At 57.9% G+C, this 57,671-nt stretch carries 38 protein-coding genes, 1 pseudogene and 1 riboswitch; of the genes and pseudogenes, 9 read left to right on the top strand and 30 right to left on the bottom strand.

The annotated features are described in order from the left end of the window. From BLQ12_RS27790 to BLQ12_RS12930, 6 genes and pseudogenes are all read right to left on the bottom strand, one after another. Nucleotides 1–204, bottom strand: a pseudogene (locus tag BLQ12_RS27790) (IS5/IS1182 family transposase); the annotation flags it as partial. A 310-nt stretch (nucleotides 205–514) separates the two neighbouring features. Then, nucleotides 515–2,005 carry a glycosyltransferase gene (locus BLQ12_RS12910; RefSeq protein ID WP_092211076.1) on the bottom strand — a complete coding sequence of 497 codons (1,491 nt, stop codon included), beginning with the start codon at nucleotides 2,003–2,005 and terminating at the stop codon, nucleotides 515–517. A gap of 1 nt (nucleotide 2,006) precedes the next feature. Continuing rightward, nucleotides 2,007–2,744: a sugar transferase gene (locus tag BLQ12_RS12915; protein ID WP_092211077.1), complete on the bottom strand. Its 738-nt coding sequence runs from the start codon at nucleotides 2,742–2,744 to the stop codon at nucleotides 2,007–2,009. 4 nt (nucleotides 2,745–2,748) lie between these two features. Continuing rightward, nucleotides 2,749–3,081 carry an STAS domain-containing protein gene (locus BLQ12_RS12920; protein WP_175469729.1) on the bottom strand — a complete coding sequence of 111 codons (333 nt, stop codon included), beginning with the start codon at nucleotides 3,079–3,081 and terminating at the stop codon, nucleotides 2,749–2,751. A 35-nt stretch (nucleotides 3,082–3,116) separates the two neighbouring features. Then, entirely contained in the window at nucleotides 3,117–4,616 is a 1,500-nt protein-coding gene (locus tag BLQ12_RS12925) for a formylglycine-generating enzyme family protein (protein ID WP_175469731.1), read from the bottom strand. 35 nt (nucleotides 4,617–4,651) lie between these two features. Further along, nucleotides 4,652–5,068, bottom strand: coding sequence for an ATP-binding protein (locus BLQ12_RS12930; protein ID WP_092211080.1), 417 nt, complete (start codon nucleotides 5,066–5,068; stop codon nucleotides 4,652–4,654). Nucleotides 5,069–6,052: 984 nt separating this feature from the next. Between BLQ12_RS12930 and BLQ12_RS12935 the strand changes: the two genes are divergently transcribed. Further along, nucleotides 6,053–10,267: an acyl-CoA dehydratase activase gene (locus BLQ12_RS12935; RefSeq protein ID WP_092211081.1), complete on the top strand. Its 4,215-nt coding sequence runs from the start codon at nucleotides 6,053–6,055 to the stop codon at nucleotides 10,265–10,267. A gap of 383 nt (nucleotides 10,268–10,650) precedes the next feature. Here the strand turns inward: BLQ12_RS12935 and BLQ12_RS12940 are convergent, their stop codons facing one another. The 5 genes from BLQ12_RS12940 to BLQ12_RS12960 all read right to left on the bottom strand — a co-directional run bounded on the left by BLQ12_RS12940 (nucleotide 10,651) and on the right by BLQ12_RS12960 (nucleotide 17,645). Further along, nucleotides 10,651–11,319 carry a flavin reductase family protein gene (locus tag BLQ12_RS12940; RefSeq protein ID WP_092211082.1) on the bottom strand — a complete coding sequence of 223 codons (669 nt, stop codon included), beginning with the start codon at nucleotides 11,317–11,319 and terminating at the stop codon, nucleotides 10,651–10,653. A gap of 232 nt (nucleotides 11,320–11,551) precedes the next feature. Continuing rightward, nucleotides 11,552–13,171 carry an ABC-F family ATP-binding cassette domain-containing protein gene (locus tag BLQ12_RS12945; protein ID WP_092211083.1) on the bottom strand — a complete coding sequence of 540 codons (1,620 nt, stop codon included), beginning with the start codon at nucleotides 13,169–13,171 and terminating at the stop codon, nucleotides 11,552–11,554. 234 nt (nucleotides 13,172–13,405) lie between these two features. Beyond that, nucleotides 13,406–14,785, bottom strand: a complete 1,380-nt coding sequence (gene mgtE, locus BLQ12_RS12950; protein ID WP_092211084.1) for a magnesium transporter — start codon at nucleotides 14,783–14,785, stop codon at nucleotides 13,406–13,408. Between the two features lie 705 nt (nucleotides 14,786–15,490). Next, entirely contained in the window at nucleotides 15,491–16,618 is a 1,128-nt protein-coding gene (locus BLQ12_RS12955) for a DUF6765 family protein (protein WP_092211085.1), read from the bottom strand. Nucleotides 16,619–17,081: 463 nt separating this feature from the next. Then, nucleotides 17,082–17,645 (bottom strand): porin family protein, encoded by a 564-nt coding sequence (locus tag BLQ12_RS12960; protein ID WP_175469733.1) that lies wholly within the window; start codon nucleotides 17,643–17,645, stop codon nucleotides 17,082–17,084. 562 nt (nucleotides 17,646–18,207) lie between these two features. Here BLQ12_RS12960 and BLQ12_RS12965 point away from each other — a divergent pair. Both BLQ12_RS12965 and BLQ12_RS12970 read left to right on the top strand, forming a co-directional pair. Then, nucleotides 18,208–20,532 carry an autotransporter outer membrane beta-barrel domain-containing protein gene (locus BLQ12_RS12965; protein ID WP_175469735.1) on the top strand — a complete coding sequence of 775 codons (2,325 nt, stop codon included), beginning with the start codon at nucleotides 18,208–18,210 and terminating at the stop codon, nucleotides 20,530–20,532. 218 nt (nucleotides 20,533–20,750) lie between these two features. Then, complete coding sequence (locus BLQ12_RS12970) at nucleotides 20,751–22,523, top strand: SUMF1/EgtB/PvdO family nonheme iron enzyme (protein ID WP_217640309.1); 1,773 nt, start codon at nucleotides 20,751–20,753, stop codon at nucleotides 22,521–22,523. Nucleotides 22,524–22,679: 156 nt separating this feature from the next. Here BLQ12_RS12970 and BLQ12_RS12975 read toward each other — a convergent pair whose 3' ends face one another. Then, on the bottom strand, nucleotides 22,680–23,834 hold the full coding sequence (locus BLQ12_RS12975) for a succinylglutamate desuccinylase/aspartoacylase family protein (protein WP_092211089.1): 1,155 nt from the start codon (nucleotides 23,832–23,834) through the stop codon (nucleotides 22,680–22,682). Nucleotides 23,835–24,125: 291 nt separating this feature from the next. Further along, nucleotides 24,126–26,126, bottom strand: a complete 2,001-nt coding sequence (locus BLQ12_RS12980; RefSeq protein WP_092211090.1) for a methyl-accepting chemotaxis protein — start codon at nucleotides 26,124–26,126, stop codon at nucleotides 24,126–24,128. Between the two features lie 837 nt (nucleotides 26,127–26,963). Continuing rightward, a riboswitch (cobalamin riboswitch) is annotated at nucleotides 26,964–27,156 on the top strand. Between the two features lie 283 nt (nucleotides 27,157–27,439). Here BLQ12_RS12980 and BLQ12_RS12985 point away from each other — a divergent pair. Together BLQ12_RS12985 and BLQ12_RS27005 are read left to right on the top strand one after the other, a co-directional pair. Continuing rightward, a complete protein-coding gene (locus tag BLQ12_RS12985) occupies nucleotides 27,440–29,353 on the top strand; it encodes a TonB-dependent receptor plug domain-containing protein (protein ID WP_175469739.1) in 1,914 nt (637 codons plus the stop codon). Nucleotides 29,354–29,371: 18 nt separating this feature from the next. After that, complete coding sequence (locus tag BLQ12_RS27005) at nucleotides 29,372–29,641, top strand: hypothetical protein (protein ID WP_139163963.1); 270 nt, start codon at nucleotides 29,372–29,374, stop codon at nucleotides 29,639–29,641. 431 nt (nucleotides 29,642–30,072) lie between these two features. Here the strand turns inward: BLQ12_RS27005 and BLQ12_RS12990 are convergent, their stop codons facing one another. The 4 genes from BLQ12_RS12990 to BLQ12_RS13005 all read right to left on the bottom strand — a co-directional run bounded on the left by BLQ12_RS12990 (nucleotide 30,073) and on the right by BLQ12_RS13005 (nucleotide 35,333). Continuing rightward, nucleotides 30,073–31,419 carry a uroporphyrinogen decarboxylase family protein gene (locus tag BLQ12_RS12990; protein WP_092211092.1) on the bottom strand — a complete coding sequence of 449 codons (1,347 nt, stop codon included), beginning with the start codon at nucleotides 31,417–31,419 and terminating at the stop codon, nucleotides 30,073–30,075. Nucleotides 31,420–31,448: 29 nt separating this feature from the next. Further along, nucleotides 31,449–32,081, bottom strand: a complete 633-nt coding sequence (locus BLQ12_RS12995; protein WP_092211093.1) for a corrinoid protein — start codon at nucleotides 32,079–32,081, stop codon at nucleotides 31,449–31,451. A 75-nt stretch (nucleotides 32,082–32,156) separates the two neighbouring features. Further along, entirely contained in the window at nucleotides 32,157–33,740 is a 1,584-nt protein-coding gene (locus BLQ12_RS13000) for a BCCT family transporter (RefSeq protein WP_092211094.1), read from the bottom strand. Nucleotides 33,741–33,836: 96 nt separating this feature from the next. Next, entirely contained in the window at nucleotides 33,837–35,333 is a 1,497-nt protein-coding gene (locus tag BLQ12_RS13005; RefSeq protein ID WP_367888781.1) for a trimethylamine methyltransferase family protein, read from the bottom strand. Nucleotides 35,334–35,886: 553 nt separating this feature from the next. On the opposite strand from BLQ12_RS13005, the gene BLQ12_RS13010 reads away from it, so the two are divergent. Beyond that, nucleotides 35,887–37,245: a sigma-54 interaction domain-containing protein gene (locus BLQ12_RS13010; protein WP_175469741.1), complete on the top strand. Its 1,359-nt coding sequence runs from the start codon at nucleotides 35,887–35,889 to the stop codon at nucleotides 37,243–37,245. A gap of 109 nt (nucleotides 37,246–37,354) precedes the next feature. On the opposite strand, the gene BLQ12_RS13015 is transcribed toward BLQ12_RS13010, so the two are convergent. From BLQ12_RS13015 to BLQ12_RS13050, 7 genes are all read right to left on the bottom strand, one after another. Continuing rightward, on the bottom strand, nucleotides 37,355–38,785 hold the full coding sequence (locus BLQ12_RS13015) for a glycoside hydrolase family 5 protein (protein ID WP_092211097.1): 1,431 nt from the start codon (nucleotides 38,783–38,785) through the stop codon (nucleotides 37,355–37,357). 600 nt (nucleotides 38,786–39,385) lie between these two features. Next, complete coding sequence (locus BLQ12_RS13020; RefSeq protein ID WP_175469742.1) at nucleotides 39,386–40,195, bottom strand: CoA-transferase subunit beta; 810 nt, start codon at nucleotides 40,193–40,195, stop codon at nucleotides 39,386–39,388. Continuing rightward, complete coding sequence (locus BLQ12_RS13025) at nucleotides 40,192–41,169, bottom strand: CoA transferase subunit A (protein ID WP_092211098.1); 978 nt, start codon at nucleotides 41,167–41,169, stop codon at nucleotides 40,192–40,194. Before BLQ12_RS13025 ends, BLQ12_RS13020 begins: the two co-directional genes overlap by 4 nt. Nucleotides 41,170–41,270: 101 nt before the next feature. After that, on the bottom strand, nucleotides 41,271–42,443 hold the full coding sequence (locus BLQ12_RS13030; RefSeq protein ID WP_092211099.1) for an acyl-CoA dehydrogenase family protein: 1,173 nt from the start codon (nucleotides 42,441–42,443) through the stop codon (nucleotides 41,271–41,273). 84 nt (nucleotides 42,444–42,527) lie between these two features. Then, nucleotides 42,528–43,382 carry a 3-hydroxybutyryl-CoA dehydrogenase gene (locus tag BLQ12_RS13035; RefSeq protein ID WP_092211100.1) on the bottom strand — a complete coding sequence of 285 codons (855 nt, stop codon included), beginning with the start codon at nucleotides 43,380–43,382 and terminating at the stop codon, nucleotides 42,528–42,530. A 34-nt stretch (nucleotides 43,383–43,416) separates the two neighbouring features. After that, a complete protein-coding gene (locus BLQ12_RS13040; RefSeq protein ID WP_092211101.1) occupies nucleotides 43,417–44,778 on the bottom strand; it encodes a thiolase family protein in 1,362 nt (453 codons plus the stop codon). A 723-nt stretch (nucleotides 44,779–45,501) separates the two neighbouring features. Then, nucleotides 45,502–47,829, bottom strand: coding sequence for a sigma 54-interacting transcriptional regulator (locus tag BLQ12_RS13050; RefSeq protein WP_092211103.1), 2,328 nt, complete (start codon nucleotides 47,827–47,829; stop codon nucleotides 45,502–45,504). A gap of 542 nt (nucleotides 47,830–48,371) precedes the next feature. On the opposite strand from BLQ12_RS13050, the gene BLQ12_RS13055 reads away from it, so the two are divergent. The 3 genes from BLQ12_RS13055 (at nucleotide 48,372) to BLQ12_RS13065 (ending at nucleotide 50,687) form a co-directional block, all read left to right on the top strand. Next, nucleotides 48,372–48,803, top strand: a complete 432-nt coding sequence (locus BLQ12_RS13055) for a MarR family winged helix-turn-helix transcriptional regulator (RefSeq protein ID WP_175469744.1) — start codon at nucleotides 48,372–48,374, stop codon at nucleotides 48,801–48,803. A gap of 130 nt (nucleotides 48,804–48,933) precedes the next feature. Beyond that, nucleotides 48,934–49,884 carry a 4Fe-4S binding protein gene (locus BLQ12_RS13060; protein ID WP_092211105.1) on the top strand — a complete coding sequence of 317 codons (951 nt, stop codon included), beginning with the start codon at nucleotides 48,934–48,936 and terminating at the stop codon, nucleotides 49,882–49,884. Continuing rightward, nucleotides 49,881–50,687, top strand: a complete 807-nt coding sequence (locus BLQ12_RS13065; protein ID WP_092211106.1) for an MBL fold metallo-hydrolase — start codon at nucleotides 49,881–49,883, stop codon at nucleotides 50,685–50,687. The genes BLQ12_RS13060 and BLQ12_RS13065 overlap by 4 nt, the downstream gene beginning before the upstream one ends. A gap of 22 nt (nucleotides 50,688–50,709) precedes the next feature. Here the strand turns inward: BLQ12_RS13065 and BLQ12_RS13070 are convergent, their stop codons facing one another. From BLQ12_RS13070 to BLQ12_RS13095, 6 genes are all read right to left on the bottom strand, one after another. After that, nucleotides 50,710–51,033: an AzlD domain-containing protein gene (locus tag BLQ12_RS13070; RefSeq protein ID WP_092211107.1), complete on the bottom strand. Its 324-nt coding sequence runs from the start codon at nucleotides 51,031–51,033 to the stop codon at nucleotides 50,710–50,712. Then, nucleotides 51,020–51,754: an AzlC family ABC transporter permease gene (locus tag BLQ12_RS13075; RefSeq protein ID WP_092211108.1), complete on the bottom strand. Its 735-nt coding sequence runs from the start codon at nucleotides 51,752–51,754 to the stop codon at nucleotides 51,020–51,022. Before BLQ12_RS13075 ends, BLQ12_RS13070 begins: the two co-directional genes overlap by 14 nt. Before the next feature lie 156 nt (nucleotides 51,755–51,910). Next, nucleotides 51,911–52,369, bottom strand: a complete 459-nt coding sequence (locus tag BLQ12_RS13080) for a hypothetical protein (RefSeq protein WP_092211109.1) — start codon at nucleotides 52,367–52,369, stop codon at nucleotides 51,911–51,913. A 738-nt stretch (nucleotides 52,370–53,107) separates the two neighbouring features. Next, a complete protein-coding gene (locus tag BLQ12_RS13085; RefSeq protein ID WP_092211110.1) occupies nucleotides 53,108–54,925 on the bottom strand; it encodes an acyl-CoA dehydrogenase in 1,818 nt (605 codons plus the stop codon). 326 nt (nucleotides 54,926–55,251) lie between these two features. Further along, nucleotides 55,252–56,067, bottom strand: coding sequence for a DUF2628 domain-containing protein (locus tag BLQ12_RS13090; RefSeq protein ID WP_175469746.1), 816 nt, complete (start codon nucleotides 56,065–56,067; stop codon nucleotides 55,252–55,254). Nucleotides 56,068–56,329: 262 nt separating this feature from the next. Then, nucleotides 56,330–57,535: an acetate/propionate family kinase gene (locus tag BLQ12_RS13095; protein ID WP_092211112.1), complete on the bottom strand. Its 1,206-nt coding sequence runs from the start codon at nucleotides 57,533–57,535 to the stop codon at nucleotides 56,330–56,332. Nucleotides 57,536–57,671: the final 136 nt, after the last annotated feature.

The following is a 57,671-nucleotide window of genomic DNA, read 5'->3' on the forward strand; positions in this document are numbered from 1 at the left end:
AATGATGAGCGTAGCAAGAGCCATTCGTGCTGATATTGCTGGGGGGCCTTGACCGGATTGAGTTAGCTTTCCATGGTACTCATTTTCAAATTCATCCCAGGGAATCAGGTGACCCAATTTTACCCAGCGGTTGTCTGGGGACAATCTGCCGCCAAAAGGTAGCTCAAATTCTAAAACAAGTTGCTTCTCATTGTGCCTGTACATAAATTTTTAACCTCAAAGTGCAAGGCTTTTTCAAAAACCAGCCTGTTATCATTGCAGTTCAGGCACAAAACATATCACGTTTCGTATCTGTTTTCAGTGGAATAGATATTATTCAGCAACCTCTAGGTAATAGGTAAATAGTGAATAGGGAATTTGCGTCGCCCTAAAAGCTCATGCGTAACCAGCTTTCAAGGTGGCACACCTTGCCGCCGGAGGCTTTTTCAGGCTCTGAATAGTTACAGATGGAATAGTGCGCAGGGAGCAGGGAATAGAGAACGGGGAAGAGGGAAGGTCGGCAGGGTGGAGAGGTTCAGGGCTTTCCGGGGCGCGGGATGACGCCCAGGAGCTGGCCTGCGTATTTGAGCAGGAGCTTTGCGTCGTAGAGGGGGCCGGAGGAGACGGTGTAGACCGTTTCGGCGGCGTAGAGTTCGTCTTCACCGGGGCGGGGCCCGAAGTGGAGCATGGCCTCGGTGATGAGGCCCCCTTTGCCCGTGAGGGTGATATGCCGCCAGTCCTCGGGCAGGGACCGGATGGCGTCGGTGGTGCGGGGCCCCAGGCCCACAAGCCGCATCCGGCCCCGGACCACATGGATGAGGCCGGGGAGAAAGACAAGGAAAAAATGCCACCACCGGGCTTCCCAGGTGGCCGGATCGGGTCCTTTGGCTTCGCAGGTGGCAAAGGCAAAGGTGTGCCAGTGGGTTTCATCGGCAAGGGTGGGCAGGCTGACCACGTTGAGGTGCGGAAGGCAGGGGCCTTTCCTGAACAGGGAGAGGGCGCTGAGGGTGGTGATGAGAAGGGGAGAGAAGACCACCAGCAGGAAGACGCCCGTTATTCGGGACCCCAGCCTTGCAAGGCGGTGCCGGAGTTCGTTTTCAGCCAGGTTGCCGATGATAAAGGCATCGGTGACGGTAAGCTCCGAGCCGATGGAGGTGTTGACCAGGCAGTTTTTGTCCACCACGGAGCCCTCCAGGGAGAGGTCCTTTCCGATGTAGCTCATGGGAAGGACCACGGAATCCCGGATACACGTCTTTTCATCCACCACGCAGCCCTTTCCCAGCACCGCGTAGGGGCCGATGTCCGCCAGTTTCCCGATGCGGCACCCTTCATCCAGGTAGACCGGCGGGGTGATGCGTGCCGTGGGGTGGATCCCCACGTCCCGGGAGAGCCAGATTTTTTCTTCTACCTCCCGGGCCGTGTGCATGAGGTGTGGCACACCCCGGTCCAGGATGGTGCGTGTGGCGTGCAGGAGGGTGGTGGGGTCCCGGACCGTCAGGGTTGCCGGGAGCTCCTCTTCCATGGCCCCTGCGTTGATCAGGGCCGCCTCAAGGTCGGTGGCATCGGCTGTGGCTTCCACCGCCGGGCAATGGCCGGAAGAAATCACCGCCCACCCGGACCAGCGCGTCTCTCCGGAGCCGTTGTCCTCCATGAGGAGCCGGGACGAGTCAACGGACATGCCCAGGTTCTCCACCAGGGGGAGGACCTCACCGTCGGCCAGGACCAGGGGGGTCTCCCTGTGGGAGGCCAGGGCATTGGCCAGGGGGCGGAAGGGGCGCTCGGGGTCCCGTACGAGATGGTACCGGAACCGGCACCCCCATCGCTCCCCGGTGCCGAAAAACGCCTCCACCTTTTCCGGCAGGTGGCACAGGATAAAGTCTATCTCGGTGGCCCCCCACCGCACCAGGCACTCCACCCCATGCTGGAGGAAGGGCCGGTCGAGAAGCGGCAGCATGGACGCGCCCAGCCGCTCCGAGAGCACGGGGGCCTGGTCCACACCCCTTGTTGCCAGAAGGAGGACTTTCATTTCAATACGCCCCCCTTCCGAAAAGGACCGCGGGGATGGTTTTCAGAAGGATCTTCAGGTCGGTTCTGATGCTTCGGCTCTCGATGTACTGAAGGTCGAGTTCCACCTGGCGTTCAAAGGGGATGTCCCCCCGGCCGCTCACGGCCCAGATGCTGGTCAGGCCCGGGGTGACATCCAGGCGTCGCCGGTCGGCAAGGGTGTAGAGGGCGACTTCCCGGGGCAACGGGGGCCTGGGGCCCACAAGGGACATCTCTCCTTTGAGGACGCACCAGAGCTGGGGAAGTTCATCGATGCTGAGCTTCCGGATGACCCTGCCGATGCCGGTAACCCTGGGGTCTTTTTTCATTTTAAAGGTGATGCTCTCCTCGTGGTCGCTTTGCTCTAAGATCGCATCCTTGACGGTGTCTGCGCCCACCATCATGGAGCGGAATTTGGGGAAGGGAAACTCCCGGCCCCATTTTCCCACCCGTTTTTGCCAGTAAAGAACCGGGCCCCTGTCCGTGAACCAGATGCCTGCGGCAACCACCAGGAAGAGGGGAGAGAGCAGGAGCAGGGCGGCAAGGGATGCCAGGATATCGAAGCTGCGCTTGATGGCCCAGGCCCCTCCTGTGATGGCAACCCAGGCGTACTTTTTCCGGAAAAAGCGCAGGCGCATGCGAAGGGTCCCTTTCCCGTAGAGGCCGTAGAGCTCTTCGATGAGTTCGGTGCGCCGGCCGTCGATGTCCAGGGGGGCTTGCATGGGGTCACGCCTGCCTGATGGCTTCGTCGCGGTTTTCAAAGATGTCGATGATCCGGTGGATGCGTACCAGTTCGAAGACGGCTCGCACGGTTTTCTGGAGGCCGCACACCTTTAAGTCCCCCTCGTTGGCGTTGAGCTGGCGCAGGCAGGAGAGGATGGAACCGCAGCCCGAGCTGTCAAGGAACCGGACGGTCTCCAGGTTGAGGACAAGGGTGGATCCGGGGGTGATCAGGGGGGTGATGGCTTCCCTGAATTCACGGGTGTTCCCGGCGTCCAGGGAGTCGGCCAGGATGTCCACCACGACAATGTCATTGATGGGTTCGGAATGGATTTTCATGGGGGCCCTTCTTTTGGTTTGTGTAGAGGTGTCTCTTATTTTTCCATCACCAGCCGAAATCCGATGCCGGCGTTGCGGTTGCATTCGGTGACGAAGAGGCGGTTGGCCGACCGGCAGTCCCGGTCGTCGCTGCTCCAGCTTCCGCCCCGGATGATCTTGAAATCGCCCGTTGGCGGCCCTGAGGGGTCGGTGCGGGGCTGGTCTCCGTATGGTCCCTCCCAGTCCAGGCACCACTCCCAGATGTTGCCGTGCATGTCGTAGAGGCCCCAGCTGTTCTTGGCTTTTTGCCCCACTTCTTGGAGACGCGTATTGGAGTTGCCGATATACCAGCCCATGCGGTCCAGGTTGGTGTCGTAGGCGCAGGCAAGCTCCAGCAGGGGGCCGTTGGAGAACGCCTCCTGGCTTCCCGCCCGGCAGGCGTATTCCCACTCTGCTTCCGTGGGGAGCCGGAAAAAGCCTTCCGCATCTTCCATGGCGTTGAGCCTCCGGACAAACTCCATGACATCCGTCCAGCAGACACGGTTGACCGGGCAGTCGGCTCCACACTCCTTGTAGTAGGAGGGGTTGGTCTCCATGAGGGTGTCCCACTGTCCCTGGGTCACCTCCGTGACCTGCATGTAATATCCCCGGCTCAGCGTGACCTGGTGGGGCGTCTCATCGGAGTCGCGTCCCGGCTCGTTTCTGGGACTTCCCATGGTGAAGGTCCCCGGGGGGATCCAGGCAAAGCCCATGCCGGGCAGGGGGCCTGTGTGTTGACCGGCCGGTTCAGGCCCCCTGGAGGCCTTGGCCTCTGAAGGAACCTCCGCGGGGCCTTGCGCGTCCGGGATGTCCGGCTGGGCCTTGGGGCCGGTTGCCACCACTGGCTGGGGGGCCTTCTTGGCGTAAAAGGCGATGAGGCGGGTGTGCTGGTGACGCCTGTGGCGCTCGTCGGGCCCATTTTCAGGGCTGGCGGCCTCCCCCGTGCCGTAGATTTCGTAAAAGCCGTGGGGGGTGTTGACAAGGTAGTGTTCGATAAAGCGCCGGGGGAAGTGGGCCCGCCTGGCAGAGAGCGCCAGGTTCTCTTTTTCGGTGCCCGGAGCCGAAGCGCTGCCGATGCTGATGAACAGGAGGGGCCGCCCCTTGCTCTCCCGCGCCAGGAAATCGAGGAAGCGCACCAGGCGCCGATGCTGGAGGCTGTCTTCGGCAAACGTATCGGCGCCGGTGTCATAAAAAAGGGTGAGCTCCCCGGTGCCCTGGCGTGTTGCTGTTTTTTCCATGAGGTTCAGGATGCGTTCGGCCACGATGAGGTTCTCCCGGATGAGGCGTTTGGTCTCCGGGATTTTTTGGGCGTCTTTTATATCCGCCAGGTGCTCCATGGCGCTGTTGTGATGGTTGCATAAAAGGGCGGCAAGCTTCCGGGCCTGCTCTTCGGAGGCATGGCCCAGGAAGGTCCCTTCGGGCATGCCGACGGCCTCAAGGATTTCCTGTTCGGAAAGGGGCAGCGGGGCGTCGGCCCGGAGGCACACCGGGGCCCAGAGAATCATCAAAAGCAGCAAGGCGGCGACCTTTGCCTGTGGCCGGGGGCGAGGGGTCATGGCAGAAAGATGCAGAGGTTGGTGTGGTTTCCTTCCCCGCTCGGGAGATAGTGAAACTCATCCACCACCTCGGAGACGATAAAGAGCCCGAATCCCCCTTCCTGGGATCCGTCGAAGAGGGGGGGCGGGACATGGGCCGGATCAAAGGGGGCTCCGTGGTCAAAGAAATGGACGCAGATGCGGTCCGGTGACACCGTCGCCCGGATGACGATGCGGTGTCCGTTGTTTCCCTTGTACGCATGCTTGATGATGTTGGCCGCCACCTCGTTGGCGGCCAGCTCCATGCGATCCACGGGATCGTCGGCGATGCCGGCGAAGACCTCCCTGAGAAAGTGGCGCACGTCCGAAAGGACGCTCAGGTCGCTTGTGACGTCAAGGTGTTTCTCTTTGATGGGCTGTCCCGTTCCAGGCATCGCGTCTCATTTTCGTGTGGCGGTCTGATGGGTGTAAGGGCGGTTGTCCGAGGCTCCGTGGCCTTTTACTATAGCTCCGCCCTTTGCTTTACACAACAGGCATATAGCCCTGGTGAAAGCCTATGACAGGGGTGGTCCGGTCGGTGGGTGGCCGTTCGGCCTTTTTTGAAAAGCACCGGTGTGATTCTCTTTGTAAGGCCCTTTTACGCAAGCGGGAGCGGTCTGGAGAGCAAAGGGTCCGGGCAGTGAGCAGGGGCCGGCATGTGACGTACAAAGGGCGTGATGTTGACGTTGCCGAAAAGGGCGACGTCTGTTGCGTTTCTGCGGGCAACGGGTATGGGATCTTTCAGAGTGGATGATGACGGGTTGATAAACGAATGTCTTTATATTACTGGTAAATTCTTCATAAATCAACCTTGCAGTACACGTCATCACTGCATTTTCCTTTAGAGCACCGAAGGTGTGCGGGCGAGCCCTCCGGGCGGTCCCAAGGCGATTTCGTCCGGGGGGTGTCACAGGACCGATTCCTTTGAAAGGGCGGCGCGGTTTTAACACTGGGAGGAAAAAATTGTTTATAACATGTTTAAATAATATGGTTTGGGACGTTGTGGATCTGCGATTCGAGGACGTGTGGGCGTAGTAAGTGCTTGTGTAGATACGTGTCGGTGTGTAGAATACGTATTCTAAAAGTGGTACGTATTGATACTCTACCTGATTGAGCCCTTCACACGGGGCATCCACTGCCGCCCCAGGCATGCGGTCTTCGATGCCAACGGCAAAAAGGCCCAAGGGCTCACACACGACCACACATGAACAATTCCTTGATTCCATGCAGGGTTTTCAGTCTCCCGCCGCGTTTGAGCTGCACAGTGCCAGCGGGGAGAGCGCCCTGCCCTTCAGCGGTGCACGGAGTGTCTGCCCGAGCCCTGAGCTTTCCCTCGCCCGTTGGAACATAACGAACCATTCACGTTAGGGACCACGCATATGACACTGAATATTCTTGGACTGGATATCGGCTCCGTATCGGCCACCGCCGTTGAGATGACCCCCGACAGGCAGATCGTGAAGAAGGTGAGCCTGCAGCACAAAGGCGAGATGAAATCCGCCGTTGAGACTCTTCTCGGGAGCTTTTCCCAGAGCCGCATCGGAGCGGTGGCCGCCACGGATACCACCCCGTCGCTGATCAAGGCGTCCCGTCGTTACGACGGTCGTATCAGCCTGATTCATGCGGTAAAGCACCTCCACCCCGAGGTCCGGAACGTGCTGTCCGTGGGGGGCGAGCAGTTTGCCCTCATCCGCTTTGACGATGAGGGCAATTACGTGGACACCCGTGCCAATACTTCCTGCGCCGCCGGTACGGGGAGTTTTCTTGACCAGCAGGCGGGTCGGCTCAACCTCTCCGGTATTGAGGAGCTCTCCCGTATCGCCGAAGAGAGCAACGGGGATTACCCTGAGATCGCATCCCGGTGTGCCGTGTTTGCCAAAACCGACCTCATCCACGCCCAGCAGGAAGGCTACTCCCTGCCCGAGATCTGTGACGGCCTCTGCCACGGCCTGGCCAAAAACATTGCCGATACCGTGTTTGCCTCGCGGGAGCAGCGGGACCCCGTGCTTTTTGTGGGGGGCGTGGCCCTGAACCGGGCGGTGTCCGGCCACCTGGAGACCATTGCCGGGGTACCCTTTGTCACCGATGAGATGGCCTTGTATTACGGTGCCGTGGGCGTGGCCCTGGAGTTTCTGGGCGAGGGGGCCATGGCATCCGATGCGGTGCCGGTTCCCATTCCTGAAGGCATCCTTCAGGACGAAACCTTCACCAAGGAGTACCACTACCCGCCCCTGGAACTCCATCTGTCGGAGTACCCGGATTTCGCCAGTGTCTCAAGCTACGATCTGCCCTTTGATCACGACGGCCTGAAGAGCTTCGTGGAGGTGGATGTCTATGAGACGCCACAGGAGAGCGTGCTTCCCGTGACCCTGGGCATCGACATCGGCTCCACCAGCACCAAGGCGGTGGTGGTGGACGAGGCAAAGCGGGTTATTGCCGGGTTTTACACCCGCACCTCGGGGCGTCCCGTGGACGCTGTTTCCGGCATTTTTGAAGCGGTGGAAGAGGTGGAAGAAAGGCTCGGGGTTGCCTTTGCCTGGAAGGGGGCCGGTACCACGGGCTCGGGCCGGAAGTTCATCGGCCGCATCGTGGGGGCGGACCTTGCCTTAGACGAGATCACCGCCCACGCCCGGGCTGCCTGCGAACTGAACCCCGATGTGGACACCATCATCGAGATCGGGGGCCAGGACGCCAAGTTTACCACCTTGAAAAACGGGATGGTGACCTCTTCGGTGATGAACAACGTCTGCGCCGCGGGCACCGGCAGTTTCATTGAAGAGCAGGCCCTGAAGCTGGGCTGTGATGTGCGGTCGTATTCCCGGCGGACCCTGGGGGTGCGGGCCCCCATGAGCAGCGATCGCTGCACGGTCTTTATGGAGCGGGACATCAACCACTACCTGGCCTGCGGTTTTTCCGTGGACGAGGTGCTGGCATCGGCCCTGCACTCGGTGCGGGAAAACTACCTGATCAAGGTGGCGGACGAAGGGCGCATCGGGGACGTGGTCTTTTTCCAAGGGGCCACGGCCAAGAACAAGGCCCTGGTGGCGGCCTTTGAGCAGCGCCTGAACAAGAAGATCCTGGTTTCCAGGTTCTGCCACCTCACAGGGGCCCTGGGAACGGCCCTGACCCTTCTGGACGAAGGGGCACCAACCACCACCTTCAGGGGGACCGGGCTCCACCGCCAGCATATTGCCGTGACCTCCGAGGTGTGCAGCCTCTGCAACAACCGGTGCAAGATCTCCGTGGCCGATGTGGCCGGGGAGAAGGTGGCGTATGGCTTTCTCTGCGGACGCGACTACGAGTCCACCTCCTTTGTGAGCAGCAACACGGCGGGGTTTGACCTGCTCAAGGCGCGCCGGAAACTCCTTCGCCAGGAGACGCCGACCTCGTATCGGCACGCCGAGGTGGTGGGGATTCCGGCGGCCCTGCACCTGCGTGAAGACCTCCCGTTCTGGAAACGGTTTTTTTCCCTTCTGTCCATCAGGACGGTGACCAGCGAAGGGTTTAAATCGGCGGTGAAGGAGGGCAAGAACCTCACCGGCGCCGAATTCTGCGCGCCCATGACGGCCCTTCACGGCCATGTCTCCCACCTCGTGGACAAAGCGGATTTTATTTTCCTGCCCTACTACATCGAAAACAAGAACCCGGAAAAGGGGGGCAGGCGCCAGTACTGTTACTACACCCAGTTTTCACCGGCGGTGCTCTCGGCCTCGGCCCTGGGGGGAAAGGCCCAGCTGCTCACCCCCACCCTGAAGTATATCTACTCCGGGGTCCATACCCGGTATCAGCTCTACCGCATGATGAAGCAGGTGACGAAAAAGCCCATCAGCTTTTTTGAGGTCTCCACGGCCTACAACAGGGCCAGCGAGTTCATGCAGACCGCGGAGAAAAAGCTGAAAGGGCTCTATGAAAAAGAGTTCGCACCGAAGGAAAACCTTTCGGCCGTGCTTCTCGGGCGGCCCTACACGGTGCTCTCCTCCCACGCCAACAACCGGATCCCCGAGATCCTTGCCGAACGGGGGGTAAAGTCCTTTTACCAGGACATGTTGCCCAAGGGAGACCCGGCCAAGATCCGGCCCATGCTCGATGAGCTGCACTGGAACTACGCGGCAAAAATCCTGGAGGCAGCGGAAACGGCCGCAGGAATCCCCGGGCTCTATCCGGTGTTCATCACCTCGTTTAAGTGCGCCCCGGACTCGTTTATCATCGATGCCTTTAAAAAGGTGATGGAGGCCAACAACAAGCCGTACCTGATTCTGGAGCTCGACGAACACGACTCCAGCGTGGGATACGAAACCCGCATCGAGGCGGCCATTCGATCATTTCGAAACCATTACAACCAGGCCGGAAAAAAGGCGACGGGCGACTACTCCATGGTAAACCCGGAGCTCACCAGGGAGGTGCGCAACAAGAACGTGGTGATCCCCAACTGGGATGCCATCACCTGCAGGCTCCTGGCCGAGAACCTGAAGCGGGAAGGCTACACCACCTACCTCATCCAGGAGACCCCGACAACCATTCAAAAAAGTTTAAAATTCAACACGGGTCAGTGCATTCCGGTGAACGCCATCGCCCAGGGCTTCATCGAGTGCATGGAGGAGAACCATCTGGATCCGGCCAACACCGTGCTCTGGATGTCCCACTCGGAGCTGGCCTGCAACATCAAGCTCTACCCCCACTTTATCAAGAGTCATCTCAAGGCCCATGGCGGCGGCATGGAAAAGGCAGGGGTTTTTGTGGGGGAACTCTCCTTTATCGATATCTCCATCCGTGCCGGAGTCACCACGTATTTTGCCTATCTGTTCGGGGGGCTCCTTCGAAAGATGATCTGCAGGGTCCGGCCCTACGAGGTGGTGCCGGGAACCACGGACAGGGTGGCCGAGCGGTCCATGGAGATCCTCTGCGACGCCATGGCCGGGTACCGCACCAAAGAGAGCGCCGTCATTCAGGTGACGGAGCTTTTTGCCGGTATCGAGACCCGGGCGGAAGAGCGCATCAAGGTGGCTATCTTCGGGGACCTGTACGTGCGGGACAACAAGGTGATGAACCAGGACTTGATCCGGGTGATCGAAGCGCATGGGGGCGAGGCCATTACCACTCCCTACAACGAATACGCCAAGATGATCGCTGAAAAATACTTCAAGAAGTGGTTTGCCGAAGGGAAATACATGAACGTTATCTCGTACAAACCCCTGCTGGCGGCCATGAACACCCTGGAGCGGCGGTATTTAAGGCACTTTGAGCGGGTGCTTCCCGACGTGCGCCATACCTACGGTGATGACCCTGAAAAGATCCTGGCCCGGTACAACCTCTCCATGGAGAACACCGGGGAGTCCATGGACAACATCTTGAAGGTCCACTACATCAAGAAACACTACCCGGATGTGGGCCTCTTCGTCCAGACGAGCCCTGCGTTCTGCTGCGCCTCCCTTGTCACCGAGGCCATGACTGAAACCATTGAGGCCGTCACCGGCGTGCCCGTGGTCTGCGTCACCTACGACGGCACCGGGGGCAACAAGAACCGGCAGATCATTCCCTACCTGAAGTACCCGAGGAAAGCCGAAGGCACGGTCCGTGAGCGGGTCAGTGCCTGATAAAGAGAAATACAGTCACCTGCGATAAATAAAACAAGGCCACCGAGTACCCCTGACGGGGCACGCGGCGGCCTTGTTTTTTGTCGGTGTTACTATTCAGATCCAAAAGCAGCCTCCGGCGGCAAGGTGTGCCACCTTGAAAGCAGGTTGCGGATGCGCTTTGCCCCTCGTCCCTCGGGTCAAAGCACATCCGCCTTTAAAACCACATTCATTCAAGCCGTTTTTTTTAGACCTGTTTGTTAAACTTCTTGAACGTTTAGCCCCCGGCAGGGCCGCCGGAGGCATAAGCTGAATAGTTTTGATTTTTTGTTGCCCCGAAAGCTCCCCAGGGCTATTTTCCCTTAGCCCTTAGCCCTTAGCCCTTAGCCCTTAGCCCTTAGCCCTTAGCCCTTCTTCCCCGCTTTCCCCACACGTTTTCTGAGCTTACGCCCCTTCGGCGTTGCGCCGCTCTTTTTGGCCTGGTGCACAGGGGTGCTCATCTTTTTTTTCTTTTTTTCCACGGAAAACCCGAATTTTCCAAGCTTTCTTCCCAGGCCGTGGTACTGGCCGTGGGAGTAGCAGATGGGGTTGGACTGGTCGAGGTGAAAGGCCCCGGTCTCCTCGTCCAGGTAGCGGGTGTCGGCCATGACGTTGACCACCTCGCTGATGAACATGTCGTGGGAGCCAAGGGGAACGATCTCTTTGACCCGGCATTCGATGTGCAAGGGGGCCTCGGAGATGATGGGGGCATTTACCTTTTCCGCTTTGCCGGGGGTGAGTCCCATCTCTTTAAATTTGTTGAATTTTTTTCCGGATCGGACCCCGCACCAGTCCGTGGCCTTTGCCAGCTCTTCGGTGGTGACGTTGATGACGTACTCGCCGGTGCGTTTTAAAATGTCATAGGAGTGGCGGTTGGGCCGTACCGAGATGTAGCACATGGGCGGGTCAGTGCAGATGGTTCCGGTCCAGGCGATGGTGATGATGTTGTGCTCCTCTTCCGTCTCACCGCAGCTGACCATTACGGCGGGAAGGGGGTAGATCATGGTGCCGGGTTTCCAGCTTACTTTGGCCATGGGGTTACCTCTGAGTGGGGGAAAGCGTCAAGCCTCCGGCGGCCCTGCCGGAGACCAAACTTTTGAAAAGTTTGACAAACAGGTCTTAGAGAAAATGCCCGTCTCTGCCGTTTTTTTGGGGGCATTTTGGCAACCGCATAGCCGCCCGGCGGGCCAGGGGGCTACGTCATTGCAACCGGAACGTTTTTGCGGCGCTTTTTTCAAAAAGCGACCCGCCGGAGGCATTTTTTTTCTACCTGTCGGACTTGCTCAGGTAATAGTCGTAGTCGCCTTCGTAGGGGATCATCTCGCCGTGGTCGATGGCAAAGACCCGGCTGACCAGGGCCCGCAGGAAGTGGCGGTCGTGGCTTACGAGGACGACGGTGCCCTTGAAGGCCTTGAGGGCGGAAAGGAGGACCTCCCGGGACTGGATGTCCAGGTGGTTGGTGGGCTCATCCAGGATCAGCAGGTTCAAAGGGCGCGCCAGAAGGGTGGCAAGGACCACCCGGCTTTTTTCACCGCCGGAGAGCATGTCGATTCTCTTGTCCACGTCGTCCCCGGAGAAGAGAAAGGCGGCGCAGAGGTTGCGGATGGTTCCGATGCCTGCGGTGGGCAGGGCATCCTGAACGGTATCGAAGACGCTTTTTTTCGGGTCGAGGATGTCCATGGCGTGCTGGCTGAAGTAACCGGCGTGGACACTGGCCCCGATGGTGAGGCTGCCTGCGGTGGCCTGGGTCTGGCCTGCCATGACCTTTAAAAAGGTGGATTTGCCGGCCCCGTTGACACCCACCACGGCGATTTTGTCCCCTCTGCGCACCATGCCCGAGATGCCACCGAAGACCGACTTTTCAGATCCGTCGTCGGCGGGCCACACCTTGCCCAGACTCTCCATGGCCACCACATCGTCCCCGGAGCGCGGGGGCTCTGCAAACTCAAACTTCATGCTGCGCTGCTCGGCCGGGAGTTCTATGCGTTCGATTTTCTCCAGCTTCTTGATACGGGACTGCACCTGGGCGGCATGGGAGACACGGGCTGCAAACCGGGCGATGAACTCTTCTTCCTTGGCCAGCATCTCCTGCTGGCGGCGGTAGCTTGCCATGAGCTGCTCGCGTCTGATCTCCCGTTCCTTCAGGTAAAAGTCGTAGTTGCCCCCGTAGGTGGTCAGGGTGCGATTGGCCACTTCCACGGTGCGTTTCACCACCCGGTTCATGAACTCCTGATCGTGGCAGGTCATGAGAAGGGCCCCTTTGAACTCTGCAATCAGCCAGTTTTCAAGCCAGACAATGGACTCCACGTCCAAATGGTTGGTGGGTTCGTCTAAAAGCAGCACATCCGGGTTGATGAGAAGGATCCCTGCCAGGGCGATGCGCATCTTCCAGCCCCCGCTGAAGGCCTCCACCGGACGGTGGTGGTCCGACGGCCCGATACCGAGCCCCGTGAGGATGGCCTGGGCACGGGGTTCCAGATCGTAACCTCCCCGGTTTTCAAATTCTTCCGCGGCATTTCCGTAGCGTTCCAGCAGGGCGGCCATGTCGTCGTCGTCCATGGGGGTGGCCATGGCCTCCTCCATCTGGGCGATGGACGCGGCAAGCTCGGAGATGTTCCCGGCAGCTGCCATGACTTCTTCGATGGCCGTGCGTCCGGACATCTCCCCGGTGCTCTGGGAGAAGTAGCCGATGGTGGTCTTTTTCCCGATGGAGATCTCTCCCCCGTCGGGCTCCTCCTCCCCTGTAATCAGGCGAAAAATGGTGGATTTACCTGCCCCGTTGGGACCCACCAGGCCCGTTCGGGAGCCGGAAAGGATCTGGAGACTCGCCCGGTCAAAGAGGATGTGGTTGCCGTGCTGCCGGGTGATGTTGGTTAAATGGATCATGGAAAGGGTCCGTTTTTAGTGTATCAGAAAGCCAGGACGAAAGGCAGGGCCGCCCACCGATCATGCCGGGATGATGCGTTATTTTCAAAGATGCGGAGCGTATCATGAAGCCCTGCATGAGGCAAGGGAGACGGGAGGCAGGTCATAGGTTACAGGTCATAGGTCATAGGGAAAACGTTGTTTTTCACTACCTATGGCCTGATTTGCCCATAGCTGTTTTCCCCATGTCCTCCCTCACACCCCCAATATCAACCGCGCACAGGTAAAATAGATAAAGAGCCCCGTGATATCCACCACCGTGGTGAGGGCCGGGCTGGCTACCACCGCCGGGTCGAGGCGGAGCCTGGCCGCTCCCATGGGGAGGAGGGCGCCCACGAGGGTGGAGGTGATCACCTGGATGGCCAGGGCCAGGACGATGGCCCCTCCCACCTGGGGCAGGGTAAAGCCTCCCGGAATGGGGCTGCCTCCGGAGAGGAGCTGGACCTTGATCCAGGCCACACAGGCCAGGACGGCTGCCAGCATCAGGGCGATCTTGAGCTCTTTGCCTAAAACCTGCAGCATATCCTTGGCCGAAATTTCATTGAGGGCCAGGGCCCGTATCACCACGGTGGCGGACTGGCTGCCCGTGTTGCCGCCGGTATCGGCCAGCATGGGCATGTAAAGGGCCAGGATCAGCAGGTGGCTCAAGGTGGCCTCAAAGTGATGGAGGATGCCTCCCGAGACGAGGCCTGCTGCCGCCAGGCCCACCACCCAGAGGACACGGTTTTTAAAATGCGTCAGGGCCGGAGTGCGCAGGTAGGAGGCGGCGTCGTGGCTGCCCTGAATGGCCATGAACTTTTCCAGGTCCTCGGTGTGTTCCCGGGTGATGATGTCGATGGCGTCGTCGTGGGTGATGATGCCCACCAGGGCATCGCCGCCGTTGATCACCGGCAGGGCGATGAGCCCGTACTTCTGGATCTGGCGCGCGGCAAACTCCTGATCGTCCGTGACTCGGACGGAGATGACGCCTTCGTTCATGATCTCTTCCACCAGCTCATGGGCTGGGGCCAGGATCAGGTCCTTCAGGGATGCAAAGCCGATGAGCCTGCGCCCTTCATCCACCACATAGGCATAGTAGATGGTCTCTTTGTCCGGGGCTTCCCTGCGGAGCTTGTCAATGGCATCGGCCGCCGTGAGGTCCGGGGAGAGGGTGGCGTAATCCGAGGTCATGACGGACCCGGCGCTCCCTTCGTGGTAGGAGGAAAGCTTTCGGATGTCTTCCCGCTCGGCCACTGCCAGGGCCGAGAGGATGCGCAGCCGCCTGTTCTCCGGGATCCGGGCGAGAAGGTCCACCCGGTCGTCGGGGGACATCTCCGTCACCAGCTGGGCCAGCTCGCGGCGGCTCAGGATCTCGGCAACGTCCGCCTGAAACCATTCGTCCATTTCGGAGAAGATCTCCGCGGCAAGGGAGAGCGGTCCCGTGCCAAGGACCTGCCAGGCCTCCGTCGGGGTGAGGGCCGACAGAAATTCGGCGATGACGCGGGGGTGTCCGCTGTCGAGGAAGAGGCCAAGGGCCTCGTGATTGTCGGATTCAAGGTAATCTCGCAGCTCAGGGACGAGGAGCGGGTTTTTCATGGTAAACCTCCCTGATGGTGTCCGCGCCGCGCGCGTCACCATAAAGAAAGGCTCACCGGGTTACGCGATGGGCGTGACGGGGTGTGCTTTTGGGGAGGGATCGCAGAGCGGTCGGATACATGTTGTGGTCTTTTCAGGAGCGGGCTGACTGCCGCCTTCCGAATCGTTCATTTCCTGTTCCTGTATGTGATCTGTTGCTCTGACGTGCAGAGTGTGCATGGTCACGTGATTTCGTCTTGCCTTGCGGCAAGCCACCTGTGCCAGGAGACTAAAGGATAAGGGGAAAACCCCTGCCCCATAAAACCCTCCCGGCAAAAACGGTGGGGACGATAACACCCCGGATCGGTTTGTGCAACCGAAACGTTTTTTCTCAGGGCGTTTTGTTGGCGCGTCGGGTTCGAGCCATGGTCCTTGGACTGGTGAACATAAATAGCCATACAGTGGGGTGCCGGCGGTAACCTCACCTTGCCGCCGGATGCAGCCAGGTTAAAGATGCCTCCGGCGGCCCCGCCGGGGGCTAAACTTCTGCCTGATTTTATAACGACGGGTTTAATAAACAGGCATTAAAAAGCAAATTCAGGCCAATCAAAATCAAAAGCGAATGTGATTTTCCCTGAGGAACGAAGGGGAAAGCGCATTCGCAACCTGCTTTCGAGGTGGCACACCTCGCCGCCGGAGGCATCTTTTTATTTTATTGCCGCAGCCTTACCTGGGGATGGTTACCCCGTTTTCTTCAGCCAGCCTGAAAAAATGCCCTTTGTACCAGTGTACCGCCTGGTAAAATTGATACCAGCGGCTCGTAGCAAAATCAGGGCCGGCAAGGGCTCCTTCGACCTTTCGTTTGTCATAGGTTTTTTTCGTGAAATTGGAGAAGGCATCCTTGAGCCAGAGAAAATGGTCGTAGTGAAGCTCTTTGTCTGCGGCGTCCAGAAGGTTCAGTTTGACCATGGTTTGTTGCCAGTTTTTGATCCTTTTTCTGTCGCTGTGTACCTCGGCAAGGAGGGTGTTGAACAGGGGGGTGGTGTCCCTGGGCCCGGCATCGGGGTCTTTGTATTCGGGGTGCCTTTCAAGGTAGTCCGTGAGATGCCCGTGGATGCTGGTAAAGGCCTCTTTGAACCGGTTGGGGTTTATCACCTCGGAGATGGTGAACTGGGATGAAAAATTGTCGCTGAAGTCGTAGTGGTAGCTCCAGGTGAGGTGGGGCACGTCCGGGAAGCTCAAGGCCCGTCCGTGACCGTAGGCAGGGGCCACGGCATGGAGCGCCCGGTCCAGGGTCTCACCGAGCCTGCTCTTCTGCAACTGCATCACCCATTTTTTGAAGACGTGCCGTGGAACAAGGGGGGCTTTGGCCGTGGCGGTAAGGTTTTCGATGCTGTTGACCTTGCTCAAGAGTCCTGAGAACCCTGCATGGGAGAAGGTGTCGGCATAGGCGTGAAGGACCATGCCCAATTTCACCAGGTCGTTCTCCTCCTTGGCTTTTTGAAGGATCGACTCGATGATGGGTGACTTCTTTTTGCAACGGAGCTTTCGGGTAAAGTTTTTCCCTTCGCATCCCGGCACGAAGTGAAAGGCGCAGGTGTTTCCGGTCATGGAATCGTAGTTGTAGGTGTCAAGTTGGGCGTAGGAGTGGCAGGTGGCCATGTTGAAAAAGGCCGGTTTGCCGTCGATGGTTTCCGGCTCCACACCCTTCGGCTTTTTGGCCAGGACCATGTGGTTGATTTTGGCATCGTCGACATACTGGGAGGCATAGGCGATGGTGCCTGCCGCATCTTTTGTAAAGCCGCAGGCCCTGCAGAAAGCCAGGATGCCGTAGTAGTGAGCGTCAATTTTCATGGATCCTCCGGTGGTGTAAACTTCATGTCGATTTGAGTTGTTATCATTGTTTGGAAATATTCAGAATCTTCCTATGCGTTGACCTGATGATTTCTACAGGCCGTCGAAGCTTGATTTCTGGATGAAAATATAACGAGAAATACATGATTTCGTACGTAAGTCAAGATTGTTAAGACGTTTTTACGGTGTCAAACGTGGGGCCTCGCCGGGCGGTTTTATACTCACGGGTATGCCACACAGGGCCGTGGGGATGGGTGTGAAGGGTTTTACTGCTTTTTTTGAATCGTAAGGCAGGGTGTACGAGGGGGAATGGATGCGCGACCACGGATGACGATGCGTTGATCTGTGGCGGGGCGTATGACCACGAAGGACACCAAAAAAAGAACGGCTGGGCCTTAACCCGGATATTTTACGGGTCGAGTGCGCCCATATCTTTTCACGTCCTTCGCGGTCGAAGGGTTTATTAGAATAGTCGCTTGACGCCCAGGGTCATGGGCATGAAGTCGTTGTCGTCGATGTCACCGCATGTGAGGTAGTAAGAGATCTCCCCGAAGAATAGGACGCTTTCAGACACGTAGGCGTCCACCCCGGCTCCCGCACGGAACACCGCACCCCAATCCGACTCCGAGTTTTGGATGTCCTGAAAGTCCACACTGGCTGTGAGGTCTGCAACCCCGGCTCCCACCAGGCAATAGGGTTGAACCTTCCCTTCACTCGGGTACCACTTTGCGTTGGCGGTAATCGCATAGCCGTCCAGCTCGAAGGCCTCGATGCCGGCGACGCTGCCGTCAAACCCGTCGATGTAGAGATAGTCGATTTCCGCTTCAAGGGAATCGCTTATCCGGTACCCCAGCTTGACATTAAATCCCACGCTCTCGTCGAAATCGATGCCGTTTGATCCGGTATCGATGTTTTCGTGCAGGTTGGATCCTCCGACGCCTATGGATACTTTTGCCATGGCGCAACAGGGGGAGAGTACACAGATGACACAAAACGACAACAACAGGTTTTCGAAACACTTTTTCATGGGTGACCTTCTTTTGGTGGTTGATTGCATGTCAGCGGTCACATGGCAGTGGCCGGTATGATGTGACTTGCTATTTTTTAAAATTATTTCTTAGTAAATTTTAACTTCATAAAAAAAGAGGTGATAGCAAATATGATAGTGCATAGCAACGTTTCTTTTGGGGTTGAAGTAATGTTTATTTTAATGCTCAGTTTGTTAAAAGTTTGCCAAAATTCTGCCAAAATTTGGTTAAAATTTAGATTTTTACGATATAAATCTTTGATAATTAGGTATTTAAAAACGCGGGTGTAATATTTATCTAAAAAATAGTTAGTATTTCATTGACATGGTAAGTTCTCTTTGAAATACAACGTCAGTTTTTGACTTGATTTAATTTGTTGTAATGAATTTTTTACGAAGAGGTGGCCGTTTGTCGAATCGGTTTGCGTTGGGTCTTGTCGCTGCGTTGTGTCTCTGCCTTTTTTGCACCCCGGGAAGTGCCTCGGAGCACCATGCAGGCAGTGACCCGCTGCTTCCAAGGGTGTGGTCCGTTTTTGTGCCGTCGGATGGCGAGCTGGGAGCCTTGCATGAGTCGTATGCCGGTCGCGTGTTTCTCCATGATGAGGACATTGCCGTTGATAAAAAGGGCGTTCCGCTCTTCGGTGCGGGGACCAGCGAAGGGGTCGTGTACGCATCGGGGATCTGCGTGGGAGGTGATGAACTTCTTGTTGAAAACAGCGCCGCAGTCACCCTGAGGGCAGCGTATCCCGCCATGGAAGCAGTGGGCCGTGTGGATTCTGTTTCCAAATCCTTTGGCATGAGTCTTTTAAACGGTGGCATCGCTTTGAATAACGGGTCCATTGACGCCGGGACTACCGGCGAGGCGGTCCGTTTGTCGACGGACGGCCGGTATGCTGAGGTGGGGGCCGACCTGGTGGCCCTCTCCTGCGGCATGTGGGCAACCCGGTCGGGGCAGCTTGCCTTTTCAAGTGCCCCTGCACCGTCGGATTCTGCTGGGACAGACTGCCTGGCCTTGAATCGTGGGAGGATATCGGTCTCATCCGGCCTTGGGGGGCATGCTGCCGGCCTGGATGCCACATACAGGACCCGATCCCTGGCCTACGGGATGTATTGTGATGTGGACAGCGTCGGCGTGAACACCGGCCAGATTTCCGCCACAGCAACCGGCGGCATGCGGCTTGCGACCAACACCTCACCCATGGGGGCGGATGTCAGCGCCTGCGGGGTGCATGGCAAGTCCGGCTCGGTGGTGATCAATACAGGGGGCATCGCCGCCACGGCGCATGGGGATCGCCTTGAAGATCCCGGGACCGCAGGGACCCCATCTGCTGCGGGCACAGTCCGAGCTCAGGCCATGGGTCTTTGGGGCGGCACAGGGGCGGCAGTGGTCAACATGGGGGAGGTGGTGGTGACAGCCGACGGTGGCGATGCGGGCGACAGCCCTCTGGGCGGTGCGTACGGGTTGGTGGGCAGCACCGGAAGCCGACTCGTCAATACCGGCACAATTTCCGTTTCGGCCCGTTCCCGAGGTACGGCCAACGCCTATGGCATTGTCTCCACAGGGGATGCGGAGCTCTACTCCACGGGAACCATTGATGTCCTTGCATGGTCCGAAGCGGGGGATGCCAATGCCTATGCTGTGTATGCCGCTGACGGCCGGTTGGCCGTCAAGGGTTACGGGGTTCACCTGGCTCACGACTCCCATGTCCTTCAAGGGGTCTGGGGCCACTCTGCCACCGGTTTCTTTGATCTTACAGATGCCACCCTCTATGTAAGCATTGATGAGGATACCCCCTTTGAGACGCCCTACCGCATCGATGGGGCCGTTGCCGGCGAAACGCACAGATTTGCCCGCCTGGACGGGGCGTTCCCTGAGGATATCGCCCTGGTCAGCGTCAACAACAACGAAGCTGTGCTGCTTCGCTACGCCCCCGCGTTCAACCCCGCCATGAAAGCCCTGCAGCAGACAACACGCGTAATGACCCAATGCATCACCATGGCGGATGAGGCTTTGATGAACGCTGCGTTGAAGCAGGCTTCCAGGAACATGGCCGAAGGCGGGCCCGGAGAGGGCCGTGGCACCGAAGGACGCACCTTGTTTTTGACGCCCTTTGCCATTCGGGCTGATGAGGACGTGTATGAGGCCGAGGACCGCGGGGTCTGCGGGGGTGGGACACGCGCCTGGGGTCGGGACACCCTGGCTGGTGTGCATTTTGTCCTCGGGCGCGGGCAACAGGATTTTGATCCTGCACGGTTTCAGGACAGGGAAACCCGCATGACCCATGCCGCCATCGGGGTGCAGGGTTTCCACCGGTTCACCTCCAGGGCTTCCCTTCGCCTTTCTTCCACCTTTTTTTATTCCACCCACGATTTTGAAGACAAGGATCCCCGGAACCTGGAAGAGGCCGATTACAAAAACCAGGGCCTCATCACCCGGCTGGCGGGGAGTTACGCCTTTTATCCAATTGCAAATTCAGTTCTTTCCCCTGAAATCGCCCTGCGGCATGAGTGGGTGCACCAGGATACCTTTACCACCGACCACATGGGCTGGATGGGCACACGTTACGGGGGGCTCCATGAGCATGAACTCCATGGGGAGGCAGCCCTCGATTGGAGAGGCCGCTTTAAAAAGGGGGACACCGACATTCACCCCCGGCTCCGTCTTTTCGCCGAGCAGGTCTTAACCGGCGGCACCATGACCGGAAGCATGGCCCTTGCAGACCACCGGGCAACCCTTGCCGACCGGCAGAACGATCCCTGCTTCGGTGCTCAATTGAGCGCTGGGATCACAAAGGGCGAGACCTCCCTTGCTCTGGGCTACACCGGCCGAATCGAGGAGGAGGTTACTCAGCAGAGCGGATGGGTGAGCGTTCAGGTGAATTTTTGAGGGAAGAATGCCTCCGGCGGCCCTGCCGGGGGCCAACCTTTTGAAGCGTTTGACAAATAAGTCTTGGTTGCTTGTTTAGTAAATCTGGGTGGTTAATTATCGGCCCGAGGGTCCACATGCGCTCTTGTTTGTGCTCAACCGAACAATTTGCGTCAGTGGGCTGCGATGCAGCAGAAGGCGATCAACCCAGGCTGTATTCTATGAGATATGAAGGGGTAATGGTGAAGGAAATGAAGGTGAATAGCAGGGCTAAGTATCGTTGGTATTGGCTGCCGGTGCTTTTGGTGTTGGTTTTGGGCATGGTCGGGTGTGGCGGGGGAAGTTCATCTGGGGATGGCAGGGGCATACCAAGTGGTGATGAGGCGCGGGATAAACCCTCTGTTCTTTTGCAGCCCAAGCGGGTGACGGCAACTTCGGGTGAGTCGTCTGTTGTGCTCAGCTGGGAGGCTGTCAATGAAGCAACCCATTATACGGTTTATTGGTCTTTAAGCCCTGAACCGGATCCGAAAAGCGAATTGATCGAAGTAACGGATATCAAGAATACTTCTTGGGCCCATAACAGACCTGTGCGTGGAAAAAAAATCTATTATGTGGTTGTGGCGGAAGACGGTACCCGATCCAGTGAGCCTTCAGGAGTTGTTTTTGCAAAGATGGAACTGTTGGAAACTCCGAGAAACGTCGAGGTAATAAAAGGTGAGGGCGAACTCACCATCACCTGGGATTCTGTTCCGGGCGCCCAGAGCTATATCCTTGCTTGGCGTGATGAGAACAGTTTGAATTGGGACAACACGGTGTCGATTGGTGGAGAAAATACTCAGTGGATTTATGAAGGTGCGATCCGTAACATGGAATATTCTTTTCGAATTAGTGCAGTTGATGGTGAAGATACAAGCTGTATGAGTGATATGGTTTCTGAACATTGTGACAAGGGAATGCTTCCAACGCCGCAGGGGCTGCGCGCAGTTCAGAATATTGCCCCAGACGATGATGGCGTGACGCTTTATTGGAATACAGTGGTCGATGCGGATAGCTATACGATTTACTGGTCTGAATCCCGGACTGTCGATGCTATACTTAGTGGTGATAAGTGCTCGAATATCATGGGGGAATCGTATGCGGTTGAGGGCCTCGAAAAAGGAAAAACCTATTACTTTGTGTTGGTGGCTTTGGATGGGGATTGGTGTAGCGACAGCTGTGCTCCGGTATCCTCTTTCCTGCTGGATGGGCCAATAGATAATATGTCTGCTCCTGTTGGACGTGGTGACGTTGATTTCGCTAAATTGCCTGCAGGTTCGTTTTGGATGGGGTCGCCTGACTCCGGACCTGGTCTTATAGACAATGAGGATCTCCATCGCGTAACGTTTACCCACGATTTTTACATGATGACGACAGAGGTGACCCAGCAGCAATGGAAAGATGTAATGGGAACGAACCCCTCGAATTTTACATCAGAACATAGACCTTTTCCGGGGATGCCATTTTTTGTAGATTGTTTCGATTCGCCCGTTGAATCGGTTTCTTGGCCTGCGGTGCAAGAATTTATCGACAAGCTGAACGAAGATGAGAGCCAAGCATTAAGATATAGGCTTCCTACCGAGGCGGAATGGGAATATGCTGCTCGTGCAGGCACAAGCACCCCCTATGCCATAGGAGATGGGTATGAGATTACCGAGAGTCAGGCCCGTTTCAATTTTGATTCATTCATGGGGAATGGGACCGTTGTCGTAGGAAGTTTCAATACTCCTAATGCGTGGGGGCTCCACGATATGCACGGAAATGTCGCAGAGTGGGTTGCGGACGCTTGGCAGGATCATCTAGGAGCAGCTCCGAAAAGATTCCCAGATGATGGGATTGTTACAGGCGGGAGTGTGCATTGTGTTCGGGGGGGCAATTGGTCTCAAGGAAAAACATACTGTCGCTCTGCCCGTCGTGTTGGAAGTTCCGGCGGCAATAAGCTTACCGGCTTTCGGCTCGCTGCGGACCTGCGTTAATAAGCCCCGCGGAAAGTGCCCCTCCATATCATATCGGTACAAGCCGCCGAGCCTTAGAGGGCTTGAGGAGATGCCTGCGTCGTTCATGCCCTTGCGCTTTCGAGGTGGCTCACCTCGCCGCCGGAGGCATTTTTGAGTCTTTCCCGTTTTATCCTTTTATTCCGTAGCGCCGGCCGTTTTTTTCTGGTTTTGTTCTTTCAGTTCTTCCGGGGTGTGCCGGATGCCGACCCGGAAGATGGCAAAGCCCGGGCTGACAAACTGGTTCTGGGCGCGTCCCAGGATGGTGCCGTTGAGGGGGGACAGGGTCTGGTGCACGTCGTTGGTGACCGGGTCGATGATTTCGGCCAGCAGGTCTCCTTTTTTAACGGATGCGCCGAGTTTGACTTTGTTCATGAGGATGCCACCTGCTTCGGCACGGACCCACTCGCTGCCGTAAAAGACGGGCTGGGGGGTGGGCAGGAGTTTTAATTTTTCCACCATGCCCACGTTTTTTAAAAAGGTGCGTATGCTTTTGACGCCGGTGGTCACCTTGTCGGGCTCCAGGCTCAAGGGGCCGCCGATTTCCATGACCACTGCGGGGATGCCCGAAGCGGTTGCGGCACTGCGGAGGCTCCCCTCCGGGGCTGTGTTTTGAAGGGCTGTCAATTCACCAAAACTTTTGGCTATGTCGGCCACCTGGTCCACGGAGAGGTCGGCACGGAGCTGGGGCAGGTTTTCCCGGAAGAAGGAGCCGGTGTGGATGTCGATGAGCATGTCGCACGGGTTGATGATGTCCGTAAACAGGGCGTGGGCCACACGGCTGGGGTAGGAGCCCTTGGGGTTGCCGGGAAAATAGCGGTTGAGGTCCCTCCGGTCGCCGATGTAGCGGTCTCGCCGCCAGAACCCTTCCAGGTTGACGATGGGGACCCCCACCACCACCCCTTTGAGTTTTTTCGGGTCAATGTCGTGGACCACCTGGCGGATTATTTCGATGCCGTTGAGTTCGTCGCCATGGATGGCGGCGGTCAGGGCCAGGACAGGCCCCGGTTTTGTTCCGTTGATGACAATGACGGGCGTTCCCACCGTTACGCCGCCCGGAGCCTGAACCGAGAACCACTTGAGGGTCTTCATGGTGCCGGGCATGACGGTTTCCCCGATGAGTTTGAAGGGCTTTGCCGTTTGGGATTCAAAGGTCTCTTTGATCTGTTTGGTGTCATGGGCCGCAGGGGGTGCGGCGGGCGGTTCGGCCTCACCTTTGTCTGTGATGGTTTCCGTGGCCATGGCCGGGCATGTGAGAAGCAGAACCAGAAAAATCAGCCAGTGGGTTTTCATAATCCTCCTTCAGCCCTCAAGGCATGGTTTCATGGATGATGGCGGTGGTGGGGCTGTGTGGGCCGACCACGTCCATGGGGAGCATGGGGGAGAGCATGGGCACTGTGTGGCATTTTGGTGATGGATGGGCCGCTGTGTTGTGCAGGTGGGACTGGTTTGACAGCTTGTCTTTTGTACCGTGTTTGGGTTGGAAGTGTCTATTCTTTTTCGGTATTTTGTGATGGTTGGCAGCTGAGGTCAAAGGGGAGGCAGGGCCCGGCCCTATCCTCCCCTCTATCTTTTACCTGGTCATCAGAATCGGACGACGTCCACCATCTGCTTGAGCTGTTCGGACAGGTTTTTCAGCTTTTCAACGTTGTCGCTGACCTGGGCGCTGTTGGTTGACATGACGCCTGCTGCCTGGTCCACCTGGTTGATATCATGGGTGATCTCCCCTGCGACAACGGCGCTCTGGGCGATGCTTTCGGTGATGTCCTGATTTCCCCTGGAAGCCTGGGCAATGTTGTCGGCGATCTCCTTGCTTGTGACGGATTGCTCCTCAATGGCCGAGGCAATGGTGGTGACCAGTTCATTTAACTGGGTGATGACGTCTGAAATGCCCTGGATTTCCACAATGGCGTCCTGGGTTGCGCCCTGTATTCCGTCGATGCGGGTCTTGATCTCCAGGGTTGCTTCGGAGGTCTGGACAGCCAGTTCTTTGATTTCGCTTGCCACCACGGAAAACCCTTTTCCCGCTTCCCCGGCCCGTGCGGCTTCGATGGTCGCGTTCAGGGCAAGGAGGTTGGTCTGCTCGGAGATCTCCTTGATGGCTTCGGTGACCTGACCGATCTCATGTGCCGATTTTCCCAGGGTGTCTACCTTGGTGGACGCCTTGCGGGACAGGACCACCGCTTCATCGTTGATCCCGCGGGCTGTGGCGGTGTTGATGCCAATCTCGTTGATGGTCGCGGTCATCTCTTCCAGTGCGGCAGCCACCATGTTGATGTTGGTGGCCGACTGCTCCGTGGCCGCCGACACCGAGTTCATGTTGGTGCTCATCTCTTCTGCGGCTGCAGCCACTGTGTTCGATTTGCCTGAGGTCTCAGCTGATCCGGACACCATCTGAGTCGACACGGTGTCGAGTTCAGCGGTGGAGGCGGTGAGGGTGTTTACCCCGGAATGGATGTTGGTGAAGGTCTCCCGGAGTTTGATCGCCATGGTCTCCATGTCCTTGTAGACACCGTGGAGCGCGTTGTTCCTGTCGTATGTAAAGGAGATCAGGAAGTTGCCGCCGGCAATGTTGCGGGCCACCTCCGCCATTTCAGCCGGGTCGCAGCCCAGTTGCCTTAAGACGCTGCGGGTAAGGAAGATGACAATGAGGGCACCTGTAAGCAGGGCGCCCAGGCTGATGCAGATAATCAGGACGATACCCCGGTGGTTGGAGGCCTTCAGGCGGGGGCCGATTTCATCCTGAACCCCCTTGATGTCGAGCTTGATCTCATCGATGAGGCGAGCCACCTCGGGGCCGATGCGGTCCAGGGTGTCGGTGATGATTTGGTTTCGGGTATCGCGAAGGGAGAGGGCCTGGTCGAATCCTTGGAGGTAACGGTCTTTTTCCGCCTTGATTTTGGAGAGCGGGGCCGCATAGTTGCTGCCCTCTTCAGCGAGGTGATTCAGGGCTTTTTGCATCAGCTCGAACTCGGAGATCACCCGGTCGGCATCGGCACGGTCACTGCTGACGAAAAAGCCCGTTCTGTACACTCGGCCGATGAGCATATGTTCCATGGCAACCCCTGCTTCATAGGCCGCATCCGTATTGTTGTCTCGCCTGGCCGATTCGAGGATGCCCGCCAGCAGTGTTTCCATACCGGTGCCCGTGGGGTTCAGGACGTCGTTGATGAGATCTGTTTCCTGTTTTTGAAGGTCCACCACCCTGGTAAAGGCTTCGTTGTAACGGACAACAGAGGCTTCGATGTCCCTCATTTTTGCGGCATGCTCAGGGTGGTTGATTTCGCCGGATGCCCGCCCCAGGAGTGCCGCCATCTTATCGTAGTACCCTGAAAATTCTTCCCGGTTGGTTTCATTTCCGGAGATGAGGAACTCTTTGACGTTCATGCGCGTCATGAGCATATTGGCCTGGATACGGCCGGACAGGTTGGCGTTGCGGGCCATTTCCCGGTAGCTTTCAAATCCCTTGGATGCGCCGTTTAACTTGACGATGCCCAGCAGCGTGGTGGCCGCCAGCAGGGCCAGGACCATGGTAAATCCCAGGATGAGTTTGGCTTGAAGGGTCATTTTTTTCAGGGTGTTCATCGGGTGTGTTTCTCCTAATCAAAAGGTGTTCTATGGATAAAGAATTATCCGTAACTCAAGCCCCATGGCGTGCACCCGCACGAGTCCGCAGATCAAGGTGCCCGTCAGCACTCAAGTCAGCGACGGGTTGGGTAAAACATGTATTTGGGTCTGGAAAATAGTTAGGGGTGGAAAAACCGAAACACGCTCATATGAGGTGAGGCCTTTGCCCGACGGGAACTGTCGGGATTCGGTCTGGTGTGTTTTTTGTCTCCCCGGGTTGGGTAGTGAGGCGTTATGAACCGTAACGATTCAAACGGAAGGCCTTTGGTTGTATGGCAAGTCGTGCAGGTTGCCATTTACCGTTTTATAAGTGTCTTTCCAGCCTTCCCGGCCTGAAGCAGATGTGTCCTTTCCTGGATTATAAACAATATTTCATACAATTTCTTATAAAAATCAGGAGAGCTATTACCTCAACCGATATGGATAGTCAAACAGAAAAAAGAGGGAAAGAAGGAATTCGTTTCGGCTGGTATTGCTGTGTTTTAGAAGTAACCTTGTCAAGGGCGCTGGCCGTGCTTTCCTTTGCGTGTTAACTCGGGGGGATAGGGCGTGTTGCGGTGTATTGGTGAACCCTCTGGCTGTCTTGTGTATGATGTCAAAGAGATAGAAGGCGCGTGCATTTGTCATTGTGAACGTTTTGGTCAGAGGCGGTGTCAGGGCGTGATGAGCCGACGGTGACGGTTTGCTGAACTGGCATACATGATTTGCTTTCCTTTGTACTTCACAATTTCTTTGACATCTCTCCGGTGGTGAGTTACTTTTTTTTCCATTCGAAGAAATGGCAAACAGTCATTTCATACATAAAGATATTCAGGTGCCGGCCGGTTTATGGCCAGCATAACAAGGAATCCTGTGCAACTCAGGAACGGGCCCGCCGCTGTAACCGGGGACGAACGCCGCACGCAAGCCACTGTTGATATTTGACGGGAAGGCGCGGCAAGTAGGCTGATCCGGGAGTCAGAAGACTTACCTGAATAATTAGGTTGATTTTTCATTCGTGGTAAAGGGTGAAAAATAGCATTGTGGAATGAAAACGGTATCCCACACAGGCGTTGATCTGTGTGGGTTTTTTTGTTTCCCGGCGCGGTAGCGAAGGGAAGAAAAGACCCGCACGGTACGTGGATCATTCATGGTCGGAGCTGCGGCCATGAGCGTTGGGGAGACGGGGCGGATGGCCCGGTTTCCCTCTATGTGTGGGGGCCGGATGGGTATGCCCGCCTCGTTTCCCCATGCATGCCGGTTTAATTTTCAAGGGATGTGAGGAACGAGGAATGTTGAAACGTCATGTGAAGCACCTGGCCTGTACAGGTGTGGCAGCCATTGTTTTATGCTCCGCAGGGGTTGTGTCCGCAGGCACAGCCGCAGGAGAGTCGCTGAATGAAGTTGTGGTCACCGCCGAGCGGTTTCCCACCGGGGAAAAAGAGACCCCGCGGTTTGTGACCATGTATTCATCGGAAGAGCTTATGGAGACAGGGGCGGATAACCTGGCCCAGGCCCTGAGAAGAAAAGGGGGGTTCTCCTACAAATCCTTCGGACCCCAGGGGGTCTCCTTCGGTGGCATGAACAGTGAGATCACCGCCAGGGGGGTCTCCAAGGGCACCCTGATCCTGGTCAACGGCTGTCCGGTTCAGGGTGCCGCCGGTCAGGGGTACGACCTGGACATGATTCCCTTAGAGCAGATCGAGCGGGTGGAGGTGATGAAAGGGGCGGCTTCTACCTTGTACGGGGCCGATGCCATGGCCTGCGTGGTGAACATCATTACCAAGAAGAATGCCAAATCCACTCGGGCATCCGTGGCTGTCGAAGCCGGGTCCCACGGGCATCGCACGGCAAGCGCCGAGGTCAGCAGCCCCCGGGTAAACGTCGGCGTCTCCTACGCCCACCTGGACGCCGTGGACAAGATCTCTCAGGCGACCTACCCCAACTCAACCAAAAGTATCGGTTACTCCTACGCACGGGACGCCGTGGACAGCGGTGGCCTGAACCTCAACGCCACCCTGGCCGATGGCCTCCATTTTGACTACCTTGGGAGCATCAGTACCACCGGGTATACGAAAAATAAGGATACGGGGGTCGTGGACAAGGAGACGGATCAGGAGCACGTCAAGCACTTTGCCGACCTCCGGTTCGAAAAGGAGCACGTCAAGCTCAAGGCCTTCGGCTACCTTGACCAGCTGGACCGGGAGGAACGTACAAGCAAAGGGCTCACCGACGAGAGCAACAAAAACTACAACTACGGGGTGCAGGGCGATTACCGGGCCAGTCTGGGTGGTGTGGAACTCACCACCGGGGCGGATTATGTCTACCGGGGCGCCGACTACGACGAGAAGTACGGCAGGCACCACAGGGACGATGTTTCTGTTTTTGTGCAAGCCAAAAGGGATTTTTTTGAATCCCTTACCGTGGTCCTGGGGTTCCGGGAGCAGTTGATTTACGGGGACTGCGACAACAAGGACTACGATATCTTTCTGCCCTCGGCAGGGGTGACCTACCGGGTCTCCCCCGGCTTGAACTTTTTTGCCAACGCCGGAAAGGCCTTTAAGGCTCCCACCTTCAACGATTTGTACTACAAGGGGGATGCCCTCACGGGCAATCCGGACCTCGACCCCGAGAGCGGCTGGACCTATGAAGGCGGGGTGAAGTACGACAACGACTACATGAGGGTGAGGCTGGCGGGCTTTCACATGACCTACGAAGACAAGATCGAGACCATGACCGTCGGCAAGGATACCACAAAGTTCAACGCGGGCGACTACGAGTCCACGGGGGTGGAGTGGGAAACCTCGTTTTATCCCTTTGTGAACCAAGCCTCGTTTCTGGATGCCGTCTCGTTGGACATGGCAGGTTACCTGGCCGATACAACGGCTGAAGACACCGACGGCGAAGAGTACCAGGCCGCGCCCGAGTTCCAGACCTCCGTGGGAGCATCCTATATCACCGAGCCTCTGGTGCTGAACCTGAATATCGATATCTTACGGGAGCGGGAGAGAGACCTGCCCAGCTACAACCCGGTAAACTTTGCAGGGAAGCTGGCATGCTGGAAGGGGTACCTGACCTTTGGCGTGGACAACATGTTCGACGAGACCGTGGTGACCTGGGGGGACAACACCCCCGGCAAGAAAAAGAACTACGAGTATTACGACCTGGGCCGGACCTACAAGCTCGGGTATGAGATGAGGTTTTAAAGGGGAGACAAGCAACCCTTGGGAGATGCTGCCACAGGGCGGCTTGCCGGTGGTACCCTGATCAGGCTCATAAAAACAGGCCATTCGAATTATCGAATGGCCTGTTTTTTCATGGTACGGGTGCGTCGGGGATCACCAACCAGGGGTAAAACGTTGCGGCAACCTGCTTCCAGTGTGGTTCACTTTACCGCCGGAGGCAGCCAAGTTAAAGATGCCTCCGGCGGCCCTGCCGGGGGCCAAACTTTTGAAAAGTTTGATAAACAGGTTAAAAAAACAGATTCAGTTTAATCTGAACCATAGGCGAATGTGATTTTCCCTGAGGGATGAAGGGGAAATCGCATTCGCAACCTGCTTTCGAGGTGGCTCACCTCGCCGCCGGAGGCAAGCTTTTTCTACCCAACTTTAACCATAGAAGGCAGCCAAATTAAAGATGCCTCCGGCGGCCCTGTCGGGGGCTAACCTTTTGCCTGATCTTAAAACGACGGGTTTAACAAACAGGTTTTAAAAGCAGATTCAGTTTAATCTGAATCAAAGGCGAATGTGATTTTCCCTGAGGAACGAAGGGGAAAACGCATTCGCAGTTTGCTTTCGAGGTGGCACACCTCGCCGCCGGAGGCATTGCTTTTGTTCTTTTTCTGAGTCCTTTTGACCCTGTGGTTAATCCGATTTTTAACCACAGAAGGCATCGCTTTTTGTCTGTTTTATTTTTGCGCAGCCCCTTACGTCATGGCGGCCTTGATTTCTGACGTAAGGGTGTCGCCGGCGGGGATCAGGGAGACATGTTTGATCTCGCCGTTGATCAGCATGGCCGGGGCATTTGCAAGGCCTATCCTGCCCATGAAGGCGACGTTTTCCGGGTACATGATGGAGCGCTCCACCACCTTGACCTTGTGGCCGAAGGGGGCGGCGGCGGCGTTGGCCGAGGCGACCATGTAGCCGCAGGCGGCGCAGGTCTGGGAGTCGATGGTGATCACTTCGATGAGGACGTGGTCCAGGCTCTCGTAATCGGGCAGCTCTATGTCGGGGAGCTCATCCTTTTTCACGTAGGTCTCAAGGACTTTTTTCGTGGCTTCTTTGTTCTGGACGGCCATGCCGATGCCCACGATGTTTTCAGGGGGCACGTTAAAGGGCACGTCGCAACCGGGGGCCAGGATGAAGTCCTTGGTGCCCAGGGCATCCATCAGGTCGATGGCGGCCTTCTGGTTGTCCTGCTGGGTGCCGAAGAGCATGGTGATGGTGAGCTGGAGGTTGCCGGAGATGAGGACCCCGTGTTCGTCGGTGACCTTCTTGGCTTCCACGATGTCCACGTTTTCGTCGATGGCAATGGCGTCGGGTCCGGTAAGGCACATGGCCGGGATGTTTTTCGTGGCGTCACCGCAGACAAAGAAGGTGGAGGGCATGTTCTGTGCCTTGAGCTTGTCAAAGAAGGCGGTGAAGGGCTCGCCCAGGAACTGGTCAAAGGAGGCCGGTGAAATCTGGGAGACCAGGGGATCCACGGCACCGATGACATCGCATCCCGCTTCTATAAGGTATCCCGCGTACTCGCTGACGACCTCTTCGCAGAAGGTGATGAGCTCTTTGACCTTTTCGGGCTGACCGTACATGTCCATGAAGATGTTGGTGCCGCGAAGGTGGGAAGCAAGGGTGAACGGACCACAGACCAGGCCGTAGAGGGCAATGTCGGGCTTTGCCTCTTTCAGGCGCCGGGTGGCTTCCATGATGATGGGGATGCGTCCGTCTTCCCTGGTGAGGCGCCTGGTGGGGATGGTGAAGTCGTCGGCAAGGGGGTGGGTGCACACCGTGGGAGGCGTGTTGGGGTACCACTTGAGATCGCATCCCAGGATTTCGGCTTCAACCTGCAGGTCAAACATGACGGGGAGGCCGTCCGGGGCATACTGTGCCACCGCCTCAAGGAGGCACTCCACGAGTTTGTCCACGTCCTTGAACATGTCATCGGCGGCGTACCCTTTAAGGTTTGCGATCTGGGCGCCGGTGTATGGTACCCAGGGGGTACGGGGAACCTCTTTGTGTTTGAGGGCGTTTAGTATAAGAGATTTGCTGTTCATGAGATTCTGTCCTGAATAAACGTGGCGGGTTAGTGAAGAACCAGGTCGCGGGCAACCTTTCCTGCGGAACCGGCATCGGCAGCGAAGGCATCTGCCCCAATGCTGTCGGCATACTCCCGGCTCAGGGGAGCCCCACCCACAAGGATTTTTACAGAGTCACGGATGCCGGCTTCTTTGATGGCCGCGATGGTATCTTCCACCATGCACATGGTGGTGGTGAGAAGGGTGGAGAGGCCGATGATGTCGGCGTTGTGCTCTTTGGCCATCTCCACAAAGGTTTCCTTTTTCACATCGACACCGAGATCGACCACGTTGAATCCGGCCCCTTCCAGCATGATGCACACCAGGTTTTTCCCGATGTCATGAAGGTCCCCGTCAACGGTACCGATGACAATGGTGCCCACCTTTTTTTGTGCATCGCCGGTGAGGTGAGGCTTCAGCAGCTCCACCCCGGTTTTCATGGCGTGGGCAGACATGAGCATCTCCGGGACAAAGGTTTCGCCGGCGGAGAAACGCTCCCCGACAAAATCCATCGCTTTGATGAGCCCGTCGTTTAAGATGGCATTGACATCTGTACCGGCGGCAAGTTCTGTCTTTACCTCACTTACCACCTGGTCTGCATTGAGCCCGATGACGGCCTGGAATATATTTTCAATTGACATGGTTGTTATCACTCCTTTTGTTGCAATATGCGGTGGCGGGACACGTGGTTGGTTTGTCCCGCCGTCTGGTTTTGATTATTCGGGTTGAGCGGACGCGCCCATGGATGCTTTTTGGGTGCGTTCGTTTTGGATAAGGTCTTTGATCAGGGCGACGATGCCCAGGCACATGACGATGAAAAAGGGGACGGAGCCCAGGATGGTTGCGGTCTGAAGGCCTTTGAGGCCGCCGGAGTAGTTGAACACCACGGTGAGAAGGCCCAGGATCGTCCCGAAGGTGATGGTCAGGCGGTTGTTTGCCTTGGGGTCGGCCACGTCACGGCCGCAGGTGACAAAGCGTGCCGCCACGTAGGTGGCCGAGTTGCACGAGGTGATGAGAAAAAAGAAGATCAGCACCAAAGAGAGCCCGGTCATGAAGTGGAAGAAGGGCAGGTGCTTGAGGGTGACGAACAGCGCCATGGCAAAGTCTTTGTTGATGGGCTCACTGACGTTGAGGTGCTGGACAAACTCCAGGTGCATGGTGGTGCCGCCCAGGGCCGCTGAGAAGATAAAGGAGAAGAGGGGCGGCAGGATGATCACCCCGAGGATAAACTCCCTGATGGTCCGGCCCCTTGAGATGCGGGCGATGAAGGCCCCCACAAAGGGTGCCCAGGCGATCCAGAAGGCCCAGAAGAAGACGGTCCAGTTGCGTGTCCAGGTGTCGTTGTCGAAAAGGGTGGTGGCAAAAGAGAGCCTGGGCAGGTCGGTCATGTAGTCGGAGAGGCCCATCCACAGGGTCTTGAGGATGTAGCCGGTGGGTCCGAAGAGGGCAAAAAAGAACATCAGGGCGATCATGAACAGCACGCAGAGGTTGGCCACGAACTTGATCCCCTTGGAGACCCCGGTGACGGCCGTGACGATATAGGCAAAGGTCACGATGAGGATGAGGGCCGTGGTGAGGTTGGCCCCTCCGGGGATGCCCATGAGGCTGCTGATGCCGCTGGCCATCTGCATGCCGCCCATGCCGAGGCCCGTGACCACGCCGAAAATGGTGGCCCAGGCTGCGAAGGTGTCCACGAGGCGGCCGACGGTGCCGTTGGCGTGCTTTCGTCCGATGACAGGAATCAGGCAACTTGAGAAGAGGGCGCCTTCGCCTTTTCTGAACTGAAAATAGGCCATGGTCAGGGCGACGATGGCATAGACCGCCCAGGCGTGGAAACCCCAGTGGAAAAAGTAAAGCTCAAGGCCCAGGCGAGCCGCCTCGAAGGTGTTTGCTTCACCGGTGGGGGGGGCGGCCATGTGGATCAGGGGCTCTGCCACGGACCAGAAAATAAGGCCGATTCCCATGCCGGCGGAAAAGAGCATGGAGAACCAGCTGAAGGTTGAAAATTCGGCTTTTTCCCCCTGTTTTCCGAGGGTGACCTTTCCAAAGGGCGAGAAGGCAAGGGCCAGACAGAAGACCAGGATCCCTGTGACGCCCAGCAGGTAGGTGGACTGGAACACTTTAAAGACAACGCCCACGGCTGTGCTGCACAGGCTCGCCAGGAGCTCCGGCCAGAAAGCCCCCAGCACCACAAAGGGCACGGTGAGTGTGATGATAAAGTAAAAAATGGTGGTGTCCAGTTCCTCACCGAAATAGCGTTTTAACACTCCGTGTTTCTCCTTGCTTCCTTCTTGAAACATACAATCTCCTGTCGACGTGGTTGGAATATACGGCCGCTTTGCGCTCCGGGCAAGGAGAGCGGCCGTGGATTGAGTGGGTCCTGATTGGGTTGGCCCTCAGGCTGCGGTGCTTGACGACGCCCGCCTGGCGTCGATATATGCCATCAGGTCTTTTTCAATGGCCGGGTCCATGTCCGGTTTGGTGTAGGCGCTGAGACGCTCGCGGACGTGGAGCCTGGCGGTATCGGTAAGCTGCGGTTTTCCCGCTGCTTCCCATTTCGTGTAGTTGTTGCGATAGGCCAGGGTGGGAAGGAAGAACTCCGTGCGGCAGCGCATGGCGGTGGTGGGCTCCATGAGGAAGCTGCTCCCTGCCCCCAACCGGGTGATGGTGTCCAGGGCCAGGGTCTCATCGGTGATCTCCACGGGCTGCAAGGCCCTGCGAAGAGCACCTGCGAGCTCTTCATCCATGACGAATTTCTCCAGGCTCATGGCGGTGTAAGCGCCAAGGATGCCGCAGGCCTGGTGCATGTAGTGGGTGCCCGCAGCCAGGCTCAGGGCCATGGTGAGGGCCGACTCCATGCCTGCCTGGGCGTCCGGGGCATGGGCATCGGTGAGCCCGCCCCCGTATCGGCAGGGGAGCCCGTAGTACCGGGCCATCTCCGTGGCGATGTTCATCATCTTAAGGAGCTCGGGGCTGCCGATGGTGGCGCTGCAGAGGCGAAGGTCCGCTCCGCAGGAGGTGCCCCCGCACACGCACGGGGTGCCGGGGCGCACCAGCTGGGCCAGGACGACGCCCGCCAGGCTTTCGGCCATCTCCAGCACGGCTGTGCCGGCCAGGGTGATGGGGCCGCTGAGGCCTGCCATCACCATGCTGGAGATGAGAAGGGCCTGGCCCCCGCGGGCCAGCTCAATGACGCTCCCGGCGGCCTCGGGGCCGAAGATCAGGGGGGAGGTGGGGTTGATGGAGGTGATGGCCACAGGGCTTTTCATCACTTCTTCACGGCTCCCCCACACGATGGAGGCCATCTCCAGAAGCTCCACGGCGTTTTCCCGACTGCACGGGTTGCCGGTCAAGGGCTTGTCCGAATGGATGAAGGTGGAGGCCAGGAGCTCTGCGGAGGCTGTTTTGGGGTTGAGGTCGGGGGGGCAGACCATGCCGCTTGCCGCCATGTCGATGTAGGGGGAGCTCTGGGCCAGCTTCAGGCAGTTGTCCGCATCCTCCATGGTGGCCGAACGCCGGGTGCCGTCGGCGTCAATCATGAAGGGCGCGCCCCAGCCCGGGCTCAACACGAAATGATCCCCGCCGATGCGAACAGTTTTTTCGGGGTCCCTTGCGCGAATGAGGAACTCAGACGGGGCGGTTTCAAGGGCCTTCATCACCTGCTCTTCGCGGAAGAACACCTTGTTTCCTTCCACGGAAAAGTCGTTGGCTTTGAATATGGCAAGGGCCTCGTCGTCTTCGAATACCACCCCTGTTTTTCCCAGCACCTCCATGCAGGCCGCGTGAATTTTTTCTTTTCCGGAATCGCTCAGTGTTTGAAATCTGTTCAGCATGTGTCTCCACTCCTTATGGTCTGGCTCAATCGTGTGATTGATGGAAATCCCAAAAATAATTTATGTCAGGTCGCTCTACAGCAAGGGGCATGCCATTGGACGATAAAAAAAAATGATGAAGGTAATCAGTGGGTTTGTGGCTGGGGCGGCGGGACTTGTCAGGGAACCGTGATGCAATCATGCATTAACGTGTCGATAACAGATTGGTTTTACAGTGGTTTATGTGGGTTGTGGTTGAAAATGCAAAGCTGCATCAAATCATAAGGACTTGTTGTGAAAGGGCATATGCGCTGTGGGGGCGCCGGTACAATGCATGGATGCATTGGGGAGCGAGGCATTGTGGCAGGGGAGGGAACGTAATTCTTGATGCTTTTTGTCAAGAATTAAGGGCTGCCCGAGCAGCTTCTTTGAGGATTGTGCTTCTCCCTGAATATGTATAGTAAATCAGGGCGTTGTGTCGACTGGTCTGGTCGCTTTCAGGTGGGTCTGCGGTGATTGACTCCACGGATAGAAGTAGATATGATTGCCCGTCGTGCGGATGTGGTTACGCGCGTTTTTCTCTTTGATGGGCCGGGCTTGGGGGAGTCTTGCCCCGCTGCATGCAGGGATGGTGATGATGGAGGACATATTGCACTCGTCTTCGGACGGGATCTGGATCTGGGATGCTTTTGGGCGGGTGATTGCCGTGAACAAAAAAGCAGAGGAGTTCGGCGGCATCACTGCCGAGTCCCTCATCGGCAGGTGCTATATCGAGCTGATCCAGGACGGTCTCTACGATCGATCCGTGGCCCATGATATCTTTCGCAGCCGGTGCCGGGGAGTGACCCAGGCGGCGTCCCTGCGCACGGGGGTACGTACCATCAACACCGGGACTCCGTATGTCAACGACCGGGGGGAGATTGTCCGTATTGTCGTCAAAGAGAAGGAGATCTCCCACCTTGACGACGAAGCGGTTCGTTCGGAGGTGAGCCGGATCCGGTCCGGCTTCGGCGAGGCCTTTGGCGATCCCGGGGTGGTGTCCATGGGACGCTATGAGGTGGTTGCCAAAAGCCCCCTGTACCGCCGACTGCTGGAGCGGAGCTTCAAGCTCGCCGATGCCGGGGTCTCACGCCTTCTGGTCCTGGGAGAGTCGGGCACCGGCAAAGGGCTCCTTGCCCGGTTGATCCACGAGAAGAGCAGGCGCAAGGATCATCCCTTTGTTCAGCTGAACTGTGCCGCCGTGCCCGAAAACCTTCTGGAATCCGAACTCTTCGGGTACGATGGCGGGGCCTTTACCAGCGCCAGGACCCAGGGTAAGGAGGGGCTCTTTGAAGCGGCCAACGGGGGGACCCTGTTCCTGGACGAGATCGGGACCCTGCCCCTTCCCCTGCAGGCCAAGCTGCTCAAGTACCTGGACGATTTTGAGGTGACGCGCCTGGGCAGCACCCGGGTCCAGAAGGTGGACTGCACGGTGGTGGCCGCCACCAACTGTGATCTCAAAGCCTCGGTAAAGCAGGGGCGTTTTCGCGAGGACCTCTACTATCGCCTCAACGGGTTTTCCCTGACCATCCCCTCCCTGCGGCAGCGTCCCGAAGACATCGCAGGGCTCCTGGATCACTACATCGAGCGATACAACCGCCAATACCGGCTGTGCCGTTATCCCTCCCGGGGGCTCCTGGACCAGCTTTACGATTACCCGTTCCCTGGAAATGTGCGGGAACTCAAGAACATCGCCCGTCAGATCGTTGTCCTTGGCGAGTGCGACTTTTTGGAATCCTCCCCGTCTGGCCTCAAGGGCCTGAATCCTTCCGGCGATTCCCAGAAAGACCTGAAGGGAAAGATGGATGCCTACGAGAAAGAGCTCCTCAGGCAGGCAGCTTCCATGCATCGGACCACCCGGGAGGTGGGGGAATATCTGGGCATCGATCAGTCCAGTGTGGTGAGAAAACTCAAAAAACACGGCCTTACCATGCCTGCCGGCAAGCGGCGGTGAGCCCCGCTTCGTGTGTGATTGTTCCTCTGTTCCTTGGCAACCCCACCGACATGTCCCCTTCACTGCTTACACACCAAGGCCCCTGCCGGTCGGCAGGGGCCTTTCCGTTTTACACTGCCTGCATCAGCTTGCTTCCGGAAGGTTTGTCTTTAAAAAGTCCTGCGATGGTCTCCCCCGAGGTGGAGAGGTCGTCTTCTCCCCAGGTGTCTGCCTCGGCGGTGGTGGCAAGGGCCGCAGAGTCCTCCGCCTTGTTGCTGAGGCTCCAGTTGGCATAGCTCACCATGTTGTCGTTCAGGGCGCTGAGCCAGCCCTCGGTGTCCCCCTGGCTTACCCCGCCGTTTCCGCTTGCCATGGTGGTCCCGAATTCCGTTACAAACACCGGCAGTCCTTCGGCCATGGCGGCAAGGAACATGTTGAAGACGTGCTGGCCGGGCTCGGGCAGGTGCTCCTTGGCGTAAAAATGCAGGGCGTACATGATGTTGTCCTGACCGCTAATGGGAGCCTCGATGACCTGGTCCAGGCGCTGGCACCACTCGGGGGTCCCCACGAGGATGACGTTTTGCGCCCCGGTGTCCCGAATGGCGGAGATGATCTCCTCTGCGGTCTCCTTCATGTCCTCCCAGGTGTACAAGGGGCTCTCCGGTGAGTTTTCCGGTGTGGAGTAGTTCGGCTCGTTGCAGATTTCAAACAGCACGTTGGGGGTGTCCTGATAGGTCTCCGCCATGTCCTGGAAAAAGTCGATGGCATGGCTTTTCCACTCCTCGGGTCCCATCTCCACGGTGCCGGAAAAGTCCCGGGACGGAAAGGGCTGGAACCCATAGGTAAAGTCGTAGAGGAGGTGCCAGTCGATGATGACGTACAGGTCCGCGTCAATGGCTTCCTGCACCCGGGCTTTGATCTCATCTCGCAGGTTGTCCTGTCCCCCGTCCGTGAAGTCGAGGTAGCCCATGTTGTCATCTGTTGCCGTGTACATGGCAACGCGCACGAGGTTACCGTTGAAGACCGAGGGGATCTGACCCATGGTGTGCGGGTTGAGAAAGTCTCCGTACCAGGTGTAGCCGTGGGAGCTGATGCCCAGAAGCTGTATGTCCAGGTCGTCTTCACCCTTGAGGCGACCGTCGGTTCCCACGGAGAGGGCGCCCCGTGTGGAGGGGGTGTCCATGCCCGGGACCTCTCCCTGGCCTTCATCGACCCAGGCGGTGCAGGTGAGGTCGTCGGCGGTGAGATCCCCTGTCTCGAAATCAAAGCCGATGACAAAGGTATCACCGGGGTCAATGAACACGGGAGCATCCTCGGCCTGGAGGGTGATGGTGAGGGTGGTCCCGGATACGGAGGGGATGGCCTCCATCTCCAAGGTGACCCAGGCCGATTTAAACGTCGCGATGACGGCTTCATCGGCTTCTACCTCAAGGGTGCAGGTCTCGGCGTCAAGGGCTGTGGTCAGGGTGTTGGTGACGGTGACCTCAAACAGGGTCCAGTCGTCACTCTGGTTGGTGACGTCCACGGAGGTCGCCAGGGGGGTGTTGGTTTTTGAGGGCATGGTATTCTCCTTAAGGGGTTGCCTGGTCCGGGGGCCAGGGTTACGTGTGGGGGCATGGCACTTTTACTGCGTCTCGGCGCTGTGCCGGAGCCCTTGCTGATGTGGATGAAAAACGGCGTAAGGGATCTCTCCGGGGGGACATCATCGGGTGGGTGAGGGAGATGGGTTGGGGCTTTGAGATGGATCGAGGGATACGCTTCGTGACGGTACCTGAGAAGGGGTGATATCGGCGAAATATTGTTTATGGATAGTTGATGAAAATGTAGCTTTTTCTTGTGTTTATCACAAGGCTTGAATGTTGTTTTTTGTGCGCGTGATTTGTTCGGAAAGGCGGCCTCAGGCACAGGCGGGGATTCTGCAATAATCCGTGGGGGAGCCAGCCCGGATATTTCACGAGTCGAGTGTCCCCATATTCAAGGCTCTGATAATGCAGAAGATAGGTACACTATACATTTTTGAAATATCTCAACTTCTCTCGCTGACAAGCTGTAATGACATTTATATTTCTGGAGTGATCGTTTTCTCAAGAAATATCCGGGCCAGGGTGTTTTTCAAGGTGTCCGGGCGCTCCGGCTCGGGGCACCCGGCTTTGTTGATGGCCTATTGGAGGAAAATCCCCTCCGGGTCGATGACGTTGTAGAGCAGCTCCAGCTCTTCGTAGGTGGGCAGCTCGGTTTCTCCGCTTACCCGTGAGAGGTTCAGGTCCAGGCTGCAGTGCTCCTTCACCGCTTCCGGCGTGGTGCCGGGGTGGTAGGTGTCCAGGTAGATTTCGCCGTTTTCATCGAATCGAAAGACCCCCATGTTGGAGATGACCGCCGACGGCCCTCCCCGGAAGGCCCGGTTGTAGACCTCTTTTTTGGGCACCATCTCTCCGGAGGGCCATTTGGGGATGCGCCAGCCCGGTGAGGTGATGTAATCGATGCGCTCTTTGAACCGCCTTTTCTCCTGGGGCATGATAAAGACCGTTTTGCGGGCCAGGCCGTTGATGTCGGAGTTCCCGCCACTGCCGGTGAGCCGTTTCTCCGGCACCATACCGTAGGTCCCCATGCCGGTGGTGTTGACATTGCCGTACCGGTCCACTTCGGCCCCGCCCAGGAAGGCCAGGTCCACCACGCCGCGCTGGAGCTGGTTGAACACATCGGAAAGGCCCGAGGAGATGGCGGCCTGGTAACTGCACCGGGCATCACCCACCGAGGTGGGCAGTGAGATGGGGCGGCCGTCGACGCTGCCGGCTTCATAGATGCACACCGCGTTGGGAGAGGCGTTGTGCTGGGCGAGCATGATGGCCAGCATGGGCAGGCCGGTTCCGGCAAAGACGATGTCCCCGTCTTTGACCTCCCGGGCGGCTGCCACGGTGAGAAGGTCCATGGGTTTGAACTCGCCTTGTTTGACGTAGTTGGGACGTGTCATGATCGCGTTCCCCTTTTTACCCTTGTGGAGTATCCGAAGGCCGGGTTGGCCTTCAGTGTTTTCAGCCGCTGGACGCCTATTTTCTGGAGGTAGGCGTCGAAGTCGTCCACGCCCATGACCCACTCGTCCACCCAGTTGTCCAGACCTTCCTGGGTGCGGGTGGTGTTGAAGAAATCCCGGATGAATTCCCCGTCGGTCTCATACTGGCCGTAGCACCCCGTGGGGTGACCCGCCCAGGGAAGCTCCACAATGTAGTGGACCTGATGGCCGGGGACGAGGTTTCTGGTGGGGTCCCTGCGGATATACTCTTCGGTGACCACCTGCTCGGCGATGACAATCACCTTGTCCGATGCCTTGATGGCTTCGGCGTCGGAGTAGGTCTGCCCTTCGATCCTGACGGTGCCTTCCTCCCCGACCATCTGCACGTGGGCAATGCACCAGTCCGGGTTGCAGGCCGGCACATGGAGAAGCTGGCTGTCGTAGAAGGGGTCGTCCACGATTTGTGATTTCAGCTTGGGTATTTTTGCGTGGGAGCCGTCCCTTAACCCCATCTGGCCAAGGTGGTCGTAGGCGGGGTTGAGCATGTCGGTGCCCAGGCTGGCGTAGGTGGGAAGATAGGGAAGGCCCATGGAACCGGCCACCATGCGGGCCAGGATCTGGACATGGGAGTAGTCTTCGATGACCACCTCCCCGGCCTCGGCCTTGCGGGCGAGGTTCGCCCCGATCTTGCCGTAGAGCTCATGGCCGATCCAGCAGGATTCCCAGACCTTGACGCACCCCGCGCCGATGAGCAGGTCGCTGTGGGTGCCGCCGTTGACCTCCACCAGGTGCAGGTCCTTTTTTTTCTGTCGGATGAGTTCATAGATCGCCGCCATGGGGCGGCGCCAGATGGTGAATCCGCTGAAGGTCAGCATGTCGCCGTCGTGGATCAGACCGATGGCTTCGGTTAAACCGGTGTGTTGTGGTTTACCCATGGTACTCTCCTTGCGATGAACTGCGTGATGGTGTTGCGGCCCCGCCCGAGGGGCACAAAGAGCAGGTGGGGTGCCCGTTTACCGAGGCCGTCGCCCTGGGGTCATGCCGCGGTTTTGTTTTTTCTCTTTTTCTTCTGGTCCTTCATCAGGTCGTTGGCGATGACGATGCGCTGCACCTGATTGGTGCCCTCGTAAATGGTGGTGATGCGTGCATCCCGGTAGAAGCGTTCCACCGGGTACTCCTTGGTGTAGCCGTAACCGCCATGGATCTGGATGCCCTGGCCGGTGACGCGCTGGGCCATCTCCGAGGCGTAGCACTTGGCCATGGAGGCCTGGGCCGTGCAGTTTTCGCCCCGTTCCTTTGTGGCGGCGGCGTTTAAGACCAGGAGCCTTGCCGCCTCCACATCCATGGCCATGTCGGCCAGCATCCACCGGATTCCCTGGAACTCGGAAATGGGCTTTCCGAACTGTTCCCGCTTTCTGGCGTACTTTTTGGCTTCGTCCAGGGCTGCGGTGCCGATGCCAAGGGCCAACGAGGCGATGCCGATGCGACCGGCGTCGAGGCCGGACATGGCCACGAGGAACCCTTCCCCCTCCTTGCCCAGCATCCTGGATGCGGGCACGCGGCAGTTGGTGAAGTTCAGGTCCACGGTGTCCGAGGCGCACTGGCCCATCTTGTCCTCGACGCGTCCCACCTCAAAGCCGGGCAAGTCCGGGGTGATGAGAAAGGCGGTGATCCCTTTGCTGCCCGTGGGGGCGGTGCGGGCCAAAAGAATGGTGACCCCGCCGTTTTTTCCGCTGGTGATAAAGCGTTTGGTGCCGTTGATGAGGTAATGGTTCCCGTCCTTCTCTGCGGTGCAGGCCATGGACTGGGGGTCGGAACCGGCTTCCGGCTCGGTGAGGGCAAAGGCCCCGATGATCTCTCCGGCGGCCATGGGCCGGAGGAAGGTCTCTTTCTGCTCTTCGGTGCCGAAGCGCTCAAGGCTTCCGCAGCAGATGGAGTTGTGCACGGACATGATGACGGCCGTGGACGCGCAGGCGTATGCGATTTCGCTCAGGGCAAGGGAGTAGGCCACGGTGCCCATGTCTTCTCCCCCGTATGTCTCCGAGACAAGCATGCCCAGGAGTCCCAACTCCCCCATTTTTTTGAGGCTGTCTGCGGGGTACTCATGGTTTTTGTCCCTGTCCGCGGCTTTTTCCGCCAGCTCCTTTCGGGCGAACTCCCTTGCCATCTGCTGGATCATCTGCTGTTCTTTGCTGATTTGAAATCCCATGGTGACTCCTTTTGCTGAGTGTGTGGCGGCCTGCCGGGGCAGGCGGCCATTTTTGTCCGTGGGGGGCGAGGGTCAGGTTTCGGGTCAATCGGCGTAGTCGTAGATGCCCTTGCCGGTTTTCCGTCCCAGCCAGCCTGCGTTGACGTACTGATTCAAAAGGGGCGAGGGGCGGTACTTCGGATCCCCGTAGCCCTCCTGAAGCACGCCGAGGATGGACTGGATGGTGTCCAGGCCGATGAGATCGGCCAGGGCCAGGGGCCCCATGGGGTGGTTCATTCCCAGCTTCATGATGTTGTCGATGCCCTCGGCTGTTGCCACGCCCTCGTAGAGTTCCCAGAGGGCTTCGTTGATCATCACCTGGAGGACCCGGTTGGACACGAACCCCGGCACGTCCTTGCACTCCACGGGGACCTTGCCCATTTTTTCCGAGGCCTCAAGGATGGTTCCGCAGACCTCATCGGTGGTGGCAATGCCCCGGATGACCTCAACGAGCTTCATCACGGGCACCGGGTTCATGAAGTGCATGCCGATGACCTTTTCCGGGCGGCTTGTGCATGCCGCGATCTGGGTGATGGGCAGCGAAGAGGTGTTGGTGGCCAGGATGGCATGGGGCGGGGCGATGCGATCAAGTTCCCGGAACACCGCAGCCTTGATCTCCATGTTTTCGACGATGGCTTCGATGATAAGGTCGCAGTCCGCGGCATCTTCAAGGCTGGTGGAGCACGTGATCCGGCCTAACACCGCATTTTTTTCCTCTTCCGTCATCTTGCCCTTGGCCACGCTGCGGGACAGGTTTTTGTCCATGACCGCCATGCCCTTGTCCACCAACTCCATCTGCATATCGTATTGAACGGTGTCAAAACCCGCCTGGGCGGCGACCTGGGCAATACCGCCACCCATCTGACCTGCACCGATCACCATGATTTTTTTGATTTCCATGGGAAAAACCTCCGTTGTGTATTTGTAGTTGATGTCACGGCTCAACACGGATCAGCATGGCATCGCCCTGGGCGTGACCGGAGCAGATCCCGCAGACGCCGATGCCGCCGCCCCGGCGCCGAAGCTCGTAGGCCAGGGTCATGACGATGCGGGCCCCGGTGGCCCCGATGGGGTGGCCGTAGGCGATGGCGCTGCCGTTGACGTTGACTTTTCTCTTCATCTCCTCTTTGGAGAGGCCCAGGATGGACCGGGCGCTGACCAGGGCAACGGCGGCAAAGGCCTCGTTGATTTCGATGAGGTCCACGTCCGCGCAGGTGAGCTCGTTTTGTTCCAGGACCTTTTTGATGGAGAGGCCGGGGACCGTTGCGATGTCTTTGGTGGGCTGGGAGACTTCTGCGTAGTCCACGATGGAGAAGAGGGGCTTTAGCCCAAGCTTGTCGGCTTTTTCCCGGCTCATGAGAAGGCAGACGTCTCCCCCGTCGTTGACTCCGGGGGCGTTGCCGGCAGTGACGCTGCCGGGTTTACCGGTGACGGTGCTTGTGTGGCCGAAGACCGGGGGCAGCTTGGCCAGGCCTTCCAGGGTGGTTGTGGGGCGCGGGCCCTGATCTTTGGTCATCACATCGGCTTTTTTGCCGTTGCGGTAGGCCACAGGGAAGATCTCGTCGTCGAGCTTACCGGCTTCCATGGCGGCCACGGCAGACGTCTGGGAGTGAAGGGCCCATTCGTCGTTGTCTTCCCGGGTGAAGCCAAACTCGTCGGTGGTTTCCGACCCGTGGATGGCCATGTGCCGGTTGTAGAAGGCGTCCCACAGGCCGTCATAGACCATGAGGTCCCTGGTTTCGCCGCTGGGAAGGCCCATGCGCTGCCCGAACCGCATGTTGGGGAGGGCATAGGGGCAGTTGCTCATGCTCTCCTGGCCGCCGGCGATGCAGATGTCGGCCCGTCCGAGCTGAATCATCTGGGAGGCCAGGTCGATGGTTTTAATGCCCGATGAACAGACCTTGTTGACGGTGATGGAGGGCACCGACTCGGGAAGCCCGGCCAGGATCGTTGCCTGCCGTCCGGGAACCTGGCCGCAGCCTGCCGGAACCACCTGGCCCATGATGACGTAGTCGATCTCTTCCGGCGTGATCTTACCGTCCATGCGCCTCATCACCTCTTTGATGGCCATGGCCCCGAGCTCCGGGGCATCGTACTGCTTCAGCTGGCCGCCGATGACGCCGTAAGGGGTCCTGCACGCCTCCACAATCACGACGTCCCGGTGGTTTTTGAACCGGTTGCCCACCTTTTTTCCCATGCCTTTGAACTCGGGTTTCCGCTGGCCGAATTCGGCAATGGGGGCTTCCCTGTAGACGTCTGCTCTCTTGACTTCCAGTGTCTGGACAAAATCTGACATGCCTCGCTCCTGTTTCGGGTTTGGGGTTGGTGCCGGACCGTACCGGGATTCGGCCCCCATGGGTGGGAGGCGCCTGTGGTCCGCTGGCCTGTGACAAAGAGCAGGACCCGTGCCAATGGAAAGGGTTTGCTTTTTAACATTCTGAATTAATTGACCATTACGCGTTGTGTGGGGCGGAGGGTATCCATTGCGTTCCGGGGCGCAAACACCACGCACATGGCTATTTATTTTTAGGTAAGAGCTTAAAATAAAAAAGGTTTGAGTCGTGGCGGGTGGGCGGGCGATATGGGGTGACGGGTGTCCGAATGCGCAGGCGAAAAAGGGTGATTCAAATGTGGATGTGATTTTCCCCGAGGAACGAGGGGGAAAGCGCATTCGCAAGCTGCTTTCAAGGTGGTACACCTTGCCACCGGAGGCAGCCAAGTTAAAGATGCCTCCGGCGGCCCTGTCGGGGGCTAAACTTTTGCCTGATTTATAAAAAGCGGGTTTACTAAACAGGCTTTAAAAAACAGATTCAGGCCAATCAAAATCAAAGGCGAATGTGATTTCCCTGAGGAACGAAGGGGAAAGCGCATTCGCAACCTGCTTTCGAGGTGGCACACCTCGCCGCCGGAGGCAGGCTTTTCCATGCACTTTAACCATAGAAGGCATTTTCTTTGGTGTGTGTGGGGGAGGAAGCCTTGCGTTGCCGCCGTGTGGGGCGGCAACGCAAGGCAGGTGGGATCAGACCATGAGGTCGTATTTTTTCATCTTTCCAAAGAGGGTTTTGCGGTGGATTTTCAGCATGGCAGCGGCGCGTTCCCGGTGCCAGTGGCATTTCTGGAGGATGTCGGTGAGGACCTGCTTTTCAAAGGTGTTCATGACCGTTTTCAGGTCCGTGAATTCATCGGGGGCGCCGGTCGGGGCCTGGTCCAGGGGGCTGAAGGCCGGGGTGATGCCGGAGCTGAAGTTGAGTTCTTTAAGGGAGATGAACCGGCGCAGGGCGTTCTGGAGTTCCCGGACGTTTCCGGGCCAGTCGTAATGGGTGATGGCCTCCAGGAATTTTCCCGTGACCGGCGGGACCTTGGTGGTGGGGCAGAAGCGCTTGAGAAAATGTTCGATGAGAAGGGGGAGGTCCTCTTTTCGTTCCCGCAGGGGTTTCAGGTAGATGGGGATCACATGGATTCGGTAGAAGAAGTCCTCCCGCATCCTATTATTTTTAACGTGTTCCACAAGGTTGCGGTTGGTGGCTGAGACAATGCGGATATCGGGCTTTTTGACCTCGTTGCTCCCCACCGGGGTGAACCCGCCCCCGTCAATGGCGCGCAGGAGCTTGACCTGCATGTTGAGCCCGATCTCTCCGATCTCATCCAGAAAGAGCGTGCCGCCGTCGGCTTTGTCCAGGAAACCCTCGTGGTCCCGGTCCGCGCCGGTGAAGGCCCCTTTTTTGTGACCGAAAAATTCGCTTTCGATGATGTTTTCGTTGATGGCGCCGCAGTTGACGGGCACAAAATTCTGGGCGGAGCGGCCGCTGGCATCGTGGATGGCCTTTGCCACGAGTTCCTTTCCCGTGCCGGACTCCCCGTAGATGATGATGTGGTCATCGCTGGCGGCCGACTTGAGGATGAGCTCGTAGACGGTCTGCATGGCCTGGCTTTTGCCCACGATATCGCCGAATTTATAGCGGTCCTTCATGGTGGATTTGAGGCGGAGGTTCTCCTGGCGCAGGCCCTTTTCCCGTTCAAGCAGGGCCTCTTCCGCCATTTTCTGTTCGGTGATGTCCCGGATGATGGCCTGGATGCGGGACACCGAACCGTCGGAGCCGTGGATGGGGGAGATGACAGAGTCGTACCACCTGTCGTTTTTGGGGCATTTAAGGACCTTTTTGATGGGGTCGCCTTTGAGCAGGGAGCGGCTTCGGCACCAGGGGCAGGGGGTGTTCAATCCGTAGATGACGCTGTGGCACCGTTTTCCAATGGCGTCACCGCCGAGGAACTCGATGAGGGGGGTGTTCATGAACTCGATGCGGTGGTCCATGTCCCGGATGTAGATCATCCCGTCGAAGTTTTCGATGATGGCCCGGAGCTGGGATTCCCGCTGCTTGAGGCGATCCTCGGCCAGCTTGGCGTGGGTGATGTCCATGAAAGAGGCGATGCTGATCTGGGTCCCCTTGACCATGCCCACCTTCATCAGCATGTTTTTCACCGTCCGGGTTTTTGTGATCATCTTGCACTCGTAGACATCCGGGGCACGTCCCGGCTCGGTTCGGCGCCAGACGTGGTAGCGGGAGAGCCTGGGGCGGTCGTCTGCGTGGATGACATCCGACCACTTCATCCGGTCGATGAGCTCCTCTGCGCTATAGCCGCTGTAGGTTTCAAAGGTGGCGTTGGCAAAGGAGATCATGCCGTCGGTTTCGATGAGGATGGTCCCGGTGCCCGTGTTTTCGAGGACGCCGCTGTATTTTGCCTCCGTCTCCTTGAGCATCCCCTTGATATGACTGCCTTCGAGCTGGGATCTCAGGTTGAGGACCCCGCAGGTGATGTCGTTGGCCAGCTCCCGCAGGAGGTCCACCTTTTCCGGGTCAAAGGCGTGGGCGTCGCCTGCATAGATGGAGATGGCCCCCAGGGTGTTGCCGTCGGAGATCAGGGGGAAGGCCACAACGGAGCCGAATCCCCGCAGGATCGCCTCGTACTGCCAGGTGGAGGCCGTGTCCGTTGCCCGGATATCCGGGATGGTGCAGACCGTGCCGGAGCGGATGGCCGTGTCCATGGGGGACGGGTTGTCGGCGCTCTCACCCCAGGTGGGGGCAATGGCCCGGAGGTAGCCCTCCTCATAGCCACAGGTGGCCACGGGCAGGATCGTTTTTTTTGCCCCGGCCTGGGCAAAGCCGATCCACACGAAGGGAAAGCTGCCCACCTCCACGATGATCCGGCAGATTTCATTCAACAGGTTTTTTTCATCCTTTTCATGGATAAAGGCTTTTTTGCACCGGCTGAGGATCTTGATAAACCGGTTCATCTTTCCCAACTCCCTCATCAGGTCATTCTTGCTGACATCAACGGATGTGATCATGATGGAATCCCTTGCCGTAGGGTTGAAAAGATCGTGAACGCGTGGTCGGTGTGTGTGTCGGGTACCGCCGACGGTTGCGGGCTGTGGCCGCTGTGCTGCCGAAAAGGCAAGGAGGGTGAGCAAACGGGCCTTGTTTCCGGCGTGGGGCAGGACAGCTGCATCAGGGGCAGGCACGGGGCCGTCGGTGAGTCTCGGGCAGTGGAACTATGTAACATATCGCAAACGACGTTTGATATGTATAGCAAATTGTATTCCACCGGGCCGTCAGGGCGAAACATGCCGGGTTGCCGGGCCTTGGGCCGGTTGGGCGGGGACAGGCCATGTGAATAAATCGCCACATGGCGGGTGGCCTTTTGTGCCGGGGTAAGCGTGTGTGGTTCGTAATGTATTTGAATTGTGGGGGAATTGTGCGGCGCGGAATGGGGTGCACGATATGTGGCGGGTTGGCCACGTTGCGTCACGGCGTTCAACCCGGTGGGCACGCACCGGACTGTCTTTCGTTGACGGTATGGAATTGGTTTGGTACAAAACAAAATATGAATATGTCAGATTCACATTTTGTCTACAAGCTCAGTGTTATCCGCAAGCTCGCGTTTTCTTTTCTGGAAGAGGAGATGGCCAGGGCCGGGGTGAAGGACCTGCCCCCGTCCTTCGGCGACATCCTTTACATTGTCCACACCAAAGGGCCTGTGGCTGTCAAGGACATTGCCGCGCACTCGTATAAGGACAAGTCTACGGTCTCTACCATTATCCATCAGCTTGAAAAGAAAGGGTATGTGCAAAAAGAGCCGGACCCGGACGATGGGCGAAAGGTCCGGGTGACCCTGACGGAGACGGCGGCAACGCACATGGAGAGCATGGCCCGGATTTCCGCCGGGCTCAAGGAGAAGCTCTTTCAGGATATGAGCCGTGAAGAGCGGGATATCCTGTTCCTCCTCATGGATAAGATCGAACGTAACCTGAAGCGGAGCTGACGGCGTGGCTTCGGGTCGATGATTTTGTTTGTATCAAAACTAATAACGGGCGCGATGCAATGGCAGCGGATTTTCGAAAAGGGGCGGCCTTTTCATCCATTCGTACCGGGCCTCTTATCGGGGATATCAGATGACATCAAGCCGACGACTCCACACATCCGAAGCGCTGGACATTGTTGATCATACCGGCAGGATCCGAACCAACCTCCTGAAAAGGTACCTGCCCGGTACCATGGATGCCATCCGGTTTTACCATTTCACCGGGACCCTGGCGCGGTTGCCCGTGGTGGGCCGGTTTGTCAAAAAAGGGCTTCACCTCTACTATCGCTACCTCCACACCAATTCCCTGGTCTTTCCCCTGAAGGAGATGGAGGCCGTCATTGAGACGGCAACCGATCTGTACGTGGATCCCTGTCCCTGCCGCGTCATTGCGGAGGACAACAGGTGCGATGCCCCGATTTATACCTGCATGCGCATCAACCATACGGCCGCCCTGCGAAAAGAGATGAAAGGCGAGGCAGGGCTCTCCAAGGGCGATGCCCTTGCGATTCTTCGAAACGCCTATGAAAAGGGACTGGTCCTCTCCCTGGAATCCTGCATTCAGCCGTATCAGAACAACATCTGCATGTGCTGCACCTGCTGCTGCATCGCCATGAAGATGCGGTATGATTACGGGGTGCCGATCTATAACTCCGGGCCCTATCTTCCTGTCTGGGGTGGGGAGGCCTGCACGGACTGTTCCTCCTGTGCTGCTGCCTGCCCCGTTGGGGCGCTTTCGATAACCGGGGGCGGTGTATGGGTTGATCTTGATACCTGTCTTGGGTGTGGCCATTGCGCGGCCGTCTGCCCGTCCGGCGCCATAGAGATGGTATTATCTCCCAGCCGTGTGAGGAAGGAGCCTGAACCCGGGCCGATCCGGCTGATCCTTTCGCTGGTCTATATCCACGCTGTCATGGTGCCTTCCGTCCTTCTTTTCAGGCTGGTCGCAGGCAGCAGGCAGGACTTGATGGACCACGCCTTTCCCAATGACAACGATTTCTTTGAACCATCCATGCAGCCGTTGAAACGAGGTGATTCATGACTGTTATCCGCACATTTACCCATGACTCCGTGACCGGCGTAAAGGTCGGCAAATACAACCTGGCAGACAACTCAACGGTCCATATTTTCTGCGTGGGCGAGACGGTCATCGACACAGGGCCGCCCAACGACCGGAAATCCGTGGCCCGTTATTTCGAGGGGAGGTCGGTGCGTCAGATCCTTCTCACCCATCACCACGAGGACCACAGCGGCAACGCGGCCTTTCTCTCCCGGATGACCGGTGCCCCGGTGTTCGCGCACCCTTTGGGCCTGGAACTTTTACGTGAGGGCTTTCCCATCCGGATGTACCAGAAGGTCTTCTGGGGGAGCACCCCTGCCGTGTCGCCGGAGCCCCTGGGGGAGGCCGTGGCCACACCTTGCGGCCACACCCTTGTGCCCATCCATACACCGGGGCACTCCCCGGACCATGTCTGTTTTCTGGAGCCGGACAGGAAGTGGCTTTTTACCGGTGACCTCTTTCTGGCCCCAAAAGTGAAGATGTTCAGGGCCGATGAAGACCTGACCGGACATTTAAAGAGCCTGAAAACCATCCTTGGGTATGATTTTGAGACCCTCTTCTGTGCCCACAAGGGGGTTGTGGAAAACGGCCACGGGATGCTGGAAAAAAAGTTGGCGTATTATCTGGCGCTCATCGAAGAGGTTCGCGGGATGCATGCGGCGGGACGCACCCCGGGTGAGATCACGCGGGCCCTTTTCGGGAAAAAGGGCCTTGTGGGGTACATTTCCTGCAACCACATGAGCAGTGAGAATCTGGTACGGCAGTGCCTTTCCTGCTCCGTTTGACGGTCGGTCTTGATACCCGTGCCTACAGTACCAATCCTGCACCCCAGTAGAGAAGCATTCCCACCACCAGGGTTCCCCCCAATGATTTCGTGTACCAGGCAAAGATGAAGGTGGGCACGGCCACCATCATCTCGATGGAGACAGGGTTAAAGACCCTGGGCGTGCCTGTGGTGACCAGGGCCGGAACGAGAAGGGCACTTAAGATGGCCACAGGGATCAGCTCCAGCCACTCAATGAGCAGGGAAGGGAGCTGTCGCTTGGAGAGGAAGAAGAGGGGCACCCAGCGGGGAATAAAGGAGACAAGTCCCATGCCGAGGACAAGAAGGACAAAGTTACTGGTTTCCATGGGGGCGCCTCCATTTTTTGATGATCACACCTGCTGTGGCCGCGAAAAGGGTCGCGATGATGATGTAGGCGTTGCCGGGCATGACAAGGGAGAGCCCCACGGCCACGGCACCTGCGATGACGGCGGTGAGTGTGAAAATGGGGCCGTTGAGCTGGTAGATAAGAAGGGTAATGAACATGGCCGTCAAGGCGTAGTTGAGACCGAAGGCGTTCTCCGGGATGAAACGTCCGAAGAAGCAGCCCATGGTGGTGCTGGCCACCCAGGAGAAGAAGGCTGCGTAACTGGCCACAATGGCCTTGTCGATGCCCCAGGGCCCGTTTTTGAGCTGGTTTAAGTTGACGGCGAAGGTTTCGTCGACGATGCCGTAGCTGAGCATGGTGATCTTCTTCCGGCAGGCTCCCTGGTAGTGGACGGCAAGGGATGAGCTCATGAGAAGGTGACGAAGGTTGACGATGAAGGTGGTCAGGACGATGGCGGGGATGGAGGCCCCTGCCGTGATCATGGAGACCGCGATGAACTGCCCGCTGCCTGCAAAGACGCACAGGGACATGAAACAGACCTGGATGGGGGTGAGCCCCGCTTTTTCCCCCAGGACCCCCATGGCAAGTCCCAGGGGGATGTACCCGACGCAGATGGGCCAGATGGCCAGGAGCCCCTGGGCGAGGGATGTTTTAATCGCCGGGGAGACGCCGAGCTCCTCGTCGTGTGTTGCAACATTCATAGTGACACATACCTGCTTGAAAAACGTGGCAAGCCGCCCGGCGGGCGGCCTGAATTCTATGAAAAAGGTTAATAATCGAAAGCTGTACTTAAGTCAATCCTTGGAGATGAAGGGACGCTGGCGGCAAGGGCAACCCGAGCCGGGGGGGCGGGGTGGTTACGGTTTGGTGTTCTCAATTTCATGGCAGAGCGTGTCCATGCACGCCGGGCAGATGCCGTGGCTGAACCGTGCTTCGGAGTGGGCGCTGAGGTAGGCTTCCACCTGGTGCCAGTAGCCCTGGTCGTCGCGAATTTTCTTGCAGGAGGCGCAGATGGGGATGATCCCTTTGAGTTGCCTGATCTCTGCCAGGGCTTCCTGCAGCTCGTGGTTTTGGTTTTCAAGGCATCGCTTGGCCTGTTTCAGGCTGGCCCACCTTCTGTGCAGGAGAATGGCCTGGCAGAACACCAGAACCATGCAAACCATGATCAGCTCATCGAGTTCATAGGTTTCATAGGTGTGGGTAAGATTCACAATTTGCTCAAATAAGTCAAGTTGACTTGAAATAAGAAATGTTCCCACAGCAATGATGACTAGTATGATGCGCTCCTGGGCTGCACTGGTTCGGGTGGTAATCATCTGATCCCTTTCGGCTCCGGGCCTGGCTTGAGACGTGTCTGACGACTGGCAATAGGCGTTTTCCTCTTTTATTGTGGTAGTGATTAAACCATAGCAGACAAAATGATAACCTGTCACAGGAATTGATTGCAGGAAATGGAAAAAAGGAAAGCGTAGCCGATGGGCTCACCACAACGAAAGAGCCTTCTGTGGTGAACGTGGGGGAAGGGTTTTGTGAGAGTTTCTATGAATCAGGACAACCGTGATAACAATTCAGCGTATGCCCAGGCGGCCTATCAGCGACCTTCAAAACAGCCGCGAAAGATCGACCGAAACGGAGCGCCGCACTCCGGTGCGGCATTTCAGTCCGTCGTTACCCGTGCCGCACAGGAGTGCGGCGCTCCAGGGGACAAGGGTATTCGGGGGATGATGTCAATACGCCGATGGTCCAAACGATGACCAGGGCCACGTTTGTTTGAAGCGCATCCGCAACCTGCCTTCAAGGTGTTTTTTACCTGACGCGGCTTGGCCACCCTCGCCGCCGGAGGCAGCCAAGTTAAAGCTGCCTCCGGTGGCCCTGCCGGGGGCTAAGTTTCTAAAAAAGTTTAATAAACAGAATTCGAAAACAGACTTAGTTATTCAGAATCAACAGTGAATGTGATTTTCCCTGAGGAACGAAGGGGAAAGCGCATTCGCAACCAGCTTTCGAGGTGGCACACCTCGCCGCCGGAGGCATCGCTTTTGTTTTTTTCAGGTCCCTTATCCCCCAAAGCCTTTGTCTTCTATGGTGACGGCAGCGTCTCCCAGGGCCATGAGGGCGTCCATCTTGCCGAAGGTGACGGGCAAAAGGTTGGCAAAGAAGAACTCGGCCCCTTTGATCTGGCCGTTGAGGTAGGGGATCTCTTTTTTCGGGGCCCCTGTTTCCAGCTTTCTGGCCGCCGTGGCCGCGCGCCAGAGGAGCATCCAGGCCATGACGGCATCGCCCATGACCTCCAGAAAGGGAAGGGAGTGGGCAAAGGCCGTGCGGAGGTTGCCCCCAAGGAGGGTTTTTCCCATGGCCATGGCGCAGTCGCCCAGGCGGTTGACGGCTTTGGACGCATTGTCTGTGAGGGGTTGTGTGGCCGCCAGTCCGGCGGCGTCTTCGATGGTTTGGTTCATGCGGTTCAGGAGCTCCATGAAGACCTGGCCTTTTTTCATGCCGAGTTTTCGGGCGAGAAGGTCCATGGCCTGGATGCCGTCGGTGCCTTCGTAGATGGAAGCGATTTTGCAGTCCCGGGCGATCTGTTCCACGGTGTAGTCCCGGAGGTAGCCGGCCCCGCCGAAGACCTGGATGGCCTTGATGCAGACCTCATAGCCTTTGATGCCGTTGTAGGCCTTGAGGACGGGGGTTAAAAGGCCCACGAGGTCGTCGGAGAGTTCCTGCACGTCCGGGGCATCGCTTACCCTGTGGTGGTCCATGAGAAGGGCGATGTAGTAGGCAAAGCTTCGCATGCCGTCCACGCAGCATTTCATCTCAAGGAGCATGCGCCGGACATCCGGGTGGTCGATGATGGGCACGGACGGTGCGGTGGGGTCCAGGGCTTCTTCGATGGCCCGGCCCTGCTTGCGGGTCCGGGCGTACTCCAGGGCCAGGAGATAGGCGGCCGATGCGTGGGAGAAGGCCTGGATGCCCACGCCGAGCCTGGCTTCATTCATCATGGTGAACATGATGCGCATCCCCTTGTTCTCCTCCCCCAGAAGAAGGCCCCGGCAGGCGCCCTTGCTCCCCAAGGCCATGCTGCAGGTGGCGCTTCCGTGGAGTCCCATTTTTTCTTCAATGCCGGTGCAGACGATGTCGTTGGGTTCTCCCAGGGAGCCATCCTCGTTGACCCATATCTTGGGAACCAGGAAGATGGAGATGCCCTTGGTCCCGGCAGGGGCCCCTTCGATGCGGGCGAGCACCGGGTGGATGATGTTCTCGGTGAGGTCGTGGTCCCCGGAGGTGATGAAGGCCTTGGTGCCGTAAAGGGACCAGGTGCCGTCGTCGTTGCGGCGGGCCGAGGTGGTGAGGGCCCCCACGTCGGAGCCCGCATCCGGTTCGGTGAGGAGCATGGTGCCGGTCCAGGTGCCGGAATAGAGTTTTTTGATGAACAGCTTTTTCTGCTCCTCGGTGCCGTAATGCTCGATCATCTTGCCTGCCCCGTGGCCCAGCATGGCGTAGCTGGAAAAGGCAAAGTTGGTCCCGATGAGGTACTCACCGGCGGCGTGGCTGATGATAAAGGGGAGCCCCTGTCCCCCCAGCTCCGGCTCCTCGGAGAGGGCGAGCCACTCCCCCTGGCAGAACAGGTCAAAGGGGCGCCGGAAGCACTCAGGGGGCGTCACCGTGCCCCGGTCGAACTGAACCCCCTGCCGGTCCCCCGTGGCGTAGGTGGGCAGAAGCTCCTTGAGGGCGAACTTGCGTGCCTCGCTGATCACCATGTCGAAGGTCTTGCGGTTGAAGTCGGCGTACATCGCGTGCTCTGTCAGCGACTCCGCATGAAACTGGTCAAACAACACAAAGTCGATGTCCCGTCTGTCTGCCACGTGCTGAGCGGCCATGCTGACCTCCTTGTCATGAAAAGATATAAGGCAATGCCATCCAATGGGTGCATCGCGTCTCCACAGGGACATGGGGAAGGGTTCCGAAGGTGTGGGTATGGGGCGATGCCGCTGATGTGCCAGCCACCGTTTCACCCGGGCCCTGTCAGGGTTCAGGGGCGTCGTGTCCATGGCGGTGCGACGGAGAGTGGAGGAGGATGGCAGGGACGGTGTCTAAGGGGCGCTTCGGGGTGATGCCTTCAGACTAGGGGATTTTTCTTTTTGATGTCAAGGAAGAAGTGGGGGCACCCCGGCGCATTGCCGGGGTGCAAAGGGGCATGGCGGCGCTATTGGATGTGGGGGGCGAGCCCGTTTAGATCAAAGAGATAGGACCCAATAAAGGCCATGATCCCCATCATGATGAGAAACAGGGCCAGGACCTTGGGGATGGGGTTGACGCCCCCGGAGGTTTCCAAGGCCTGGTTGGGGTCGATCTGGTCGCTGGCTGCGATGATGGCGTCGACCCTCTTTTTGACGTGGAGAAAATAGAGGAAGTTGGCAAAGGCGCCGAAAAAGAAGGAGACGGCCAGGCTGCCCCCGGGAATGACGATGCCGGCTGCGGAGATACCGAAAAAGAGAAGGGCCAGGCCGTACATTTTACGGTAGATGAGCCAGACGATGCCGAAGAGAAAGGCTCCCCAGTTCCAGGAGGGAACAAAGGCGGTGCGCCCTTTCCTGGAAAAGAGTTTGAACTTTTCCGCGTACCACTCCCCGCGGGGTCCGGCATAGGCCTGCCACAGGGGCAGCAGGGGGGACTCGTCCTCGGACGAAGCGCTGTCGTCGGCCTCCCAGTGGGCATCCTGGGTCCGGGTGTCTTCTTCGGGCTGGCTGGCCGCTCCGGCGTCCCATGCCTGCCTTTCAGCCTCTTCCTGGAAATCCACCTCAATGCGGCAGAGGGCTCCGGTCTCGGCAAACCGTTTGGCAAAGGCATCGGTCTTGGTTCTGTCTTCGCTCCGAAAGACGATGACGCGCTGCCCGGAGAAGAGACGGTCAATGCCTGCCTGGCCCATGTTGAAACAGTCCATGAGCCGGCTTTTGACCTCCCGCTTGCTCTCACGTTCCCTGACTTTTCCTTCAAACAGGACCACATAGAGCTCTTTCAACGTGTTTCCTCCCATCGGTGTGTCTGCGTTCGTCGGTGAACGAATCTGGCTTAAAACAGTGCGGTGCGTTAAGGGGAACATCCCCTTTGACCGGGCACCTCTATCTTACAAATTGATCTGTATGTATGCCAACGTCTTTTTTGCGTCAACCCCGCAGTTCCTCCTCGGGGCAAGGGAGACCGGGGGCTGGAAAAAAAAAGGCCCGGCGGGACGAGGGGTCCTTTCGAGCCTTTTTTTCAATCATAGCGGGAAAACCGAAAACTTACTTGAGCAGTTCTACAGCTTCCTGGGCAATCTGGAGCTCTTCGTTGGTGGGGATGACCCAGACCTGAACCTTGGAGGCGTCGGTGTGAACCGCAGTGGGCTCGCCCTTGCGACCGTTGTTTTTGTCGAAGTCCATGTCGATGCCGAGGCCGGAGAGGTTCTCGCAGATGAGGGCACGTGTGATGTCGTCGTTCTCGCCGATACCGGCGGTGAAGACGATGGCGTCGATGCTGCCGAGGACGGCGGTGTAGGCACCGATGTATTTTTTGACGTCGTAGGCGAACATGTCGAGAGCCAGCTTGGCCATTTCGTCGCCGTTTTCAACGGCAGAGTGAATGTCGCGCATGTCGTTGAGGCCGCAAACGCCTTTCAGGCCGCTCTGCTTGTTGAGCACGGAGTCCACCTCGGTGGCGCTCATGCCTTTGTTCTCAGCGATGTAGGCTACGATGGCGGGGTCGATGTCGCCGCTTCGGGTGCCCATCATGACGCCTGCAAGGGGGGTCATGCCCATGGAGGTGTCCTGGCACTTGCCTTTTTCCACAGCGGCCATGGAGCAGCCGTTGCCGAGGTGCACGGTGATGACGTTGATCTCGTCGGCCTTTTTACCCATGCATTCAGCCACTTTGCGGGAGACATACTTGTGGGAGGTGCCGTGGAAACCGTAACGACGGATGCGCAGCTCTTTGTAGTAGTCGTAGGGCAGGGCGTAGAGGAAGGCTTCCTTGGGCATGGTGGAGTGGAACTCGGTGTCGAATACCGCTACGTTGGGGGTGCCGGGGAAGAGCTCTTCAGCCACTTCGATACCCATGAGGTTGGCGGGGTTGTGCAGGGGTGCCAGGGGGTTGTTGTCCGCAATGGCAACCTTGACGGGACCGTCAACCACGCAGGCGCTGGTGAAGGCTTCGCCGCCCTGGACCACGCGATGGCCGATGGCATCGATCTCTTTGGGGTCGGAGATCACGCCGGCTTCGGAACCGGTGATGAGGTCCAGCACCATGTGCATGCCGATCTTGTGGTCCTTGATCTCTTCTTCCTTGACGACCTTTTTCTCGTTGTCGGTGTCGGGGAAGGCCTTGTGGGTGAGCTTGCCCACGGTTTCGCCGATACGTTCTACAATGCCGTTTGCCATAACGGCTTCATTTTCCATGTCGAGAAGCTGGTACTTGAGGGATGAGCTGCCAGCATTAATAACCAATACTTTCATGATAAAATTTACCTTGTAACCGAAGTAAGTCGTTGATCGGAATGACCGCTTCCGGGGCCGTTACAGAGGCTCCTGCGGTCACTCCTTGAGCTGCGGACCGTGCGAAGGAAGGACCGCCCCGGGATATGTGTCTCCC

This window comes from Desulfoluna spongiiphila (genome assembly GCF_900101345.1).
GTDB classification, from domain to species: Bacteria; Desulfobacterota; Desulfobacteria; order Desulfobacterales; family Desulfolunaceae; genus Desulfoluna; species Desulfoluna spongiiphila.

What these genes read in the sequence shown, in the direction of transcription:
- BLQ12_RS13040 (WP_092211101.1), bottom strand. Translation starts at nt 44,778, where the DNA reads ATGTCAGATTTTGTCCAGACACTGGAAGTCAAGAGAGCAGACGTCTAC.
- BLQ12_RS13020 (WP_175469742.1), bottom strand. Translation starts at nt 40,195, where the DNA reads ATGACACGTCCCAACTACGTCAAACAAGGCGAGTTCAAACCCATGGAC.
- BLQ12_RS12930 (WP_092211080.1), bottom strand. Translation starts at nt 5,068, where the DNA reads ATGCCTGGAACGGGACAGCCCATCAAAGAGAAACACCTTGACGTCACA.
- BLQ12_RS12940 (WP_092211082.1), bottom strand. Translation starts at nt 11,319, where the DNA reads ATGGCCAAAGTAAGCTGGAAACCCGGCACCATGATCTACCCCCTTCCC.
- BLQ12_RS13070 (WP_092211107.1), bottom strand. Translation starts at nt 51,033, where the DNA reads ATGGAAACCAGTAACTTTGTCCTTCTTGTCCTCGGCATGGGACTTGTC.
- BLQ12_RS13075 (WP_092211108.1), bottom strand. Translation starts at nt 51,754, where the DNA reads ATGAATGTTGCAACACACGACGAGGAGCTCGGCGTCTCCCCGGCGATT.
- BLQ12_RS12990 (WP_092211092.1), bottom strand. Translation starts at nt 31,419, where the DNA reads ATGAACAGCAAATCTCTTATACTAAACGCCCTCAAACACAAAGAGGTT.
- BLQ12_RS12945 (WP_092211083.1), bottom strand. Translation starts at nt 13,171, where the DNA reads ATGATCCATTTAACCAACATCACCCGGCAGCACGGCAACCACATCCTC.
- BLQ12_RS12910 (WP_092211076.1), bottom strand. Translation starts at nt 2,005, where the DNA reads ATGAAAGTCCTCCTTCTGGCAACAAGGGGTGTGGACCAGGCCCCCGTG.
- BLQ12_RS13050 (WP_092211103.1), bottom strand. Translation starts at nt 47,829, where the DNA reads ATGATCACATCCGTTGATGTCAGCAAGAATGACCTGATGAGGGAGTTG.
- mgtE (WP_092211084.1), bottom strand. Translation starts at nt 14,785, where the DNA reads ATGAAAAACCCGCTCCTCGTCCCTGAGCTGCGAGATTACCTTGAATCC.
- BLQ12_RS12935 (WP_092211081.1), top strand. Translation starts at nt 6,053, where the DNA reads ATGACACTGAATATTCTTGGACTGGATATCGGCTCCGTATCGGCCACC.
- BLQ12_RS12970 (WP_217640309.1), top strand. Translation starts at nt 20,751, where the DNA reads ATGGTGAAGGAAATGAAGGTGAATAGCAGGGCTAAGTATCGTTGGTAT.
- BLQ12_RS13060 (WP_092211105.1), top strand. Translation starts at nt 48,934, where the DNA reads ATGACATCAAGCCGACGACTCCACACATCCGAAGCGCTGGACATTGTT.
- BLQ12_RS13055 (WP_175469744.1), top strand. Translation starts at nt 48,372, where the DNA reads ATGTCAGATTCACATTTTGTCTACAAGCTCAGTGTTATCCGCAAGCTC.
- BLQ12_RS12995 (WP_092211093.1), bottom strand. Translation starts at nt 32,081, where the DNA reads ATGTCAATTGAAAATATATTCCAGGCCGTCATCGGGCTCAATGCAGAC.
- BLQ12_RS13010 (WP_175469741.1), top strand. Translation starts at nt 35,887, where the DNA reads ATGATGGAGGACATATTGCACTCGTCTTCGGACGGGATCTGGATCTGG.
- BLQ12_RS13000 (WP_092211094.1), bottom strand. Translation starts at nt 33,740, where the DNA reads ATGTTTCAAGAAGGAAGCAAGGAGAAACACGGAGTGTTAAAACGCTAT.
- BLQ12_RS12955 (WP_092211085.1), bottom strand. Translation starts at nt 16,618, where the DNA reads ATGAAAATTGACGCTCACTACTACGGCATCCTGGCTTTCTGCAGGGCC.
- BLQ12_RS13035 (WP_092211100.1), bottom strand. Translation starts at nt 43,382, where the DNA reads ATGGAAATCAAAAAAATCATGGTGATCGGTGCAGGTCAGATGGGTGGC.
- BLQ12_RS12920 (WP_175469729.1), bottom strand. Translation starts at nt 3,081, where the DNA reads ATGAAAATCCATTCCGAACCCATCAATGACATTGTCGTGGTGGACATC.
- BLQ12_RS13015 (WP_092211097.1), bottom strand. Translation starts at nt 38,785, where the DNA reads ATGCCCTCAAAAACCAACACCCCCCTGGCGACCTCCGTGGACGTCACC.
- BLQ12_RS12960 (WP_175469733.1), bottom strand. Translation starts at nt 17,645, where the DNA reads ATGAAAAAGTGTTTCGAAAACCTGTTGTTGTCGTTTTGTGTCATCTGT.
- BLQ12_RS12985 (WP_175469739.1), top strand. Translation starts at nt 27,440, where the DNA reads ATGTTGAAACGTCATGTGAAGCACCTGGCCTGTACAGGTGTGGCAGCC.
- BLQ12_RS12975 (WP_092211089.1), bottom strand. Translation starts at nt 23,834, where the DNA reads ATGAAAACCCACTGGCTGATTTTTCTGGTTCTGCTTCTCACATGCCCG.
- BLQ12_RS13030 (WP_092211099.1), bottom strand. Translation starts at nt 42,443, where the DNA reads ATGGGATTTCAAATCAGCAAAGAACAGCAGATGATCCAGCAGATGGCA.
- BLQ12_RS13025 (WP_092211098.1), bottom strand. Translation starts at nt 41,169, where the DNA reads ATGGGTAAACCACAACACACCGGTTTAACCGAAGCCATCGGTCTGATC.
- BLQ12_RS13095 (WP_092211112.1), bottom strand. Translation starts at nt 57,535, where the DNA reads ATGAAAGTATTGGTTATTAATGCTGGCAGCTCATCCCTCAAGTACCAG.
- BLQ12_RS12915 (WP_092211077.1), bottom strand. Translation starts at nt 2,744, where the DNA reads ATGCAAGCCCCCCTGGACATCGACGGCCGGCGCACCGAACTCATCGAA.
- BLQ12_RS13065 (WP_092211106.1), top strand. Translation starts at nt 49,881, where the DNA reads ATGACTGTTATCCGCACATTTACCCATGACTCCGTGACCGGCGTAAAG.
- BLQ12_RS13080 (WP_092211109.1), bottom strand. Translation starts at nt 52,369, where the DNA reads ATGATTACCACCCGAACCAGTGCAGCCCAGGAGCGCATCATACTAGTC.
- BLQ12_RS13085 (WP_092211110.1), bottom strand. Translation starts at nt 54,925, where the DNA reads ATGGCCGCTCAGCACGTGGCAGACAGACGGGACATCGACTTTGTGTTG.
- BLQ12_RS12980 (WP_092211090.1), bottom strand. Translation starts at nt 26,126, where the DNA reads ATGAACACCCTGAAAAAAATGACCCTTCAAGCCAAACTCATCCTGGGA.